General features: G+C 62.3%; 73 protein-coding genes and 1 tRNA gene (2 of these 74 only partly in view). 19 read left to right on the top strand and 55 right to left on the bottom strand.

What is annotated here, in order from left to right:
• The 31 genes from CQ13_RS26770 to CQ13_RS47255 form a co-directional block, all read right to left on the bottom strand.
• Window positions 1-449, bottom strand: partial view of a hypothetical protein gene (locus tag CQ13_RS26770; RefSeq protein WP_057845807.1) — the beginning only. The gene continues 2,923 nt to the left of window position 1, outside the view; 449 of the gene's 3,372 nt are visible here — the first part of the coding sequence; its start codon is at window positions 447-449; the stop codon falls past the left edge of the window.
• The gene (locus CQ13_RS26765) at window positions 450-1,910 is read right to left on the bottom strand and encodes a hypothetical protein (RefSeq protein ID WP_057845806.1); all 1,461 of its coding nucleotides are present in this window, start codon (window positions 1,908-1,910) and stop codon (window positions 450-452) included.
• A complete protein-coding gene (locus CQ13_RS26760) occupies window positions 1,911-2,780 on the bottom strand; it encodes a hypothetical protein (RefSeq protein ID WP_057845805.1) in 870 nt (289 codons plus the stop codon).
• Window positions 2,781-3,191, bottom strand: a complete 411-nt coding sequence (locus CQ13_RS26755; protein ID WP_063800147.1) for a hypothetical protein — start codon at window positions 3,189-3,191, stop codon at window positions 2,781-2,783.
• Window positions 3,175-3,489, bottom strand: a complete 315-nt coding sequence (locus tag CQ13_RS26750) for a hypothetical protein (protein ID WP_057845803.1) — start codon at window positions 3,487-3,489, stop codon at window positions 3,175-3,177. Before CQ13_RS26750 ends, CQ13_RS26755 begins: the two co-directional genes overlap by 17 nt.
• Window positions 3,486-4,466, bottom strand: a complete 981-nt coding sequence (locus tag CQ13_RS26745; protein WP_245309323.1) for a hypothetical protein — start codon at window positions 4,464-4,466, stop codon at window positions 3,486-3,488. Before CQ13_RS26745 ends, CQ13_RS26750 begins: the two co-directional genes overlap by 4 nt.
• 503 nt (window positions 4,467-4,969) lie before the next feature.
• Complete coding sequence (locus CQ13_RS26740; RefSeq protein WP_057845801.1) at window positions 4,970-5,602, bottom strand: phage adaptor protein; 633 nt, start codon at window positions 5,600-5,602, stop codon at window positions 4,970-4,972.
• 129 nt (window positions 5,603-5,731) lie between these two features.
• Entirely contained in the window at window positions 5,732-6,148 is a 417-nt protein-coding gene (locus CQ13_RS26735) for a hypothetical protein (RefSeq protein WP_057845800.1), read from the bottom strand.
• 88 nt (window positions 6,149-6,236) lie between these two features.
• Window positions 6,237-7,310, bottom strand: coding sequence for a N4-gp56 family major capsid protein (locus CQ13_RS26730; RefSeq protein WP_057845799.1), 1,074 nt, complete (start codon window positions 7,308-7,310; stop codon window positions 6,237-6,239).
• Between the two features lie 179 nt (window positions 7,311-7,489).
• Window positions 7,490-8,479 carry a hypothetical protein gene (locus CQ13_RS26725; protein WP_057845798.1) on the bottom strand — a complete coding sequence of 330 codons (990 nt, stop codon included), beginning with the start codon at window positions 8,477-8,479 and terminating at the stop codon, window positions 7,490-7,492.
• Between the two features lie 104 nt (window positions 8,480-8,583).
• Window positions 8,584-9,171: a hypothetical protein gene (locus CQ13_RS26720; protein WP_156433925.1), complete on the bottom strand. Its 588-nt coding sequence runs from the start codon at window positions 9,169-9,171 to the stop codon at window positions 8,584-8,586.
• A 77-nt stretch (window positions 9,172-9,248) separates the two neighbouring features.
• A complete protein-coding gene (locus CQ13_RS44610; protein ID WP_057845796.1) occupies window positions 9,249-10,343 on the bottom strand; it encodes a hypothetical protein in 1,095 nt (364 codons plus the stop codon).
• On the bottom strand, window positions 10,343-10,762 hold the full coding sequence (locus tag CQ13_RS26710) for a hypothetical protein (protein ID WP_057845795.1): 420 nt from the start codon (window positions 10,760-10,762) through the stop codon (window positions 10,343-10,345). Before CQ13_RS26710 ends, CQ13_RS44610 begins: the two co-directional genes overlap by 1 nt.
• Window positions 10,763-12,961, bottom strand: a complete 2,199-nt coding sequence (locus tag CQ13_RS26705) for a portal protein (protein WP_057845794.1) — start codon at window positions 12,959-12,961, stop codon at window positions 10,763-10,765.
• Between the two features lie 71 nt (window positions 12,962-13,032).
• A complete protein-coding gene (locus CQ13_RS26700; RefSeq protein WP_057845793.1) occupies window positions 13,033-14,355 on the bottom strand; it encodes a PBSX family phage terminase large subunit in 1,323 nt (440 codons plus the stop codon).
• Window positions 14,352-14,615 (bottom strand): hypothetical protein, encoded by a 264-nt coding sequence (locus CQ13_RS26695; protein ID WP_057845792.1) that lies wholly within the window; start codon window positions 14,613-14,615, stop codon window positions 14,352-14,354. Before CQ13_RS26695 ends, CQ13_RS26700 begins: the two co-directional genes overlap by 4 nt.
• Window positions 14,612-14,740, bottom strand: coding sequence for a hypothetical protein (locus CQ13_RS46510; RefSeq protein ID WP_283807525.1), 129 nt, complete (start codon window positions 14,738-14,740; stop codon window positions 14,612-14,614). The genes CQ13_RS26695 and CQ13_RS46510 overlap by 4 nt, the downstream gene beginning before the upstream one ends.
• Window positions 14,740-14,877 carry a hypothetical protein gene (locus tag CQ13_RS43470; protein WP_156433924.1) on the bottom strand — a complete coding sequence of 46 codons (138 nt, stop codon included), beginning with the start codon at window positions 14,875-14,877 and terminating at the stop codon, window positions 14,740-14,742. The genes CQ13_RS46510 and CQ13_RS43470 overlap by 1 nt, the downstream gene beginning before the upstream one ends.
• 143 nt (window positions 14,878-15,020) lie before the next feature.
• A complete protein-coding gene (locus CQ13_RS26690; protein ID WP_057845791.1) occupies window positions 15,021-15,452 on the bottom strand; it encodes a hypothetical protein in 432 nt (143 codons plus the stop codon).
• A gap of 40 nt (window positions 15,453-15,492) precedes the next feature.
• The gene (locus CQ13_RS26685) at window positions 15,493-15,864 is read right to left on the bottom strand and encodes a hypothetical protein (RefSeq protein WP_057845790.1); all 372 of its coding nucleotides are present in this window, start codon (window positions 15,862-15,864) and stop codon (window positions 15,493-15,495) included.
• Window positions 15,865-15,927: 63 nt separating this feature from the next.
• A complete protein-coding gene (locus tag CQ13_RS26680; protein ID WP_057845789.1) occupies window positions 15,928-16,128 on the bottom strand; it encodes a hypothetical protein in 201 nt (66 codons plus the stop codon).
• Window positions 16,128-16,592: a terminase small subunit-like protein gene (locus CQ13_RS26675; RefSeq protein WP_057845788.1), complete on the bottom strand. Its 465-nt coding sequence runs from the start codon at window positions 16,590-16,592 to the stop codon at window positions 16,128-16,130. The genes CQ13_RS26680 and CQ13_RS26675 overlap by 1 nt, the downstream gene beginning before the upstream one ends.
• A gap of 11 nt (window positions 16,593-16,603) precedes the next feature.
• Window positions 16,604-17,077, bottom strand: a complete 474-nt coding sequence (locus CQ13_RS26670) for a hypothetical protein (protein ID WP_057845787.1) — start codon at window positions 17,075-17,077, stop codon at window positions 16,604-16,606.
• Between the two features lie 162 nt (window positions 17,078-17,239).
• Window positions 17,240-17,470 carry a hypothetical protein gene (locus tag CQ13_RS26665; protein ID WP_057845786.1) on the bottom strand — a complete coding sequence of 77 codons (231 nt, stop codon included), beginning with the start codon at window positions 17,468-17,470 and terminating at the stop codon, window positions 17,240-17,242.
• A 6-nt stretch (window positions 17,471-17,476) separates the two neighbouring features.
• A complete protein-coding gene (locus tag CQ13_RS26660; RefSeq protein WP_156433923.1) occupies window positions 17,477-18,316 on the bottom strand; it encodes a hypothetical protein in 840 nt (279 codons plus the stop codon).
• Window positions 18,313-18,507 carry a hypothetical protein gene (locus CQ13_RS26655; RefSeq protein ID WP_057845784.1) on the bottom strand — a complete coding sequence of 65 codons (195 nt, stop codon included), beginning with the start codon at window positions 18,505-18,507 and terminating at the stop codon, window positions 18,313-18,315. Before CQ13_RS26655 ends, CQ13_RS26660 begins: the two co-directional genes overlap by 4 nt.
• Complete coding sequence (locus CQ13_RS44605; protein WP_197427439.1) at window positions 18,500-18,697, bottom strand: hypothetical protein; 198 nt, start codon at window positions 18,695-18,697, stop codon at window positions 18,500-18,502. The genes CQ13_RS26655 and CQ13_RS44605 overlap by 8 nt, the downstream gene beginning before the upstream one ends.
• Window positions 18,694-18,963, bottom strand: coding sequence for a hypothetical protein (locus tag CQ13_RS26650; protein ID WP_156433922.1), 270 nt, complete (start codon window positions 18,961-18,963; stop codon window positions 18,694-18,696). Before CQ13_RS26650 ends, CQ13_RS44605 begins: the two co-directional genes overlap by 4 nt.
• Before the next feature lie 23 nt (window positions 18,964-18,986).
• A complete protein-coding gene (locus CQ13_RS26645) occupies window positions 18,987-19,214 on the bottom strand; it encodes a hypothetical protein (protein WP_057845782.1) in 228 nt (75 codons plus the stop codon).
• Window positions 19,211-19,648: a hypothetical protein gene (locus CQ13_RS26640; RefSeq protein WP_057845781.1), complete on the bottom strand. Its 438-nt coding sequence runs from the start codon at window positions 19,646-19,648 to the stop codon at window positions 19,211-19,213. The genes CQ13_RS26645 and CQ13_RS26640 overlap by 4 nt, the downstream gene beginning before the upstream one ends.
• Window positions 19,641-20,195, bottom strand: coding sequence for a helix-turn-helix domain-containing protein (locus CQ13_RS47255; RefSeq protein ID WP_057845780.1), 555 nt, complete (start codon window positions 20,193-20,195; stop codon window positions 19,641-19,643). Before CQ13_RS47255 ends, CQ13_RS26640 begins: the two co-directional genes overlap by 8 nt.
• A gap of 15 nt (window positions 20,196-20,210) precedes the next feature.
• Between CQ13_RS47255 and CQ13_RS43465 the strand changes: the two genes are divergently transcribed.
• Together CQ13_RS43465 and CQ13_RS43460 are read left to right on the top strand one after the other, a co-directional pair.
• Entirely contained in the window at window positions 20,211-20,456 is a 246-nt protein-coding gene (locus CQ13_RS43465; RefSeq protein WP_156433921.1) for a hypothetical protein, read from the top strand.
• A gap of 180 nt (window positions 20,457-20,636) precedes the next feature.
• Window positions 20,637-20,867 (top strand): hypothetical protein, encoded by a 231-nt coding sequence (locus tag CQ13_RS43460; protein ID WP_156433920.1) that lies wholly within the window; start codon window positions 20,637-20,639, stop codon window positions 20,865-20,867.
• 38 nt (window positions 20,868-20,905) lie between these two features.
• Here the strand turns inward: CQ13_RS43460 and CQ13_RS41525 are convergent, their stop codons facing one another.
• Window positions 20,906-21,151 carry a hypothetical protein gene (locus tag CQ13_RS41525; protein WP_082637649.1) on the bottom strand — a complete coding sequence of 82 codons (246 nt, stop codon included), beginning with the start codon at window positions 21,149-21,151 and terminating at the stop codon, window positions 20,906-20,908.
• A 93-nt stretch (window positions 21,152-21,244) separates the two neighbouring features.
• Here CQ13_RS41525 and CQ13_RS26620 point away from each other — a divergent pair, with 93 nt between their 5' ends.
• The gene (locus tag CQ13_RS26620; protein WP_156433919.1) at window positions 21,245-21,901 is read left to right on the top strand and encodes a LexA family transcriptional regulator; all 657 of its coding nucleotides are present in this window, start codon (window positions 21,245-21,247) and stop codon (window positions 21,899-21,901) included.
• Entirely contained in the window at window positions 21,898-22,803 is a 906-nt protein-coding gene (gene tcmP / locus CQ13_RS26615) for a three-Cys-motif partner protein TcmP (protein WP_057845776.1), read from the top strand. The genes CQ13_RS26620 and tcmP overlap by 4 nt, the downstream gene beginning before the upstream one ends.
• Here the strand turns inward: tcmP and CQ13_RS26610 are convergent.
• Window positions 22,761-23,513: a DUF5131 family protein gene (locus CQ13_RS26610; RefSeq protein ID WP_057845775.1), complete on the bottom strand. Its 753-nt coding sequence runs from the start codon at window positions 23,511-23,513 to the stop codon at window positions 22,761-22,763. The genes tcmP and CQ13_RS26610 overlap by 43 nt on opposite strands.
• 203 nt (window positions 23,514-23,716) lie before the next feature.
• Between CQ13_RS26610 and CQ13_RS26605 the strand changes: the two genes are divergently transcribed.
• The 12 genes from CQ13_RS26605 to CQ13_RS26550 all read left to right on the top strand — a co-directional run bounded on the left by CQ13_RS26605 (window position 23,717) and on the right by CQ13_RS26550 (window position 30,781).
• On the top strand, window positions 23,717-24,070 hold the full coding sequence (locus CQ13_RS26605) for a hypothetical protein (protein ID WP_057845774.1): 354 nt from the start codon (window positions 23,717-23,719) through the stop codon (window positions 24,068-24,070).
• Between the two features lie 5 nt (window positions 24,071-24,075).
• Window positions 24,076-24,417 (top strand): hypothetical protein, encoded by a 342-nt coding sequence (locus CQ13_RS26600; RefSeq protein ID WP_057845773.1) that lies wholly within the window; start codon window positions 24,076-24,078, stop codon window positions 24,415-24,417.
• A complete protein-coding gene (locus CQ13_RS26595; protein WP_057845772.1) occupies window positions 24,414-24,719 on the top strand; it encodes a hypothetical protein in 306 nt (101 codons plus the stop codon). The genes CQ13_RS26600 and CQ13_RS26595 overlap by 4 nt, the downstream gene beginning before the upstream one ends.
• The gene (locus tag CQ13_RS26590; protein ID WP_057845771.1) at window positions 24,716-24,979 is read left to right on the top strand and encodes a hypothetical protein; all 264 of its coding nucleotides are present in this window, start codon (window positions 24,716-24,718) and stop codon (window positions 24,977-24,979) included. The genes CQ13_RS26595 and CQ13_RS26590 overlap by 4 nt, the downstream gene beginning before the upstream one ends.
• On the top strand, window positions 24,979-25,749 hold the full coding sequence (locus CQ13_RS26585; RefSeq protein WP_057845770.1) for an ERF family protein: 771 nt from the start codon (window positions 24,979-24,981) through the stop codon (window positions 25,747-25,749). The genes CQ13_RS26590 and CQ13_RS26585 overlap by 1 nt, the downstream gene beginning before the upstream one ends.
• A 3-nt stretch (window positions 25,750-25,752) precedes the next feature.
• Window positions 25,753-26,790: a hypothetical protein gene (locus CQ13_RS26580; protein ID WP_057845769.1), complete on the top strand. Its 1,038-nt coding sequence runs from the start codon at window positions 25,753-25,755 to the stop codon at window positions 26,788-26,790.
• A gap of 12 nt (window positions 26,791-26,802) precedes the next feature.
• Window positions 26,803-27,411, top strand: a complete 609-nt coding sequence (locus CQ13_RS26575) for a lambda exonuclease family protein (RefSeq protein ID WP_347337059.1) — start codon at window positions 26,803-26,805, stop codon at window positions 27,409-27,411.
• Window positions 27,408-28,289 carry a hypothetical protein gene (locus CQ13_RS26570; RefSeq protein WP_057845768.1) on the top strand — a complete coding sequence of 294 codons (882 nt, stop codon included), beginning with the start codon at window positions 27,408-27,410 and terminating at the stop codon, window positions 28,287-28,289. Before CQ13_RS26575 ends, CQ13_RS26570 begins: the two co-directional genes overlap by 4 nt.
• The gene (locus CQ13_RS26565) at window positions 28,286-28,711 is read left to right on the top strand and encodes a recombination protein NinB (RefSeq protein ID WP_057845767.1); all 426 of its coding nucleotides are present in this window, start codon (window positions 28,286-28,288) and stop codon (window positions 28,709-28,711) included. Before CQ13_RS26570 ends, CQ13_RS26565 begins: the two co-directional genes overlap by 4 nt.
• A 203-nt stretch (window positions 28,712-28,914) precedes the next feature.
• Window positions 28,915-29,124: a hypothetical protein gene (locus tag CQ13_RS43455; protein ID WP_156433918.1), complete on the top strand. Its 210-nt coding sequence runs from the start codon at window positions 28,915-28,917 to the stop codon at window positions 29,122-29,124.
• Window positions 29,125-29,481: 357 nt separating this feature from the next.
• Complete coding sequence (locus tag CQ13_RS26555; protein ID WP_057845765.1) at window positions 29,482-29,736, top strand: hypothetical protein; 255 nt, start codon at window positions 29,482-29,484, stop codon at window positions 29,734-29,736.
• The gene (locus tag CQ13_RS26550) at window positions 29,711-30,781 is read left to right on the top strand and encodes a tyrosine-type recombinase/integrase (protein ID WP_057845764.1); all 1,071 of its coding nucleotides are present in this window, start codon (window positions 29,711-29,713) and stop codon (window positions 30,779-30,781) included. The genes CQ13_RS26555 and CQ13_RS26550 overlap by 26 nt, the downstream gene beginning before the upstream one ends.
• A gap of 105 nt (window positions 30,782-30,886) precedes the next feature.
• Here the strand turns inward: CQ13_RS26550 and CQ13_RS26545 are convergent.
• From CQ13_RS26545 to CQ13_RS26515, 7 genes are all read right to left on the bottom strand, one after another.
• Window positions 30,887-30,964 (bottom strand) — tRNA-Pro (locus CQ13_RS26545).
• Window positions 30,965-31,052: 88 nt separating this feature from the next.
• Complete coding sequence (locus CQ13_RS26540) at window positions 31,053-31,607, bottom strand: MerR family transcriptional regulator (RefSeq protein WP_057845763.1); 555 nt, start codon at window positions 31,605-31,607, stop codon at window positions 31,053-31,055.
• 104 nt (window positions 31,608-31,711) lie between these two features.
• Complete coding sequence (locus tag CQ13_RS26535; protein WP_057845762.1) at window positions 31,712-32,041, bottom strand: integration host factor subunit alpha; 330 nt, start codon at window positions 32,039-32,041, stop codon at window positions 31,712-31,714.
• A 131-nt stretch (window positions 32,042-32,172) separates the two neighbouring features.
• A complete protein-coding gene (locus CQ13_RS26530; protein ID WP_057845761.1) occupies window positions 32,173-33,150 on the bottom strand; it encodes a beta-ketoacyl-ACP synthase III in 978 nt (325 codons plus the stop codon).
• The gene (gene plsX / locus CQ13_RS26525) at window positions 33,147-34,193 is read right to left on the bottom strand and encodes a phosphate acyltransferase PlsX (protein ID WP_057845760.1); all 1,047 of its coding nucleotides are present in this window, start codon (window positions 34,191-34,193) and stop codon (window positions 33,147-33,149) included. Before plsX ends, CQ13_RS26530 begins: the two co-directional genes overlap by 4 nt.
• A 302-nt stretch (window positions 34,194-34,495) precedes the next feature.
• Complete coding sequence (locus tag CQ13_RS26520; protein WP_057845759.1) at window positions 34,496-35,080, bottom strand: YceD family protein; 585 nt, start codon at window positions 35,078-35,080, stop codon at window positions 34,496-34,498.
• Window positions 35,077-35,628: a ubiquinol-cytochrome C chaperone family protein gene (locus CQ13_RS26515; RefSeq protein WP_057845758.1), complete on the bottom strand. Its 552-nt coding sequence runs from the start codon at window positions 35,626-35,628 to the stop codon at window positions 35,077-35,079. Before CQ13_RS26515 ends, CQ13_RS26520 begins: the two co-directional genes overlap by 4 nt.
• 116 nt (window positions 35,629-35,744) lie before the next feature.
• Between CQ13_RS26515 and CQ13_RS26510 the strand changes: the two genes are divergently transcribed.
• Both CQ13_RS26510 and CQ13_RS26505 read left to right on the top strand, forming a co-directional pair.
• Entirely contained in the window at window positions 35,745-36,221 is a 477-nt protein-coding gene (locus tag CQ13_RS26510) for an outer membrane protein assembly factor BamE (RefSeq protein ID WP_430649715.1), read from the top strand.
• A gap of 213 nt (window positions 36,222-36,434) precedes the next feature.
• Window positions 36,435-37,439: a Bug family tripartite tricarboxylate transporter substrate binding protein gene (locus CQ13_RS26505; protein WP_057845757.1), complete on the top strand. Its 1,005-nt coding sequence runs from the start codon at window positions 36,435-36,437 to the stop codon at window positions 37,437-37,439.
• Between the two features lie 103 nt (window positions 37,440-37,542).
• Here CQ13_RS26505 and CQ13_RS26500 read toward each other — a convergent pair whose 3' ends face one another.
• Window positions 37,543-37,980 carry a cupin domain-containing protein gene (locus CQ13_RS26500; protein ID WP_156433931.1) on the bottom strand — a complete coding sequence of 146 codons (438 nt, stop codon included), beginning with the start codon at window positions 37,978-37,980 and terminating at the stop codon, window positions 37,543-37,545.
• A 130-nt stretch (window positions 37,981-38,110) separates the two neighbouring features.
• On the opposite strand from CQ13_RS26500, the gene CQ13_RS26495 reads away from it, so the two are divergent.
• Window positions 38,111-39,646: a winged helix-turn-helix domain-containing tetratricopeptide repeat protein gene (locus CQ13_RS26495; protein WP_057845755.1), complete on the top strand. Its 1,536-nt coding sequence runs from the start codon at window positions 38,111-38,113 to the stop codon at window positions 39,644-39,646.
• Between the two features lie 54 nt (window positions 39,647-39,700).
• On the opposite strand, the gene CQ13_RS26490 is transcribed toward CQ13_RS26495, so the two are convergent.
• The 14 genes from CQ13_RS26490 to CQ13_RS26425 all read right to left on the bottom strand — a co-directional run.
• Window positions 39,701-41,821: a sodium-translocating pyrophosphatase gene (locus CQ13_RS26490; RefSeq protein ID WP_057845754.1), complete on the bottom strand. Its 2,121-nt coding sequence runs from the start codon at window positions 41,819-41,821 to the stop codon at window positions 39,701-39,703.
• A 327-nt stretch (window positions 41,822-42,148) separates the two neighbouring features.
• Window positions 42,149-42,358, bottom strand: coding sequence for a cold-shock protein (locus CQ13_RS26485; protein WP_028345703.1), 210 nt, complete (start codon window positions 42,356-42,358; stop codon window positions 42,149-42,151).
• 205 nt (window positions 42,359-42,563) lie between these two features.
• Window positions 42,564-43,556, bottom strand: a complete 993-nt coding sequence (thiL, locus tag CQ13_RS26480) for a thiamine-phosphate kinase (protein WP_057845753.1) — start codon at window positions 43,554-43,556, stop codon at window positions 42,564-42,566.
• The gene (gene nusB, locus CQ13_RS26475; RefSeq protein WP_057845752.1) at window positions 43,549-44,040 is read right to left on the bottom strand and encodes a transcription antitermination factor NusB; all 492 of its coding nucleotides are present in this window, start codon (window positions 44,038-44,040) and stop codon (window positions 43,549-43,551) included. The genes thiL and nusB overlap by 8 nt, the downstream gene beginning before the upstream one ends.
• Before the next feature lie 2 nt (window positions 44,041-44,042).
• Window positions 44,043-44,534, bottom strand: a complete 492-nt coding sequence (gene ribH, locus CQ13_RS26470) for a 6,7-dimethyl-8-ribityllumazine synthase (protein WP_057845751.1) — start codon at window positions 44,532-44,534, stop codon at window positions 44,043-44,045.
• An 86-nt stretch (window positions 44,535-44,620) separates the two neighbouring features.
• On the bottom strand, window positions 44,621-45,229 hold the full coding sequence (locus tag CQ13_RS26465) for a riboflavin synthase (protein ID WP_057845750.1): 609 nt from the start codon (window positions 45,227-45,229) through the stop codon (window positions 44,621-44,623).
• Window positions 45,229-46,380: a bifunctional diaminohydroxyphosphoribosylaminopyrimidine deaminase/5-amino-6-(5-phosphoribosylamino)uracil reductase RibD gene (gene ribD / locus CQ13_RS26460; protein ID WP_057845749.1), complete on the bottom strand. Its 1,152-nt coding sequence runs from the start codon at window positions 46,378-46,380 to the stop codon at window positions 45,229-45,231. Before ribD ends, CQ13_RS26465 begins: the two co-directional genes overlap by 1 nt.
• A complete protein-coding gene (nrdR, locus tag CQ13_RS26455) occupies window positions 46,377-46,859 on the bottom strand; it encodes a transcriptional regulator NrdR (RefSeq protein WP_028345697.1) in 483 nt (160 codons plus the stop codon). Before nrdR ends, ribD begins: the two co-directional genes overlap by 4 nt.
• A 27-nt stretch (window positions 46,860-46,886) precedes the next feature.
• Window positions 46,887-48,197: a serine hydroxymethyltransferase gene (gene glyA, locus CQ13_RS26450; protein WP_057845748.1), complete on the bottom strand. Its 1,311-nt coding sequence runs from the start codon at window positions 48,195-48,197 to the stop codon at window positions 46,887-46,889.
• A 319-nt stretch (window positions 48,198-48,516) separates the two neighbouring features.
• Window positions 48,517-49,152 (bottom strand): glutathione S-transferase family protein, encoded by a 636-nt coding sequence (locus CQ13_RS26445; RefSeq protein WP_057845747.1) that lies wholly within the window; start codon window positions 49,150-49,152, stop codon window positions 48,517-48,519.
• 400 nt (window positions 49,153-49,552) lie between these two features.
• Window positions 49,553-50,128 carry a histidine phosphatase family protein gene (locus tag CQ13_RS26440; RefSeq protein ID WP_057845746.1) on the bottom strand — a complete coding sequence of 192 codons (576 nt, stop codon included), beginning with the start codon at window positions 50,126-50,128 and terminating at the stop codon, window positions 49,553-49,555.
• A 15-nt stretch (window positions 50,129-50,143) separates the two neighbouring features.
• Window positions 50,144-50,632, bottom strand: coding sequence for a hypothetical protein (locus CQ13_RS26435; protein WP_156433916.1), 489 nt, complete (start codon window positions 50,630-50,632; stop codon window positions 50,144-50,146).
• A gap of 4 nt (window positions 50,633-50,636) precedes the next feature.
• Window positions 50,637-50,993, bottom strand: coding sequence for a DUF6152 family protein (locus tag CQ13_RS26430; protein WP_057845744.1), 357 nt, complete (start codon window positions 50,991-50,993; stop codon window positions 50,637-50,639).
• Window positions 50,994-51,048: 55 nt separating this feature from the next.
• Window positions 51,049-52,031, bottom strand: the 3' portion of a protein-coding gene (locus tag CQ13_RS26425) for an adenylate/guanylate cyclase domain-containing protein (protein WP_057845743.1). The gene runs 268 nt beyond the window's last position; 983 of the gene's 1,251 nt are visible here — the last part of the coding sequence; its start codon lies off the right edge, out of view — the gene reads right to left on this strand; it ends in the stop codon at window positions 51,049-51,051.

The following is a 52,031-nucleotide window of genomic DNA, read 5'->3' as shown; positions in this document are numbered from 1 at the left end:
GGTGCCGCTGCCATAACCGGCGCCATCGACGCGACGCCGCCGGCGAGCTGCGCCGCCGTGTCGACAATCGGATGTTCGGCCGAAAATTTCTTGTCCGCGCCTTCCTGGTCGCGCAGCGATTGCGTGTAACGTTCCGAGAACGTTTCGCCGGAAAGTTGATCGTCCGGCGCAAAGAAGCGGTTGAGCGCCGGCGCGAGCGCCGCGTTCGTTGCCGCGTCCAGCTTGTTCAGCAGCCCGCCAACGATCGGAATGCCGGTTGCCGTCGACCGCACAACGCTATTGACCGTCACCGGCGCGGCGGCCGGAGCTGGCGCCGCGGGAGCCGCGGCCGGCTTGGCGCCGATCGAAGCCGCGATTTCGTCAACGGTCGCGTTTTGCTGGTCCGGCGAGAGCTTCAAGAACTCATCGCCCACCGTCACCTGTTTGTCGCCGATCGTGAGAACGGGCATTTAGTTCACGCTCCAAGTGATGCCGCTGGACGTCTTGCCGCTCGGCGAGCTCGAGCCCGGCGCCTTGAAGCCGGGACCGGCAGAACGCCGCATCTGTTCGGTTGCAGCCGCTCGCATTTGGGCCTTTTGCGCCACCACGGACGGATCATCGCCGGGTTGCGGGAACAGCTCTTTTTCGTACCGATCGAATTCAGCCGGATTGACTGCCGCGCCGCTCTCCTGACGCAGCATCGCCGTGATGAAGGCCGAGGCGGCTTGCTTGTACCGCTGATATTGAGGCGATTGCAGATAGTTGCCCGCCATCGGAATAGCGCCGGCCACGCGGTTCATGGCGCTCAGGCCCTCGCCCTGCACCGTCGACAGGATTTTTTCCGCCTGATCCATGCGAGTAGCGAACGACGAGGCTTTCGCCTGCGCTTCCGTCAGCTTGCCGGTTGCCGCGTCCGCCGCCGCGTGTGTCACCTGTTTGATGAATTCCTTTCGGTTGGCACCCGGCGGGATCGGGATCCGCTTGCCATCCGGTCCGGTCACAAAATCCTCAGCGCCAGAAGGCGCGCCCCCGGCGGGCACGCCTTGGACTTCCCGCAACGTGCCGTCGACCTGGTTCTGTTGCATGAACTTCTTGCGGCCGTCCGCATCCTCGCCGACCTGGACGACGTTCCAGCGATCCTTGCCATAGTAGTTTTCAACCAACGCCTTCATCAGCGCCGGATTGTAGCGAGCCGCCTGCACTTCCGCCGGCGAAGCACCCTTTGCCAGCAGCGCGCGCGCCGTCATGCTGCCATGTTCCGCAGCGATCGAGCTTGGATCCGTGTTTTGCCCGGTGACGAGCGCGCCGAGGCCGCCGGCAATCGCGCCGATCGGACCATTGCCGAGGTTGCCCAGAAACCCGCGCGTCCCCTTCATCAGCCGATCGCCGAAGCCATCGCCGGCGCCGGCAAGAGAGAACGGCGCGGCCGCGGGAGGCGCACCACGAGCCACGGCAGGAGCGGCAGAAGGCGCCGCGACCGGAGCCGCCGGAGCCTCGCCGCGAAATGCCGGCATCTGATAGTCGCCGACCGAAATAAAATCGTCCGGCGCGCGGTTGCGATTGACCGACGAAAGATCCGACGCAGGCGCGACCGCCGGCGGTTGCGACGTCACCGGGCCGGCAGTGAACGGCACCGGCTTTGCGCCAGGCGCAAACGGCGCCGGCGCCGCGGCCGGGCCGGCGATATCCGCCGCGGTAACGTTCATCGAGCCGGGACCGGCGAAGCCGAACGGCACGGCACCGGCGCCGAACGTATCAGCCTCAGGCGCGGGGGCGTGCGACGCGCCGCGGAAACGGCGAGCCAGCACCGCCGCGGCCGCCTCGCGGGCCTGTTGTGCCTGGTCCGCCTCCGCGTTGAGCGGCGAAGGATAAAGCGCGTTCCAAGGAGACGCGCCCGTTTGACCCGTCAGGAGATCCAGCAAACCCGCCATTTAAGACGCTCCAAAGCTGATATTGCCCTTGGGCCATAGCGAGCCGAGCCCTTGCGCGATCATCGCGAATTGTTGCGCGCCGCTCATTGTCTGCTCGCCTTCCGAGTGGCCGGTGTTCTGGCCGAACTGCGCCGCGACCGGCGCCAGGGAGCCGAGCAGCGTTGCATATTGCGACGCCGGGATACCGAACCGCTGCGCTTCCGCCTGTAGCGCGGCGTTCGCACCATAATTGCTGGCGTCGATCGCCTTGCCGGCCGTGCCCACGCCGTTCGTAAAATTCTCATTCGCGGCCGCGTTCGTGCCGTTCAGGAGGCCGTAAGTCGTATTTCCGGCACCATAGATCGCGCTCGCCGCGCCCAAAGCGCGATCCGCGTCCGCGTTGTATTGTGCGGCGATAACCGGCGCCTGCCCCGCGGCAACGCCTCGAGCGAGCGCCTGAAAATTGCCCGGCGAGAAGTCTCGGCCGGCGGCCGCCCACATGCCGTTCGTTTGGTCCGTCACGTCGGTTCGGATTTGATCGAGCTGCGCTTTCAGCGCCTCGTTGTTGCCGACATTCGCACCGCTCGCCGTGGAGGAAAGCAGCCCCTTATAATCGGCGAAGTTTTGCTTGATCGCGCTATCGTTCGCCGTCGCGCCGCCGCCATTGAGCAGGCCGAGCGTTCCGGACGTGATCGCCGGCGAAAACGTCGAGCTCGCATTGGCCGCGTTGCTTTCGATCGTATCCAGCGCGCCAGACGCCTTGCCGCTAAGGCCGGCTTGCGGAACCATGCTCGTGATACCGCTCAGAATGCCCTGCAAACCCTCTTTCGCCGGATCGTACGGCGCGAGTTGTTGCGTTTGGGTTTGCGAGCTTTTGGACGTGCCACCCATTTACAGGGCCCTTTCGAGAACGACGTTCGAGACGTGATAGTTTTTCAGGACGCGAACCCAACCAGGCCGCCCCATGACGCGAACCAGCGCGGCGCCTTCCGAGCGCGCCCAATCCTCGACTTCGGAGAGCAGCGGCAACCAACTTTCCATGTTCGAACCGCCCAGCGCGGTAATCAGGCAGACCAAATGCCGATCCGTGCGGGTTAGCAGCGTTACCGCCGCGGCCTCGATCTCCTGCCCGTCGCAGGCCAACCACAAAACGCCGTCGCCGTGCAGAACGTCGCGCGCAATGTCGACCGTGTGGCTAAGATCCGTTCGCCGAACGGCCGCATAGAGTTTTTCCCTGACCTGCGGCCAGATTTCGCGCGCGAGCTGCGGCGGGATGCAATGCAAGCTAGCCGAGGCAGACATAGAAAAAGGACCGATCGGTTTGAGCGTTGTTCGCGTGCGATATCGTGAACGACTGTTTCCCAACCGAGTTAATGAACGTTGTGCCGGCCGCGAGCGCCGCGGCGCCATTAGCCGTTTTCGGGAACAGGAAAACCGCGCTCTGCGGCGCGCAATTTTCGGCCGAAACCGTGGTTGACGTCGCGCCGGCGGCGAGCGTCACCGAACCAGTCGCGCTCGAGCGCCCGGCCGCGAGCTGTTGCAGCCCGAGCGCATATTTGGAGAGGTCTTTTTCGGTCGTTGCGGGAAGAAAAACCGTCATCGTTTCCCCGTCGCTTTGAGGTCCGCCGGCGCCACACCGTTGATGAAGGTCCACACTGCGCCGGCCGGAATGCGGCACTTGAACCGGGAATAACGGGTATCTACCCGCATGTTGCAGATGCCGGTTTTCGCGTTCACCAGGCTTTCAGTGCCGGCCGTCGCCGACTGTTGCAGGTTTTCGCGGCGCGAGGCCGAGCCGTAGACCGCCGTCGCGTCCGACACCGGCCGGAAGCCGACTTTCATCTTGACGCGGCGGCCGTCCGTCCCCTGCTCTGCCGTCTCAAGCGTCGCTTCCAGGTTCGACCCGCGGAAGAAGTTCAGCACATGCGAGCCATCGAACGCGGCGAGCTCGGGCAGGATCGCCGATTGAAAATCGTCCAGCGATTGCGTCATGGCGTCGAGGCTTCCGCCCGGCGCCAGGGCGTCCAAGGCTTCAAGCGTGACGCCCGGTTGCGCCATGTGAAACACGAATTCGCCGGAGAACCTTAGCGGCGTGAAGCGGTCTAGCACCGGATCATAACAAAGCGCCCTATCGAATTGGTTGGTTGCCCCGTTCACCGACTTGTAAACCCACATCACGCGTGAGGACCGCGGATCAGCAACCCCCATGAACAGTTGCAAATTCGCGGCGTCCAGATCCTTGAAAAAGGTCCGGTCAACGCGCTCGCGGCCGATCTGCACCGGCACGCCGCCCGGGTCGATCCGGTGGAAGCCTTTCAGTGAATAGAAGAACACCGTGGAGCCCGACCGGATCAGGCTATAGGGCCCGTACACGCCGAGCCCTTCGGCGATTTTCTCAATCTGGAAAACGCGAGGATCGCCCGGCAAATAGATCATCCGGCGAATGATGTTGTCTTGCAACACCACGCCGCTTTCGCCGCCGGCGATGCCGCGGCAAAAGCCGCCGTCAGCCAAATCCTGTTCGTCGCTGGAATTGATGCCGGCCGTCCATGAATTCGCCCCGTTGACGTCGTTCAACCCGGACCACTTCAAACGGTTCGGGTTTCCGAGAATGCCCGTCAGAACGACGAATTTCCCGACGATCGCGATATATCGCGCCTGTGGCGGATTGCCGGCCAGGTTCACGAACTCGCTTGACGTTGCAATGTTGAACACCTGCGGCGCGACGTTGGCTTGAACCGCGATCACCAAGTTATTGAATTGGACGAATTGCCATTGATCCTCTGCGGAGATCGCCGCATAGGGACCGCCACCAAGCGAAACCTTGGACCATGCGAACGTCGTGTTGTTGAGCAAATAAAGGTCCGTCACCGTGGCCGCAAAAACCACCACAGAGCCGTCGACCTTGTAGGCGGCGAACGCGCCTCGGCATTGCAGCCCGAGCGATTGCGAGATTGCGGCCAAGCTTGCAAAGGGCCCGTAACCGTCGCCGCGCGGCACCACGTTCAGCACGTTTTGCGCCGTCGTCGCCTGATAGTCGGATAGATCGGGCTTGTACTCGGCGAAAGGAACGATCGGCATTACCAGCACGTCCCGCGAATTTGGCCCGTCGCCTGCCGTGCCGACGTTTTATACGCGAGGCGATCGGCTAGCGGCTGGATTTGGAGCTGCATCCGCTGCATGCCCTCCGTGTCCTCGATCACGTTGGTGTAGAGCAGCAATTTCGCATGGCAGCGGATGAGCTGTTCCGCATCGTTGCACCAAGCGTTCGTGTCGGTATCCTCGACCAGCGGCGCAAGCTTGTAATGCATGTGCGGCCGGATGGTGTAGACTGCGACCGGGACCGGCCAGAGCAAAATTTGGCTATCGATGTAGGTATAAGCGCACGGGCGGCCGCTGCCGGTCATCGAGCTTTGCAACCACTCGAATTCGTCCGCCTCGTACTTATCCAGCTCGAGCGAGCGCGAGCCGTCGTACAGAAACAGCGTATCGAGCCCGATAATGTCCGGTATTTGCGCCAGAGCCGCCGCGCCATAGGCCATTTGCCCTACAACGGTTGGGAAGGTCAGCGACCGCGTGAAGTTGAAATAGAACCGCGACGTCTCGTAATGGTCAATTGCGTCGCTTACCGCGCTTTTGATTTCGTCCGCCAGATCGTCGCGCGTCAGGTCCGTTGCGATCCGGTTTCGGAGGTCGAGGAACGTCTTTGCCATCTGCCACCGTCACAGCCGGAGTAGCGAGCGCCAGCGCGGCTTCCGTCGCCAGCATATGGACGGAAGGCGGCGCCGGCTCATCGAGAACCAGCACCGCCCCCGCGTAGTGCAGCCAGATATCCACCGGGCTTACAGGTCGTTGTCCGGGACGTACTTGATGATGATGATCGCCTTGCCCGTGGTCGGCGCGGTGCCGGTGTGCGTATAGTGCACAGAAACTCGATGGTCCGCAGACAGCGGGCCGAGCGCCGTTCCCGTGGGCTTGACGTTCTGAGTAAGCGCAACCGCGGCTTCGTCGGCATCGCCTGCCGCGACCAGGTTGTTTGCGACGCCAGCCAGGCCCACCGTCAGAACGTTGGTGGTGCCTGCGTTGAACGCCTCCACAATTTGCACGTCGGTTCCGATGACGACGGCGCCTTTCGGGAGCCACTGTTTCAGAACGCCGGCGGCAATGCCCTTGTCGCCATGGTTCACAGCAATTCGCGCATAGTGGACGAGCTGCGCGGCATACTGACGGGCGGTGCTGCCCGGGGTGTTGGTGGTCATGTAGTGGAGCCCTTTCCGAGCTTGATGGAGGGAGAAGCCCGGAAGGCGGTTGCTGCCTTCCGGAGTGTTTCAATCAACCGCGGCCAGCTTACGAGTGCTTGACAGCGTAGGTGGTTGCGACGATCGCCCCGAAGTCCAAGGAGTTGAAAACCGACTTCTTGATACCCCAGACAGTCTGCCCGGAAACGCCAAGCTCGCGTTCGTAGTCGAACAGCTCTTCAATCCATTTGAAGTGAGAGCCCTTCGCGAACTCCTTGCCGAAGCCAACGACGCCCGCCTGCGCGCCGCAAAACACCGCGCGCCGCGTGCTGGTCTGCGCCGCGCCGGCATTGGAAATGCCATTCGGCAGACGGTTCCACTTGTGCAAGATCGTGTTGTTGTACTCGCCGAGCGCGCCGGTATAGATCGGCGACTTGGAGGCCGCGCCGCCAGCCAGAGCGGCCTTCTGGATATCGAGCCACTGACCGGCGTTGGTGTTGGTCCGCATGTCCGTCACCTGGTAGTCGTGAAGGAACATGACGAATTTCTTTTCGCCGTTGACCATGACGGGGCGGATCAGCGGCGAGGCGGTGCCGGCCATTTCAACGCAAGCGTCGATAACGCCAAGGTTGAACGTCTTGGTGTTGTCGGCGTTGATCGTGGCATCGTCCGTCGCGCCGAAGCGATAATGACGATCGGCGGACGGTGCCGTAACGGCGTTGTTGCCGGTATAGCGCGGGTCGGTCACCAGCGTATTGCCGGCCAGATGGTTCGCCATGCAGAAGTCGAACCGGTTCGAAAACCAATCTTTCAGACCGTCCTTGCCCTCGCTGCGGAGGTTGAACGGCACGCGCTGCGCGTCAATCGTGTTCTTGTTGCGAACCCGGACGGCATGGGCAAGCTCGTTGATCTTGAACTTGTCCGAATAGGTCGAAAGCGCCTCTTCGTTGCCCTGCAACGTCTGGCCTTCGGTGGTGCCGTCGCCTTCGAGCTGGACGCGCAGCCCAACCGTCAGTTCGTCGCCGGCGCTTTTTTCGAAGTCGGTCTTGACTTGGATAATGTTTGAGGACCCCTCGCCCATGAACCGGCCGAAATAGGTCTCTTTGAGAGCTTCGACGTTGAGCTTTTTCGCCCAAAGCTTGTTGGAGAGAGCGTCATTGACGCCGTAGGAAGTCACAGACATCTCTTGATGCCTCCAAAGGTGAAAATCGGGTGCTGTGGGTTGACCGCGAAACGCTGCGATCGAGCGCAACACCGAGATTTCCCGCCTTCGGTGGAGGCGTAGCGCTGTGACGGGCGCCAAACGAAAACGGGATTGGTTAAGGCTCCCGCGGGCCCTTACTCACTTCAACAGAAGCGGCCTTAGCCGCCGAATAGTTTCCGAGCCCTCGCCGGGTTCTTTTCACACCAGGTTTCGAACTCAGCCGCCGGCATGGCAATCAGCGCTTCCGCCGTCATGTCTTGGTCGCCCGAGCTTCCGCCCGTATTGGACAGGCTCTTGTGAGCTGCCTGCCCGCGTTCGATCGTTTCCAGCTTGTCGGCCGCCGCCTTCGCGGCATCCCCCTTAGGATCAGCGGCCGGTGCTGATGCTTTCTTGTACCCCCGCTGATTTGCCAGACTGTAAATCAGCTCTGCCGGGCTCTTGCCGCGCTCGAAGGCCATTTGGGCAATGGCGAATTCATCGGCGATCAGCGCTTGATGCAGCGCTTCCGGCGTATCGTAGCCGATCGCGCGCAATTCGCCGGCCCGCGAGTTCAAGAGGAAGTCATAGGCCGGCTTGAAATCCGGCGTGGTTTTCTCGAATTCGTTGCAAGCTTTTGTGTAGTTATCCACAAAAGTCTTTTGTTCGGTCGCGGCCTTTTCGTCGGCTTCCTTTGCCGCCGCCGCGTCCGCCTCGCGCTTCTGGATTTGCGCCAGTGTTTCGGTGACGTGCTTTACCGCGCCGAAAATGTCCTCTTCGACCGCAGGAGGCCCGGCCGGCTGTTGCGTCGCCGCGGGATCCTCGCCGCCGAGCTTGAGCCGGTCGATGATGGCGAACTTGCCGCGCAGCTCCGCAAGCGCCTTTTCCGTTTCCTGGTATTTGGTCGCCAGCTCTTTGCGGGCCTTCTTCTCTTCCAGGAACGTTGCGAGCGGGACGTGATCGTTTTTCGGCGTGCCAGCATCAGGCTTTTCGCCACCGGCCGGCTTTTCCGCGCTGCCTTCGCCGCCGCCAGTTCCACCGCCGGCATCCGCGCCAGCGTCGCCACCGGCCGGAATTTCGCTTTCGCCGCCACTCGTAAAAAAAGCTTCTTCCTCCGCCGAGAGAGACGGACCGCCATTGTCGACGGGGGTTGATCCTTCGTTGAGGGACATTCGTGCTTGCCTTCTGCCGGACCTGCCGGCTCAGAGAACGCGGAAACCGCCGCGCGCGAAAATCCGGCTTGGCCGGAATTGGTCCGCGTCCGGATTAACCGGCCTCAGCAAGCAAGAAGTAACAACGCCTCTTCATCACGCCGGCGGCGCATCTTTGCCGCCTCAGCCGCGGCCGCAGCCGCCGCCATGCGCTCGTTGTGGATCGCCTGTAGATCGACCGCCGGCGCGGCCGGAGCGATCGGCGAGGCCCGTAGAGGCTCGAAGCGCGGCACGGACCGCCGGTCGATCGGCACGCCCGGCACCTTGCGCGTGATCGCCGCGAGTTGGCGCGCGCGCTCGAGCTCTAACCGATAGTGCCCGATGCCGCCCTGTTGAAACTCGTAATCAAACCCGGTGCGGATCAGCGGCGCGTCGACGCCGGTAAAGACGAAATGCCCCGGGTCCGCGTCCTCGCTTAGCGCTTCGTCGGGGTCAATGCCGGTGAATGTGTAGGAGCCGGCCGAGGCGATAAAGGTCCGGCTGAATGTCGCGGTTTGAAGCGACACCGTGAACGAGCCAGGCGCCGCAGCTTCGCCGATCGTGAAGGTTGCCGGCTTGCCGGCGAACGTGAAGGCGCCGGCGCTCGCCGCTTCCGTGATCTTGAACGTTGCCGCAACGCCGGCAAACGTGAACGCGCCAGCGTCCGCCGGCATCACAATATTCGTTACGCCGCCTTGCTGGATTTGCCCGAGGGCGAGCCGGCCTAATGCGTCAAAGCCGAGCATCTAAATTACTTGCCCCTTGTATCGAGCCAGCCCGCCGTTCGGATGTCCACGAAAAGAGCGGTGCTGTTGAGCGCGACCCTGTAACGCACTTGAGCACTCGTATTTGTCATCACGAACGCTTGGCCAGCGTTCACGAAGGCGGACCCGGTGGCGACGGCCGCCACTTGGGCGTTATTGTACGCTGCTGCTTCGTCTGTAAGGCTAAGATCAGAAACGAGCAAACCGTTGGCCGATGATGCGTGGGTCCAGTTTATAGCTACTCGCAATTGCGCCTGCACGCGAATGCCGGTTGGAAGCTTTAGGGTAGCCGTCTGAGCCGTGGTTCCGAAGTTCGAAGCGCTAACGACGTCAGCGCTAGACGTCTTGCGCATGAACAAATCGCCGTCCTGAACAAACGGAACAATCACGCCACCTTCGCGCATGATTGAGCCGATGCGGCGCGCGTAAATATAGCCGCTACCGCCGCTTTCCGCCTGCAAGGCGGTTATGACGGTCGCGACCGCGGTACTCGTATGGGCGTAGATATCAGCCCCCACCCCTTCCGCCTTGCTGACGAGATAGATGTGATAGGTGGTGTCTGCGATGGCAACGCCGGAGTTGCGCATGCCGTTACCGGTTCCGGCGGCCCATCCTGCGTCAAGGCGCTTGGTGAGCGCCGAGGCCAGACGCAGCATCACCGCATTCGTGCTGTCTGCCGCGAGACCCGCCGCAATGTCGATATCGTTGGTCGCGTCGGTGACGTTGTTCGCAAGGCCAAGGCCAGAAATGTAATTCGGGATGACCGAAAGCAAATCTTCCTTGAGCGCCACAATCGCGACCTGCGGCGGGGCGGTGAAGTTGATTTTTGCCGTCGTCCCGGCCGAGTTGAACAGCACCGCAGTTCGAGCAAAGACGCCAGTTCCGGAGTTATAGGCGCCAGTACCGATTTCCCATTGCGACAGGTCCGCACTTTCGGCGCGATAGCTGTATTGCGCGCCGTTGACCGCGCCAGCGGCCGAGGGCGATTGATAGCCCGTTACCGCGCTCGAATAGGTCCAATCCGTAGTTCCGCCGGCGGTCGGATTGAAGCGGCAAACGTTGATGAGGGATGAAGCAGCCATTAGCCGATCGTGAACACGCCATTGGTGGTGTCGAGATTGACGGTAAAGCTATTGCCGTTCGTCAGATTGACTTCCGCGGCATAGTCCCACCATCCCATTAGCGGGCCCGCCGCCGGCGTGGAGTTGTAGAGGACAGCGTAGCGGAATTGCGCGAAGCTGCCGCCCGCGGCCGTGAATACGACGGGGACCAGGACAAGCTTCCACACGCCGCCGGTTTGCGTCCAGGACGTGAACGCGGCCGCACCACCGCCCACCGCATAGCCGTTGCCGGCCGCAATTTCGGTGATGTTCGCCTTGATGGTGTTGGTTGCGACCGGCGCGACGTCGGTCAGCATGACCTTTAGCGCGTCGGACGTCAGATTGTGGACCTTGCTGCCAAGGTCCCCCATGAAGACGTTGAACTTGTTGAAAGCGGCCATTTAGCCCATCCCCACAGGAGCAATCCCGACGATTTCGCCGGTTTGCGGATCACGGATCAGTTTTTTCGGAGTGTTGAGCGCGCTTGCGAGCGCCGTCATGTCGCGCCGCATTTCCTGCATCATGCCCATGATGAGCGCGGCGACGTCGCCGCCGCCCCCGCCCTGCACCGGCTGACCATTCGGCCCGACCGCCGGCGGCGCCGTCAGCGCCTTCAAGAGCGCATCCTGTTGCGCAGCGTCGCGCGCGATCTGCGCCCTTGTTTCGGCCTCAGCCTGCATTGCCTTGATTTTCGCGTCAGACTGCGCCTTGTCGTTGGCGATCTTGGCTTGCGCCTTATCGTTTTCCAGCTTCAATTCCGCGTCGCGCGCGGCCTGTTCCGGGTCCGGCTGTTCCTGCGATTTCGCAATGCTGTCCGAAATGTCCTTTTGCGCGGACGTCGGGAGCGGCGAATACTTGAGCAGCGCGAGCCAGGTTGCCGGCGGGAGCATCTTGCCGATAACCGGCAGGATCTGTTGCAGCATCGCCCAGGTGAGCTCTTTTTGGTTCGCCGAGGTCGCGCTTTGGTCGACGATGACGTCATATTGCGTCTTGCCGTCGAAGGCGTCCTTTTTGATCAGCGGCACAAATTGCGCATCCTCCGGGCCCTCGATTTTCACGAGCGTTCCGTCAGGAATGTAGAATTCGATGATGTGCAGCATCAACCGGCCCTGTTCCTTCCGGTAGCGCCGGAGGCTATCGAACAGCGGTTGCAGGATGGTCAGCGCGGACTGCTTGCGTTGGAGATCGAGGCTTGCGGCTTGGCTGCCCGACTGCTGCATGCCCAAAATCTCGACGTTCACGCCGGAGACGTCGCGAAGCGACTGGTTCGCGTACTGCATCAGCTCGTAAGAGCCCTGCGGGAACTGCGAAACCGGCTTGGCGATGAATTTCGGGTTGGCGCCAGAGAGCGCGCCCGGCTTGAGCATCGTTACTTGGTCCTGATGTGCCCAAGATTTTTCGCCGTCCGCGTCATTGTCGAAGAACTGACCGCGTTCGGTGGCAATTCCACCCTTCGCCGTCGTGTTCATGATGTGCATTGTCTGCGACATCCACTTGTTCGACCAGCGAGCCGGGTCTTTCATGGCGCGGACGATGCCGAAGAACGTATTTTTGTTGCGGTCCCGCTTGCCGGTCATGCACTTGAACGAGAAGTGCCCCTTGCAAGGCGCGTCGCCGACTTCGAGCAGCACGTTCCCAAGGTAGGCTTGGCGGTAAATCTTGCGCGTCGTTTTGGTGAAGCGCAGCTTGCCGCCGGCGAGCTTCGCCTTTTCGCTCAAATCCTGGAATTCGTCTTGGCCGAGGTTCAGAATGTTTTCCGGATTGGTCGGATCGAGGACCAGATAGGCCGCAACGCGTTCCCACCACTGGACACGAACCAGCGTGACGCACTTGTCGTCGCCGTCGTCATCCTCGCCGCGGTTTTCCTTGTTGTAGCTCTCGCCGTCGTTGTGGTGCGGGTTTTCGCCCTCGCCAGCGTCGCCGATCCAGGAAGCGTTATAGTCGGCATCTTCAAAGGGCCGGTCCGGATCGCCCGGGCACAGCGCTTTCGCCTCGTCTAGCGGGACATCGCGCCGGATATGCGCGACGCGCCGCGCGTCGACCAGGTTTCGCTTCTTCGCGTTCCGATCCCACGTCATTTCGAGCGGGTCGGTTCGATCAATCTTCGGATCGCCTTCCGGGTTGTCCTCGTAATCCAGCCGGGTTTCCGTCCAGCCCATGCCGCACACGACCAGATCGCGAAAGGCGTCGCTTTCTTCGTCCTCCGCGTCACATTGCTGGCGAAACCACTTCGCGGCGGACGTCAGCAGTTCGCTTTTCTTCACGACGCCTAGCCGGCGCGGCAAGAACTGCACTTCCTGCCGGTTGCCAACTTCCTGACCAGCCACGCTGTCGACCGTCGTTCCTACGCGGTTGAAGATGACGATCGGACGCTTTGCGTCCATCAAGATCGACTTGTCAGTCTCATTGAGCTGTTCGCCGGCCTCAAAGTCGAAATCTTCGCGGGCCTCGCGGCGCCAATTGACTTGGCCCTTGCTGTTGTAATCGGCCTTTACCTGCGATTTGAGCCTGGTAAAGAGCGCTTCCGCGTCGTTCAGCTTCTCGCGCGCGTCGTCGCCGGCCTCGCCGCCGCCCTGATAGCTGTCCGCGTCTTTGAGCATCAGAATATCCCATGCCCGCGGCACGGTGCCACCGGGTCAAAAACCCGTAGCACCGGCCCGGAAATGATTTGTCAGGCGCTTTGCCAGGATCCGCCGCCGCTCGAGCTGCGCCGATCGCGGTATCGGTCCCGCGGAGGCGGAGCGCCGTCCGGTTGATCGTAATGGATGCACATCAGCCCGAAGGCGTCCGCGCAATGCGAGCTCCAATCGTGGTTAGGCCCTAGCCCGATATCCCGCTCCGGATCCGTCGACTTCTTTTCGTGATACCAGCCGAGCGCTTCGCGGCCCTCTTCCGTCGTGTCTTTGTTGAAGAACACGCGAGGGAATAGGCGCCGAGCCGTCTCAATGCGGGCCGAGGCCGCGCCCTGCCCCTGGTTGGGGATAACGAACACGTCAAAGCCGGCTTCGCGGATCGCGCTTTCGTATGACGTGGCAAACACCTTGTCGCCGTGCGCGCCGTCATGCGGGAGCACACACCAGGCTTTGCCCCAGCCACGCGAGCGCAGCCAGGCCAGATGCACCGAAAGTTCCTGCCCTTGCGCCTCGTAGTAATCCAGGACGTTGATTTTCTGCCCGACGAACTGGCAAACCCAGATCGCCACGGCATCCGCGCGCGCGCCCGTTCCGCCAATGTCGAAATAGGCCCGGACCTGCATCAGCGGATCCAGCGGGACAAAATCAATCCGCTTCTTGGCCTCGATTAGCGCCTTGGAGTAATAGGCGCCCTTGACGAACGTTCGGAAGGCGCCGCCCCATACCCATTCGTATTCATCGGGCCGGTTTTTCAGATCATCCAGCCGCGTTGTGTTGAGGATCTTGGGAAAGAACGGGTTATCCGTCCAATTCAGTTGGATGATTTTCGAGCCTTCCGGCGGGGTTTCGCGGAAACGCTTATGCGTCGCGCTCTTTTTGCGCATCGGGTTCCACGTCACCCAGATTTCGGCGCCCTCTTCGCGCACGGTCGGAATTGTGACCGTCCAGGCGAGATCCGACACCGGTTCGGCCTCATCGACCCACAGCAGCAGGATTTTCGCCTTGGACTTGATGCTGTCCAGGTTATGCCGGAGGCCGGCGAACACGTAGGAGATCCGCCGGCATTTGGTCCGGATGTAGGTTTCGCCGACGTCGAAGAAATCCGCCAGCCACTTTTCCGAGGCAATGGCCGCCTTCACTTCCGCAAACGAGCTATCGGCCAGCGAATTCATGAACTCGCGAGCGCAGAGAACAATCCCCTCGCGGCCTTCCAGCGCCCACATCATCGCGCGCACCGCCGTCATTTTGGCGAACGAGCGCGTTTTGGCCGAGCCGCGGCCGCCATAGGCGCCGCGATACATGGCCTCACCGGTAAAGACCGGGACGAGCTTAGGAGGAAGCAGGAGTTGAGGGACGGTCATTCGCTCAATTCTGGCGCCTCGCCCACGTCAAGCATGACCGGCGGATGGTCGGTGCCGAGCCCGCACAGATAGACCGGCGCGCCGGCGGCGATCTTCGCCACCTCGTCGGGCGTCGGCTCCCACGACGTCACCATTGCGCGGCATCGAACAACGTCCTCGCCAATCTTCACTTCGCGGATTTCGTCGCGCAGCGGCAGGCCGAGAAAGCCTTGCGATTTGCCGAGAACGCGCGTCGCGCCCGCTATGCGAGAGATAATCATTCCATTGCCTCGATATCGTCGCCGATCCGCTCGAGCTGGCGCGCGCAGGCTTCCAGCTCGTTGCCGATCCGGTTAAGAGCCGCGCACGCGAACAGCAGGCACAGCCCCAGGAAGATTTCCCACATCAGCGGCGAAGGACCGCTAGCGCCTCGATCGCCGCACCGGCGACGACGTAGACCGCCGCCCAGGCCGGTTTATCGGCGAGCAACGCCAGGACAGAGCCGGCCACGCACGCCGCGGCAACAGTGTGAATATTCAGCATCGTTACACCCCCCGTTTCGGAAACGTTTCAGCACTCAATGAGAAAGATCAAGAAGAGGCACCAACCCCAGCCATCATGGCCGCTCGCGCCGATCGCGCCCGCTGCAACAGCCAGGCAGATCGAAACCCAATGTGAATTCACCTTCATGCCCCCTCCAAGAAGCTCATGCGGCGTTCGCGCAGCGTGACGCGCTCGACCTCCGGCGCCTCGCGCTCGCCGTCCATCAGCCGGCGCAGCCTCGCCTTGTCCGCGGCCGGGATCGCCCAGCCGCCCGAGCCCCATTCGGTCCGGACCTGGACGCCGACCTTTTCGAGCGCCTTCCGAACCTTGACCATCTGGACGTCAATCAGCTTGATTTCCGGTTGATCGCAGTCCGGCCGAGCTCCGAAAAGCACCGTATGCAGCGCCGTCCTGGTCGCGACCGAGCGGCGGAGCATGAACCCGACCATTTCGCACTGTTGCGGCGTGGCATCGAGAACCGTCAGCAGCCGCGAAACGTCGTCGTTGCCGACGCCAAGGAGCGCTTGCAACTCTTCCACTCTGTTACGCAACGCCTCGGCTTCGATTTCAGTCATGTTTGCCCGCCCGGTTGAAATTCAGTGAAGCGCCTTCCGCCTAGCCGATCGGCCGATGACTTGGCGGCGAGGATGGCCGCGGAGGGCCCGACGAGGGCGACGCCACCGGAACAGTCATTGGCCCCGAAGGGGTCGCGAACGTCATATGGCCGGGCGGAGCCTTGACCACCGTGGCGACACAAGCCCCAACGCCGCCGGCGAAATTGCCGCCGATCGCCGCGCCCCTTGCCTGGTTGAGCCCGGACCCGGCCAGCAGCTTCTCACGGATGAAATTCAGCGCCTCGCCGATATCGGTTGCGGCGAACAGCGGCCCGCAAAAGCGGTTCGGATCGCTTGCGCTTCGCCCCTCGAACACGAGGAACCCGCCTTCCGGCATCTTCTCGATTGTCAAACAGGCGATTTCACTTCGCATCGTCGTTTCCCTTCGTTGAGCCGCCCAACACGGCATTCCAGAACAGCCACGGCCAAAGCAGCATCACGCACCCCTCAATGAGACGGCAGGAACGGCCGCCTCCAAGACCTCGTAGAACCGGAAGCGGCGATAGGCATTCCGCCAGGCTGTGAATTGCTCCGGCAGCATCCGACCGCGGACAAAGACCGCGTAAAACTCACCGTCGACCGCCGCCGGCGACGTCGAAATGCGAACCAGGGCAACGCCATGAAGCGGATCCGGCATCACTCTTCCCCCATGCCGGCCGGGAACGGCGCCGCGACGAGCTCAATCTTGGAAATGGTTTTGATCGCCCCACCGTCCGGCCCTTGCAGCTCTTGCGTTACCTTGTCGCCGTAGACCTTGGGCGCCATGCGAGCCATCAGCCATTTCCGAGTGTCGACCTTGAGCCGAGAGCGCGCGACGAATTCGGCGTTGATCCGCGTCGCGCCGGTTTCAGGATCGGTAATCGCGTCGTCGCTATCATCGTCTGAAATCTCAAGGATTTCTTCCGCCATAGCGTCCGCCCGAGCTTCCCTCGCGCGCGCGTACTGGTCGCGGAACTCTTTGTGGGCCGCCAGCCATCGGAAAACCGTCGCCTTGTCCGGCATATCGTCAGCCAGGCAGATCGAACGCAGGCTGACGCCTTCCGCCATTCGAGCGCAGATCACGGCAACGAGTTCCGGGGAATAGTCAGACGGCCGACCCATAGGTTTGCGCCTTACCCCAGATCGTTCGAGAACTGCCCGAGGGCCGAAAGGAATTCATCGGTCTGCCCCTCGATCTGTTGAGCGATCTTGCCAACGGCGCCGGCGACCGTCTCCCGTTGACGGGCAAGCGTCCCTTCCAGGATCCGGAGTTGGGCTTGCTGGATTTCGCCCATCATGCGGGTATGCTCTTCCATCATCTGCTTGACGGACGCGCCGGCACTAGCGGGATTGGTGGACATGGTGGCAGCTCCATTGGCTTTGGCCGCCACAGGGATTGCAGCCGGCTTCTCAGGGATCAGGGACACGGGCGGCAGCTTGATCGCGTTCCGAACAGCGACCTCGCATTCAGCATCAGAGGCCGAGGCGTCGACCGCGGCCGAGTAGCCATCCCAGCGAAGGACAATCCGGCCCGCTTCTAGGCCCATCGTCAGTGTTTCAATCCCTGCGACGTCAGCCATTCGAGTTTTCAAGTCGTGAATGCTCATCGAACCCCGCCTTAAAAAATGACCCGACGCCGTTTGCATTTGGCGCCGGGTCTAGTCTCACCGAGCGTGGCGCCCGCTGATTAAATGCCCTGATTTGCGCGATCTATCCAACGTCGAAGACGACGCGTCTTACTGCTTTACGTTGATAACAGTGGGGACAACTTAGCGAGCAACCCTCAGACTGACGCGCCGGACCGACCAGCCGCGCCGCCGCTTGAGCTTTCGCCAGAATTGCGCATCCGTCAGGCCGGACCAAACCGGCGTTTCGCGCAAGCGAACATGATCCGACAGAACCTTTTCGATCACATGCCCGCGCGTAAAGGCCATATAGCCGTGGTTGATGTAGCCGCGATAACCCACGACAGCCCACCGGATTTGCGATTTGTGTTTCATTGCCCCTCACCCCGCCTTGCGGATCTTGTTGCCGGTGGCGCCGTCGATCCCATGCTTTGCCAACAGCTCGAGCGGCGCCCGGCAACCGAGCATTCCAGGCTCAGGCCCGGCGTAGCGGGACCAAACGCCGGTTCGGACAAACATCGAAATCACCTTGTCGAAATCCGTCACCGCGGCGTACCCGGCGCGCTCCGAGGGGGTTTCGGCCCGCTTTGCATGGCGTTCGGCAAGCGCGGCCTCGAAATAGGCGAGCGACGCAACGTCTGGCTTGCGGCGCCGCAGATCGCGGACCACTTCGCGGATCATGCCAGGGTCATAGCCCTTGCCGAGCCATTCGGCGGCGAGCGTCAGGTTTACGTGAGAACCGAGGATTTCCCGCAGATCAGCGCGAAGCGCCTCTTCCACCAAATCAATCTGACCAGCGCGCGGCGCGTCTGCTCTGCTCTGCTCTGTTTCTGTTCTGCTCTGCTCTGGGGGCGTTACGGTAACGTCGGGTGAAACGTTTCCGGTAACGCCGGCTTCTCGTTTCTTTCGCTCGCGGAAATCGCGAACGCGCTTAGTCGAGCTATCCGACTGGTATTGCCGGCCGCTCCAATTGTGAGGGGCAAAGCCGCCGTCGACCTTATCGAGCAAGCCGGCGCGGTACAGTTCAGTCACCAGGACCGCCGCGCGTTGCTCCGACATGCGGAGCGCAAACGCCAGATCCGGCGCCGGCGGAAGCTTCCCGCCGTGGTCCGATGCCACGCAAAGGCACGCCACCCAATGCCAGCGCGTTGCTTCCGGCAGCTTCATCACCTTCGGATCGTTGATGACGCCCGCATACATGCGGAACCACGGATTGTTCATTCCCCTGCCGCCCTTGTCATGTTGAACAGCGTCGCACCCAGGCCGACGCCTACCTTGACCTCTACGCACGCCAGCCGATCGCGCCCGGCCATTTGGTCAGCAAGTTCGCGCGACGAGTACACAGAGCCGCAAGCGCCCATCAGCGGCCGGTAGAGGTTCACCCAATAGGATGCCGGTTCAGCCTCACCCATTGCGACGGTCCCGCAACCAGGCCAGGCGGTTCGCCACGTCGCATTCGCGCATGTTCAGCGCGGAGGCTATGTCGCGCGTGTCCTTCTTTTCCTTCCACAAGGCGAGGATCACGCCATCGCGCGCCAAGTCGGAATGATCCTGTTTCATTTGCCCGGGCGCATAGATCCCAGGAAGGTGCAGTGTTGTCATGCGTCCAACCTTTCGCGCAGTTCAAAGAAGCCAGCGACTTCTGGGTGAAGTTTTAGAAACCAGCGCGCTAGCGGCGCCGTCCAATTGTTGTTTGCCTTGAAGGCGCGGTTTCCGCGCTCAACGTGCATATGCCAGCGCACGCGGTGCAGAATCGCGTCCGCAGAGTAGCGCGCGAAGCCGTTGGCGCGGACCTCGAGCGCTAGCTTTTCGAAGCTGTGACAGACTTCGACCGGCACGCCTTCCGGGTAAGACGGCGGCGCCGTCATCAGCTCGAGCGAAGGCGCCGCGCTCATGGCTCGGGCCCTTGGGTAAGCCGCAAGCGGCCGCGGCCCTTGCCCGCCGGATTGTAGAATTGTACCAGGCCGAGCGCGGCGAGTGCGTTCCAAGTCGACCGCACGAACGGGGCGAGTTCGCCGGCGGCGAGTAAGACGCCGTTGCGATCAAACACGCCATCGCCGTTATGCTCCGACAGCCATTTCAGCGCGTCGCGCTGCGATTGGGTTAGCCGCGGCCTCATCGCTTGCGGTTCCTGCGGTTCATGGAGCGCGTGGCCCATTCCAGGTTTCCGCGTTGATCGTTGAGGCTTTCGCCGTCCTGGTGATCGCCGATCGTGTGAAGTTCGGACGGCTGCACCTTGCCCGAGCGCTTCAAGACTTCCTTGTGGAGCCAGATCGTCCGCGGCGCGCCGCCGGCGCCGCGGGGCGTCCGCCGCGCGTATCGCTTGGTTTTGGTGCGGTCCCAGACCCAGCCCCAGCGCCATTGCGACGCCCAGGCGTAATCCTCCGGCGACACCAGCGCGAAGATCTCGCAAGCGGCGTCGAGATAGATCCGGCGCGGCGTGTTCGGGTCGATCGCCGACAGCTCTTCCGGGATCGCTTCCGCGGTCGCGTGCAGCCAGGCGTCAGACAGGTTGAGCCGTTCACCTTCCGGGATTGCGAGACGATTACTCACCGCGGCGAGCCTCGATATCCGCTCGCAAAGCGTTGAGGAGCTCGCACAGCTCCGGGTCCGCGTTGAAGTCTACTATCGCCTCAATCTTGCGGACCGCATGCAGCACCGTGGTGTGATCGCGGCCACCGAAGCGCCGGCCGATTTCCGGCAGACTGCGGCCTGTCATCACCTTGGCGAGATACATGGCCACTTGTCGCGGTAGGACCAGCTTTGCCGTCCGGCGCGCGGACGTCATGTCGTTCATGTTGACGCCGTAGGCCGCGCAAACAACTTCCTGAATTTGGGACACGCGCAGCGGCGCCGGCGCCGTAACGCCCTCGATCTTGAACCAGGGCTTTTTCATCGGCGAGAGCTGTAGCGGCGGGAAATCCGGCGACAACACTTCCGCCACCGGTGGGTCGACTTGCGCGGCAACGGCCTTCGGCGCCGCTTCCATTTTCTCGTTGAGAGCTGCGGCCTTTTCGGCGATCGACTGCCGGAAGGCCGCGCGGCGCCGATGCGCCTTCAATTCTGTTTCGGTTGGCTGTCTTGCGGCGGCTGCGTTCATGGTGCCTCCGCCGCAATGAATTCAGGCTCTATCGCCACCGCCCAGGAGGCGAGCAACGCGCTCAAGCCGAGCAATATCCGAGCTAAAGTCCGTGTGATGCGCCGCACGCATTTTCTCCGCTACAGTTTGAAAAGTTGTCGCCAGCTTCGCGGCCTCTTTCCGGGCCTTGATGATTTCCGCCGCCCTCCGGACATCGCGCGCAGCGTGATGATCCAGATCAGTTATTTCGCCGTACCAGAGGCCACGCACCGCGCGGTGTGAGACCGTTTCCCTCTTCGTGCCGAGCGCACGCCGGACCGCACCCGGCACACGCGCCAACCAACTCCCTCTTGTGTCGCCCCACTCTTTCGGGCCGGCCACAACTGCAATTTCGTTACGCATGACGGTTACTCCGGAAAACTTTTTCCAATTCTTGGAAACCTCACGCGCTCAACTGAGCGCATGAAGGACGCAGAAAACGAGAACGAACCCTTTCCTTTTCAGTCACTCGCGCAGATCACCGCGCGCCTATTGCAAGGCGAGAAAACCAAGAATGAAGAACGACCAGCCGACAGAGCCAGCGAGCGCAACGACGAGCAGCGCGAGGAACAGCAGCGTCACTATGTCGAGCAGCGTTTGCGCGACCTTGCCGCGTTCGAAGCGCGAGCGCGCGGCGCATGGAAACGGCAATGAAACGTTTCCGAACGTCGGCGAAAAATCAGACATACGGATCATGCTGCCCGCTCGGCTTGCCGCGCCGGCAAGAAATCTTCCGCCGAAAGTTCAATGGAATTTTGGGCGGCATGATCCAACAGGCGACGATGGTACTGTTGCGGTATCAACCCACCTGTGCCGCCCTTTTGCTTCGGTCTTTTCCAATTCGAAACGCGCGTGCGATGCACAGCTACGAGGCTGGCGACGACTGCAGGTCCACCAAGTCTTGAGATAATTGTTTCAGCAGGCTCTAATTTGCTCATGCTTGCTATTGTAGCGTTAATCGCTACGCAATGCAAGAGCATGTAGCGATTATCGTCACAGACGCGACGTAGCGGGTTCCGCTACAATGAGATATGGCTGTAGCGAAACTGAAAAAGCCCGCGATTGCTCAATGGGTTGAGGAAGCGATGTCGCACGCCGGCATGTCGCAATCCGACCTAGCGCGGAGGCTGTCGGATCGGCTCAGGGTCGACTTCGATAGGTCGAAGGTGAACAAGATCGTTCTTGGCAAACGCAAAGTGTCAGCCGACGAGCTTTTTGCCATCGAAGAGATCACGAGCTTTCCAGCTCCGGCCGCGTTGAGGAATACTCCCCAGGCAGAGCGAATGCCAAAGGTGCTTCAAATTCCGCTTTTGGATACGGTGACGGCCGGCAAGCTCAAAGCGCCCTCCTCCCAAATCCCCATGGAGGATGTACCGCTACTGGCCTTCGCCGACCTCGGCCGGGGCGACTGGTTCGCGCTAAAGGTCGAGCAGGACGCCGATTCGATGGACCGGGTGTCGCCGCCAGGCTCTACGCTTCTGATCAACAAAGCTGATCGAGAGCTTCGCAGCGGCCGCTGTTACATTTTCTCGGTCGACGGCGAAACGACTTACAAGATGTGGCAGGACGGCGATCCGGCTTATCTGGCGCCTTTTTCCACGAACCCCAGCCACAAGCCGATTTTTATCCGCCGAAAGCGGGCCTTCGACGTGATCGGCCGGGTCAAGAGAACGGTATTGGATCTGTGACAGCCGCTTCCGACCATGAGTTCGGAGGCGTCTCAACCGATCTCAAACTTTCGGTCGTTGGTAACTATCTCCGACAGTTCACAATTGCTCTGCGCCCCCAATTCGAGCATCTTTGGTACGTCGATGCTTTTGCTGGTACGGGCGAACGCACCGTTATAATCCCAAGCCAGGCCGCCGACATGTTCGGGCCCGGCGCCGATGCGAGAATTGAACGGCAGCGCGGCTCGGCAAGAATCGCGATAGAGGTGGAGCCAAAATTTGACCGGCTTGTATTTATGGAGAAGCGACCTAAGCACGTCGCTGCGCTGAACAGTCTGAAATCGAGCCATCCCAATCGAAATATTGAGGTCATACCTGGCGATGCCAACACAGCGATTCTGTCGATGCTGCGAAATCAGAACACATGGGCACGAATCAGGGCAGTGATGTTTCTCGATCCCTACGGCATGACCGTGGAGTGGCAAACGCTAGAAGCTATCCGAGAAACACAGGCGATCGACGTTTGGTATTTAGTTTCTTTGTCCGGCCTCTTTCGACAAGCCACTCGCGACGCTGAGGATCTGGACTTCTCAAAGAGAGCGGCTCTGACGAGGATGATCGGTACTCCAGATTGGGAGAAAGACTGGTATCAGATGAGCCGCCGAACGGATATGTTTGGAGACGTAGATGAGCGCTTAGCCCGCACCGCAGAGGTAGATGATATGGAGCGCTATTTTGCGGATCGACTGGCCGACCTCTTCCCAGCGGTGCTTCCGCCGCTTCGGCTAAATGATGATCGTGGGATTCCGCAGTTCGCGCTTTTTTTCGCCATCTCAAATCCGAAGCCCGCAGCAATCGGCCTGGCAAAACGAATCGCTGGTCATATTCTGAAAGCGGGCATCTCGTCAAAAGTGCGCCCGTGAAGTAAGCGGCCAGTTGCTTTCTTGTTCTTTCCACCCCACTGCTTGAAGAAGAACGCAGTACCGTAGCGGCGGCACATCGCTTCAATCTCGTCCACCCACAGTGGATTCATCTCTCGAGCTCGAGGTCCGCTTTCACCTCCGACAATCGCCCAGTGGATGCCGTTGAGATCTCCAGCAGCAACCGATCCAATCAGAGGTTCGAGTGAAACAAACCTGATTGCAGCTGGCACGTGGCGAAGTGCATCGATCCGATCCAAAACGCGGCCGTCCTCCACACTGGTCCCGAGCCAGACATTCGGCAAGATATCGAAGGGCGATGCTGATAAGACATCGGCCATCCGCTCCGGCCGCTTCGTGAGAATCTGATAGGTATGGCGCGGCGTATTCTTCATCACCTCCCAAACCTTCGCGATAAACTCGACCGGAACGCCCTCATGAAACAGATCAGACATCGAGTTCACAAAGACCTTGCGTGGTTTTGACCACGACTTCGGTACCTCGAGCGATTTTTCATCGAGACGGATTTTGCCTGTCCAAACAGCGCGCTTTCCGCTCTTTCGAGTGAGGCCCCGATATTTTGCCGCACCCATAGATTCAAGCCTGGCCGCCATTCTCATCGCGTAGCAGTTGGTGCAACCCGCAGTCAGCACCGTGCATCCGGCCACAGGGTTCCAGGTCGCGTCGGTCCACTCAATCGATGTTTCGGCCATGCCAACCTCTTAAGTAGCCATAGAATCTCAAGAAAGTGGTTAGATTTGGTTACCGCCGCCACCTTCTAAAGCCCTCCCCGGCACCATGCCGACAGGAGGGTTTAGCACGGCCGCAAAATACTCGTAGCTTTTTTCGCTACGATCTCTTTACAACGTAGCGATTATCGCTACACTCTTCGTATCGCAAGACGGAGAGCCCGCTAATGTCCTACTACGCCGCAAACCCGTACTACGCTCCCGACGATTTCAGCGAGCAACGCGCCAAGCAGGCTTGCGCTGACCACGAAGCCGGGACCTGGTTCGCCTACGCCACCAAGCCACAGACCGCCCGCTATAACGCCCGCATGGAGGTTGCCGCTGCTTACCGCGGCGTCCCCCGTTGGGCGCGCGAGCGCGAAGCCGCGTTGAAGGAATTCGCCGAAACCACCGTCGCAGCTTCTGAGCTTTGCGCGGAGACAGTTCGCGAACTGATGAAAGCCGGCGAAGTCTCCGAGGCCCTGCAATATCGCTGGGAAGAACTCGCCGTGGCCGGCGCGATGGCACAGGCCGCGGAGTAAAGGCGATGAAGCATTTTCGTTTCAACGTCCGGTGTATCGACGGCCGGCTTTTCCGTCACGTCCCGCAACATGACGATCCCGATTTTGAGATTGACGCCGGCCGCTGCGAGGACTGCGACGGCGCCGGCTGCGATCGGCTGCACCACGCCAAGGCCGAGAAGATCGCCGGCGACAAGATCGTGACGAGCTATTTCCGCGTGCCGGGCCCCGCCCCGGAATTCGATTGGAGCGCGCACCGCGACAGCGACGAGCCCAGCGACAATGGGCACATGCTGCAAGGCTTCGGCCGCACCGAGCAGGAAGCAATTGACGACCTGGTGGCGGTTATCGAGGACGCGCGCGCATGAACGCGAATTCCGTCACCGGCGGCGCCGTCGAAAGGCGGACGATGGACTATTTCGACCGCTTGCCGCCATCCGCGCGCGCCGCCGTCGCAAATGCCCGGTTCGATTGGGTGCTGATGCCGTGGCTTCGACCGTGGGAAGCCGGGGAGATTGGCCCGATCGGCCTCACCGCGCAAATCGAACACGTCGACCGCGAGCGCGCCGCCAAGGAGCGACTTCGCATTTGGGGGCCGGATTACCCGGTGTTGTGCGGCGAACTGCAGACGATCCAGCCCCGCACCAAGAAGAGGAAGAACCGCCGATGAACGCCGTAGATCAGCAATTGCGCGAAGCCGCGAGTCAGGAAGCCCGCGCGCGCCGCGTCGAAATGTACGCCGATTGGCTGGCGCACGACGCGGACGGATTAGCGTTCGCCCTCGCCTACCCGAAGGAGCGGCCTTTCCCGCATTCAACCGCGATCCTCGCGGAAGCGCGCGGCCTGGTCGTGCTCACCCTCTCCCGGATCGACCTCGCCATTGAGGCCGACCGCGCCGCCCACGCCAGCCAGGAACAGGAGCCCGCCTAATGTCTGCCGTCGTTGAAATGACACCCGAGCCGCGCCGCAACCGACCCGTTGCCGCCGCCTCGCCCATCGACATCGTTCAAAACGCGCTGAAAAGCGGCAACGTCGAAATGTACCGCGAGGCCGTCGCGCTCTTCAAAGAGCTGGAAGGCATGGCCGCGCGCAAGGCGTTTGACAACGCTATGGCCGATGCAAAGGCCAGGATCCCGGTTATCCGGAAAAACCGCCGCGTCGGCTTCGATCACAAGAGCGGCGGCGACCGGACCGAGTACAGCCATGAGGACATGGCGGAAATCGCGCGCACCGTCGACCCGATCTTGTCGGACGTCGGACTGTCCTACCGCTTCCGCGTTGCCTCGCCGCTCAATGCCCCGGTTTCGGTGACGTGCGTCCTTTCGCACCGCGACGGGCATTTTGAGGAAACCACCTTGACCGCCGGCCGCGACGACAGCGGCAAGAAAAACGCAATTCAACAGGTGGGATCCACCATCACCTATTTGCAGCGCTACACCTTGAAGGCTGCGCTTGGCCTCGCCGCCGCGCAAGACGACGACGGACGGGGCAGCGAGCAGGAAGCCGAGCCCGAGACTTACACGCCGCCGCCCGGTTCGATCACTCAGAAACAGGTCGACTTCATCCGCGAGGCGCTCGAGGAAAAAGGCGCCTCCGTTACCGCCTTCCTGCAATGGGCGAAGGTGCCGCGCATCGAGAGCATTCCCGCCGGCCGCTATGCCGCCTGCGTCAATGCAATTGCAAACTTCAAAAAGGCTTGAGCAATGAACGCACTTGTTTCAATCGACGTCGCCACCCTGACGCCCGCCACCGTTTTCGCGCCCGGCGGGATGGAAGGCATCATTTCCAAGCTTGAGGCCGAGGTTCGAGCGATCGACCGGGATATTTCGACCCCGGAAGGCCGCGACGCAGTGAAGTCACTCGCCTACAAGGTCGCGCGCTCGAAAACCGCCCTTGACGATATGGGCAAAGAGCTGGTCGCCGACATCAAGAAGAAGGCCGGAGCCGTCGACGCCGACCGCAAGCTTGCCCGCGACCGCCTGGACGCCCTCAAGGAAGAGGTTCGCGGCCCGCTTACCGCATGGGAGGACGCCGAGGCCGCGCGCGTCGAAGGTGCTGAAAGGGCGCTTGTGTTTATCGTGACGGCCGCGCGCTGCGAGGCAACGCCGACCGCCGAGCAAATCGGGAACAGAATTCAATCCGTTCGCGACGTTCTGGCGGATCACGACTGGCAGGAATTCCGCGAGCGCGCCGACGCGGCCGCCGCCGACGTCGTTCCGGTGCTTGAAAGAATGCTTGCCGAGACGATCCAGCGCGACGCAGACGCCGCCGAGCTCGCCGAGCTGCGCCGGTTGAAGGCGGAGCGCGAAGAAGCCGACCGCCTCGCCGCGGCCGCAGAGCAGGCCCGCCAAGAGGCCGAGCAGCGCGCCGCCCGAGAGGCCGAGCAAGCCGCACAGGCCGCCGAGCGCGAGCGCCAGCGCCAGGAACAGGCCGCCCGCGACCAAGAAGCGGCCGTTGCCCGCGCGATCGAGCAGGAACGCCAGAAGGCCGAGCGGGAGAAGGCCGCGGCGATCGAGGCCGAGCGCCGCCGGCAGGAAGAGGAAGCCGCCCGCGTCGCCGCCATTCTCGCCGCCGAGAAGGCCGCGGCCGAGAAGCGCGCGGCGAGCGTCCGGCGCCGCGCGAAGGTTCACACCGAAATTCGCGCCGCGCTCACCTGCGAAATGATCGCTCCGCACATCGTCGACCGCATCATTGACGCCATTGCGTCCGGCGACGTCCCGCACGTTTCAATCACCTACTAAGGAAAAATCTCTGTGGAAATCATCAACTGCGACCAAAATTCCCCCGAATGGTTCGCCGCCCGCATGGGTATCCCGACCGCCTCTCAATTCGCAACCGTAATGGCGAAGGGCGAAGGCAAGACCCGCCGAACCTACATGATGAAGCTTGCCGGCGAGATCATCACCGGCGAGCCGATGGAGAGCTTTTCCAACGAGCACACCGAGCGCGGCCACAAGATGGAGGGCGAGGCCCGCGACCTCTACGCCTTCCAGACCGGCGCGCAGCTCGAGCGCGTGGGTTTCATCAAGAGCGGCCGCGCCGGCGCGAGCCCCGATAGCCTCATCGGCCAGGACGGCGGCGCCGAAATCAAAACCAAGCTTCCGCACTTGCTGGCGGAGCTCATCCTAAAGGACGAATTCCCGCCTGAGCATAAGGCCCAGGTCCAGGGAACGCTTTGGATCAGCAAACGGCAATGGTGGGATATCGCGGTTTACTACCCGGGCATGCCGCTTTTCGTGAAGCGGACCTTCCGTGACGAGCCTTACATTCAGAAAATCGCTACCGAAGTCGACAAGTTCAACGCCGAGCTCGTCGACGTTGTGACGCAGATCCGGCGCCGCGGCGAGGCGGTGGCGGCATGAACAGCATCAGTGAACGGCACCGCGCCGCCTGGGCCAAATGGGTCGGCAAGCCGCCGGGCCTCCCGCCGGATATGGCCGCCGAGTTCATTAAGCAGATGGAGGCCGGAAAGTCGCACGCGCAACTGACGAACGCTCGCGGTCCGCATTACATCGCCGCCCGCGAGCGCGTCAAAAAGCACGGTGAACTAAATCCGGAGTTTGCAAAGCGCGTCGCGGAACTCGCCCCCATCAACGCGCAAGCTCGTCTTGCCGCGGGCCGGGGTGCGCACAACCGCCAAAAGACCCACTGCAAGCACGGTCATGATTTGGCGGTTCACGGCCATATCCAAATCCAGAAAAATGGCTGGAAGTGGCGGCGCTGCCGACTTTGCACCGAAATGCACTCGCGCGCTGGCGGAGTGATCCGCCCGGAGGCGTTTGCCAACGCCGAAACACTACTTCGCAAGGGGCTGCCACTCTCCAAGGTGGTTAAGCACACGGTGCGTCGCTGGCCTGTATTTCAGAAGTATCGCGCCCTGAACCCGGAATTCGAGCGGATCATCGAGCAAACTAGGATAGTGCGCGTCGCCCAAACACGCATCATCCGAGCGCCGAACCTGACCGGGATCCTCGCGGGCACTCCTGACGCGACACTCGCCGCAGCCCAAGCCGCGGTAAGCGAGCGCGTACCCTACGACATCCGGCAGGAAGCAATCAGCCTGACGGTGATGGATGTTCTAGAGCGCCGTATCACGTTCAACGAGATCGCCGCCACTGCCCGACGGCACGTCAGCCGCCTCTACAGCCAGGATCGTTACCGGCAATCGCTCGATGCGCCCATTTGGAACGACAGCGCCACAACGCGGCTGGACATGCTGACAGAAGGCATATGGCAATGACCGGCCGCGCCGTCATCACCCTTAACAACAACGAAGAAAAGACCCGCGCCCGCTTCTGGATCGAGAAAGCGCCGCGCGGAACGCGCGTCGAGTTCAAGGGCCCGCAGCGAACCATTGAACAGAATTCGCGCATGTGGGCGATGCTGACGGACATCGCGACCCAGAAGAAGCACGCCGGCCGCAAATACACGACCGACCAATGGAAAGTGCTGTTCATGCACGCCTGCGGCCGAGAAGTGGCGTTCCTGCCCTCGCTGGACGGCTCGACGTTCATCCCATGGGGACAATCCAGCAGCGACCTCTCAACCGAGGAAATGAACGATCTGATCGAATTCATGTTCGCGTGGGGCTGCGAAAACAACGTGGTTTGGAGCGACCCGAAGGAAGTTGCCCTACGAGAGCTTGAGAGGCGCGCGGGATGAGCCTTCGCGGAGAGAAGCGAACCGAGTTTCCGCAGAGCGTCCGAAAGAAGGCTTTCGCGCGGTGCTGCCAGGAATGCAACGTTGAAGGCGTCGAGAACGTCCCTGGCGTTCCACAGTGCGAAGGGTGCGGCGTTCAACTCAGCCCGCGGACCGGCATCATATACGAACACGACCAGGCGGACGGCTTAGGTGGAGAGCCGACCTTGGGGAATTGCAAGGTCCATTGCCAGAACTGCGCCGACGTCAAGACGCACACCGAGGACAATCCGCGCATGCGAAAGGCCGATCGCGTGATGAAAAAAACCTACGGCCTGCAACCGACCAGGCGCGCGAAGATCGCGAGCCGCGGCTTTGCGAAGGCGCCCGAGCAGCGGAAGGCGTCCGCACCGGTCAACAAATGGAGGGGATTTTGACGCCTCCCGTTTGCAACGACTGCGCCCGGAAAGGCGATCGACCGACCACCGGACCGCAATGTTACGCGGCTTGCTCAATCTGCAACATCAAGCGCGCGTGTTTTGGAGACGATCCCGAGCCGCCGCGGCCGAGACTTAGGAGAATTCCGGAATGGCCGGACAGCTACCCGCTACGGTGACATTCACCGCCGAGCAAAAACGGAAGGCCGTCGACCGCGAGCTTTCCTACCGCCGCCGCGTCTATCCGCGCTGGATCGAGTAAGGCCGCATGACGAAGCGCCAGGCCGACGAACAGATTGCAATTTTCGAGGCGATCCGCGCCGACTACGAAACTGCCGAGCAGAAGGAGCGATTGATTTGACGAAGCGCGGCCTATCAAAGCAGGAAGCCGCCGACTATTGCGGCTGCGCCACGCTCGCGGCGTTCGACCGGTGGCGCCGACAGGGGATTGTCGACGTCAATCCGATCCCCGGGACCAACATTTACGACCGCAAGGCGCTGGACCTTGCCCTAGACGCCGCGTCGGGCATTGTGACACGATCGCCGGCCGAGGAACTGAGCCCGTACCAGCGTTGGAAAGCTGACAATGCGTCTAAGACGGAAGCCGCTTAAACTCCGCGGCATCAAGCGCACCGCGAAGAAGATGGCGGACGGGTCAGTCCGCATCTACCTGTATCACCGCGCCACCGGCCTGCCGCTGGATCCGGACCGGCTCGCCGAGAGCTACGCCGACGCCGAGAAGAAGAAGCGGCGAGCCGGCAAAAAGACGCTAACGGACCTGATCCGGTTTTTCGACACGTCGGAAACGTTCAACTCACTGAGCGAGGAAAGCCGCCTGCAATATCCGTGGAAGTTGAAGCGGATAGAAACCAAATGGGGGACCGTCCCCGAGGACACCTTTAACAACCAGGATGACGCCGACGCCTTCGCCGCCGACGCGCTGGCGTGGCATCAGGAGCTTGGCAAGACCTCGCACCGCTCCGCCGACAATCTCATGTCGGCGCTATGTCGCGTCCTCAGCTTCGCGAAAGAAAAACGGCGGATCAAATATCACCCGATCCCGTCGTTTGAGCGGCTGTACAAGAGCGACCGCGCGGACAAGGTTTGGCCGGAAGAGCTGCAACAGCAATTCATCAGGACCGCGCGCGCTGCGATGGCGACGGCAATGATCCTTGTGCGAAACACCGCCATGCGCGCCGCCGACGTCCGCAAATTCCCTTGGACGCGCTACGATGGCGAGAGGGTCCAAATTCGATCGAGCAAGACGAAAAAACTTCTGTGGATACCGGCCACGCGCGAACTAAAAGCGCACCTGGACGGGCTTACCCGGACCGGCGCTCTCGTCGTGCTGACGCCCACCGGCAAGGCATACACTCGGCGCTATTTCAACGAGCATTGGCGCGAGGACGCCGACAGGGTGAACGCCGGCGAACTGAATTTCCACGACAACCGCGGCACCGCCGCGACGCTGCTAGCCGAGGCTGGCGCGACTGCGCCAGAGATAGCCGAGGCGCTTACTTGGAGCGTGGACAAGGCACAGCGCGTGATTGATGCTTATCTTGCCCGCCGCGGCGTGCTGGCGGCGAACGCAATCCAGAAGCTCGAGGACTACCGAGACAAGCGGGCCGGCGTTGGGATGCCAGGGGGCGGAAATTGAGCGCGATCGGCGAACGTCCGGCGAACAGTTTTGGCAACCGAATGGCAACGGGCGGTTGGGTGGCAACTGCCCGTTCAGAAACGACCTTGAATTTGTTGAGTAAATTGGTCGGAGCGAGAGGATTTGAACCTCCGACCCCTAGTCTCCCAGACTAGTGCGCTAACCGGGCTGCGCCACGCTCCGATGCCGTTCCATTAGCTTTGATCAGGGCCCGGCGCAAGGCAAGAGAGCGGTCTCATTGAGGCCAATGGACCGGCCGGTTCCGCAGCCCTCAACCGTCCTTCAGCGCGTTATCCAGCAATTGCTTGCAGGCGATCAGGTCCTGCAGCACCCGCTCCAGGCGCTCGCGGTCGGCGTCCGACGGGCCCGGCTTGGCCCTCGCAAACGGCAGCAAAATGCCGTCGTCGTCGGTGTCGGCAAATCGGTAGTCGATTTCCTTCTCTTCTGTCTCGAAGTCCTCGTCGTCGGCTGCGACAGTCGGAATCTCGCCCTCATCGGGCTCCTGCAGGCTGAGGCCGATCGCTTCCTCGACAGCGCCGAAGGTGACCGCCGAGGTCTGGTCGGCAAGGCCCTGCACCGATTTGATACCGTGCTCTTTGAGGATCCGCTGCACGCCGCGGATCGTATAGCCCTCGCCGTACAGCAGACGGCGGATGCCCTTCAGCAGATCAACATCGTCCGGGCGGTAGTAACGCCGCCCGCCGCTTCGCTTCATCGGCTTGATCTGGGCGAACCGCGTCTCCCAGAACCGCAGCACGTGCTGGGGAATGTCGAGTTCTTCAGCGACTTCGCTGATGGTGCGAAACGCATCCGGGGCCTTGTCCAAGTGCCAGCTCCTCTCAACTTATTTCGTTGGTGAAGACGCGGTACTCGCCTTGCTACGCAGCCGTGCTATTCGATCTCGCTAGTCGGTTTTGTTAATCGGTCTTGTTAGTCGGTCTTGCTTTCGCCGTTGCCGGGCGCGTGGCCGTTGATCCGCTGCTTCAGGATCGCCGATGGCTTGAACACCATCACGCGACGCGGCGAGATCGGCACTTCAGTACCGGTCTTCGGGTTACGTCCGATACGCTGACCCTTCTTGCGCACCATGAAGGAGCCGAACGACGACAGCTTCACCGTCTCGCCCTTCTCCAGGCAATCAGTGATCTCTTTCAGAACGAGCTCGACAAATGCCGAGGATTCCGTTCGCGACAGGCCCACCTTCTGGTAGACCGCCTCGCACAAATCGACACGTGTGACTGTTTTTCCGGTCCCGGTCATCGCCTGCCCCGCACTCTCGGCGAACAATTTATTCCCTGAAATTATGAGGTTAGCACGCAATGGTCAACAGCGACCATCATGCAGAAGCATGGAACCGCACTACAATTTTAGACAGTATTTTTGCGCCGCGTCTACCAGCGCACCAGCGCGGAACCCCAGGTGAAGCCGCCGCCCATGGCTTCGAACAGCACGAGATCGCCTTTCTTCACCCGCCCGTCCTTGACGGCGACGCCGAGCGCCAGCGGGATCGACGCAGCCGACGTGTTGCCGTGCAAATCGACGGTCAGCACCACCTTCTGCGGCGCAATATGAAGCTTATGCGCCGAAGCATCGATGATTCGCTTGTTGGCCTGATGCGGGATGAACCAGTCGATGTCCTCGGCCGTCGTCCCGGTCGCATCGAAGGCGTCCACGATGACGTCCGTGATCATGCCGACCGCGTGCTTGAACACTTCGCGGCCCTCCATCCGGAGATGGCCGACGGTCTGCGTCGTGGACGGGCCGCCGTCCACGAACAGCTTCGACTGGTGCCGACCGTCCGAGCGCAGATGGGTCGTGAGCACGCCGCGATCGGACGGCAAACCCGGCTGGTCCTGCGCCTCCAGCACGACCGCTCCGGCGCCGTCGCCGAACAGCACGCAGGTGCCACGGTCGTTCCAATCGAGAATGCGCGAAAACGTCTCCGCACCGATCACCAGCGCGCGCTTGTAGGCGCCGGAGCGCAGGAAATTGTCGGCGGTGGCGAGCGCGAAGACGAAGCCGGAACACACCGCCTGCAGATCGAAGGCGGCGCCATGATGGATACCGAGCCCGTTCTGGACTGCAACCGCGGTGGCCGGAAAGGTGTTGTCCGGCGTCGAGGTCGCGAGCACGATCAGGTCGATCGCCTGGGCGTCGAGCCCGGCATGTTCCAGCGCCGCGCGCGCGGCGTTGATCGCCAGGTGCGAGGTGAACTCGCCTTCGGCCGCAATGTGGCGTTCCCGAATGCCGGTACGCTGCACGATCCACTCGTCCGAAGTATCGATTCGGGCCGCCAGTTCGGCATTGGTCAGCACCTTCTGCGGCAGGTAAGAGCCGCAGCCCAGCACCACCGAACGTTTCGCAGTCACGAGACAGCCTCCTGCGCGGTCGGTGCCATGGCACTGCCGTCGCTATTTATCATCTGATTGATCTTGGTGAGGAGATCGCAGCGGACCATCTCATAGCCAACATCGACTGCGTAGGCAAAGCCTTCGGCGCTGATTCCGCCGTGGCTTTTGACGACCACGCCTTTCAAGCCGAGCAAAACACCGCCGTTGGATTTATTCGGGTCGAGCTTGTCCCGCAGCGCCTTGAACGCGCTGCGGGCGAACAGATAACCGATCCGGGACAGCCAACTGCTCGTCATGGCCTGACGCAGGAAGTCCGCCATCTGGCGCGCGGTTCCCTCCGCAGCCTTCAGCGCGATGTTGCCGCTAAAGCCTTCCGACACGATCACGTCGGCCGCGCCCTTGCCGATCCCGTCGCCCTCGACAAAGCCGATATAGTTGAGCTGCGACGCGCGCAGCAGCTCGGCCGCCTCGCGGATCTCCTCGTGGCCCTTGATCTCCTCGACCCCGATGTTGAGGAGGCCGACAGTCGGCCGTTCCCGGTTCAGCAGCACACTTGCCATTGCGCTGCCCATCACCGCCAGCGCCACGAGATGGTGCGCATCGCCGCCGATCGTGGCGCCGAGATCGAGCACGACGGAATCGCCACGCGCCGTCGGCCACACGCCGGCAATGGCCGGACGATCGATCCCTTGCATGGTGTGCAGATGGAAACGCGCCATCGCCATCAGCGCGCCGGTATTGCCCGCGGAGACCGCGACGTCGGCCTCCTTTCTCTTCACCGCATCAATCGCAAGCCACATCGACGACGTCTTGCGGCCGCGACGCAGCGCCTGGCTCGGCTTGTCGTGCATGCTCACAGTGACGTCGGTATGGATCACGCGCGACGCCTTTTGCAGCGCCGGGTACTTGGCGAGTTGTTCGTCGATCTGCTTGCTGTCGCCGTAGAGTAGGAATTCGCTGTCGGGATGCCGCTTCAAAGAAATTGCAGCGCCGGGAATGACGACCGATGGCCCGACATCGCCACCCATGGCGTCAAGCGCGATGCGAACCTTTTGCGGCATGAACGTCCCGGAAACCTGATCTCTTGGCGGCCCTCGTAGAGGCCGGCGGCGCACTGGAATGGCACCGTTAGGCGGTGCTCGGCGAAACGCGATACCGCACCTCCGCCGGGCGGCGACAATAGCGTGTCCCCGGCCCGACACAACCTCTTGACCGGCGTCTTTTGGCAAAAGCGAAGCGGTGTGGCCCGAACCCGAGAATAAGAAATATATTCAGATAATTCAATATCTTATTGAGGATTCCTGGCGAGATAGTGCAGCTACGTCAAACCGAATGCGGCCCCATAGACTACTTTAGCCACCAGCTACTTGCCTTTGGGCTTCCTAGTGCCGGATTTCTTCGGCGCCGCCTTGAGCGCCTTGAGCGCCGCGAACGGATGATCCCCCGGCTTGGCGGCTTCCACCACCGGCTCAAATACGGCGCCAGGTTTGCGCGGATATGGATCGACCGCGAGATACAATGCATCGGTGGCAACCCTGCCGAGATCGATCATGCCGTTCTCGATCGGCTCGGGCGGATCGGGCGTTTCCTCGTCGCTCACCTCGGCATCATCGACCAGCGCGGCCATCTGCGGAATCTGCTCGGGCGGAGCGAATATCAGGTCGATCGGCTCGTCGATCTCGTTTTCGATCTCTTCCAGCGTCACCACGCAGGTCTGCCCGATCCGCGCCCGCACATGGCCGGCCACATGGAAGCGGCCGCCGCTCTTCGGCGTCACGTCGAAGGAAGCCTGCACCGATAGCACCTCGCGCAAGCCGCCCGTGTCGGCCACGGCTTTGCGGATGGCCTGGTCGGCCTTGATATCGCGATGGAGGCCCGTCTCGGGGATCTGCGCGACCACAACGGGAACACGCCACGGGTCGGGCTTCTCTGTGCCAGTCTTGCTCATTGCTGCCCGCCTGTTTTCTCCGGCGAGGGAAACTTGCCCCGGCCGCTGACCAGCGTCGCCTCGTCGAGGCTGTCGAGGCCCGCCATTGCCGCCTCGGCGTAGGCGGCCAGCAGTCGGGCCTTTTCGATGTTCTCGCCATTCAGGATATTCTTGCACATCGCCTGCGCCAGTGCCTCGCGGCCCTCGGTCAGCGCCAGGTCATAGGCCGCGGTCCGGCCATAGAAGGCTTCGCCGAAGGCCTGCATGCGCTTGGGCACCGTGAGGTCTCCGACCCCCATCTCGCGCAGATTATCGTCCATATCGTTGCAAAAATGGTCGAATAGCCCCTGCGATAGGATCGTGCCGCCCTCCACCGACTTCAGCCGTCGCAGGACCAGCCACAAGTGCAGGAGAAGCAGGTCAAAACGGCCGTTAACCGTGTCCGGAACAGCAAAGTCCCGATAAAACAACGGTTCTCGCGCCTGCGTCACGATCATGCCATAGATGGCCTCGATGGTGCCGCGCAGCGGCGTCCGGGGTTTCCTGAAGTGATTGAACGGCCAAAGCATTGTGGGTTCCGCAAGCGAACCCTCCCGGGCCGCGCATGTTGCAATCCAGCGTGCTGCCCGGTACGTCAACGCACCGCGCGATGCAAGAGGACGGGCGAATTCCTGAGATGACCGAAATGAGCCACCTGAGCGCCCGCGTGTCCTCGCCGCGCCGCCTGACCGCGCGCCGGCGCGGTTTTCGCGCCGCCGCAGCTGTTGCACTGGTCTGTGCCGTGCTCGCCGGATGCACCGGCGAGCAGTTCCAGAAGGGCTACATCCTGCCGCCCAACGCGCTGGAGCAGATTCCGATTGGCGCCAGCCAGGACCAAGTGCTGATCGTGATGGGAACGCCATCGACGGTCGCGACCTTGAACGGCGAGGTATTTTACTACATCTCGCAGCGCTCCGAGCGCAAAGTCGCTTTCATGAACCAGCAGGTCGTCGACCAGCGCGTGATCGCGATCTATTTCGACAAGAACCGCCAGGTGACGCGGCTCGCCAATTACGGATTACAGGACGGCAAGATCTTCGACTTCATCAGCCGCACCACTCCGACGTCCGGCCAGGAACTCAGCTATCTGACGCCGCTGTTCAAGCTACTCAGCTTTAACTAGCGCCCAATCTGTTCCGCTTGAATCAGAACCAAGCTCCCACTTTTGTCTTTGCGTTGTCGTTAGGCGAACCGCACCCACTTCACTCCAAAACGTCATGGCGACTTCGCCTGTTCCGCGAGGCGGAAAACCTGTGCCAAGTCGCCCGCTTGCCCTGCGTGCGCGCGTTGCCTAGGCTCGCTGCCAATCAATAATGATTCAGCAGGGAGTTAACTTGTGACGATTAGAACTTTTTCTCGCCGCCGTGTGTTGACCGGAGCCGCGGGTATTTCCGCTGCGGCGATCTTGCCGCGCGCGAGTTACGGCTCCGACTGGCGCCCGACCGAGACCGTGCGTCTCATCGTGCCAGCAGCGGCCGGCGGCAGTACCGACGTGATGGGGCGGCTGCTGGCCGCACATCTGCAGACCGCCTGGGGCCAGTCCGCGGTCGTGGAAAACCGCTCAGGCGGCGGCGGCACCATCGGCACCGCCGAAGTCGTGCGAGGCAAGGCGGACGGCCATGTGATCCTGGTCGGTAATCCCGGTCCGAATGCGATTGCCTACAGCATCTTCCGCAACATGAACTACAAGGCCGACCAGTTGCAGCCGGTCAGCAACATGATCCGGATTCCGAACATCGTGTCAGCGCATCCGTCGACCGGCATCAAGTCGATCGGAGAATTGATCGCCTACATCAAGGCCAACCCGGACAAGCTCACCTATGCCTCCTCAGGCGTAGGACAGAGCCCTCACCTCACCGGCGCCTGGTTCCTGCAGCTCACCGGATTGAAGATGGTGCACGTGCCATTCCGCGGCGCAGGCCCCGCGCTGCAGGCGGCGCTGGCCGGCGATATCCAGATCCTGTTCGACAATCTTTACCCGACGCTGCCGCAGACCCAGGAAGGCAAACTCACCGCGCTCGCTGTCACCACACCCGAGCGCAGCGCACTCGCCCCGAACGTTCCGACCATGCGCGAAAGCGCGCCGGAGCTTTCGAAGTTCGACGTCTCCTCCTGGTTCGGCATCTTCCTGCCGAAGGCCACGCCCGCTCCCGCCGTTGAAGCGCTCAACAAGGAGATCAAGGCGATGCTGGCGCGGGATGACGTCAAGAACACAATCGGCAAGATGGGCGCGACCGCCGACTGGGGAACGCCACAACAGTTTTCCGATTTCGTGCAGGCCGAGACGGCAAAATTCGCCGAGATCATCAAGCGCGAAGGCCTGCAGATGGACGCGGGCTGAGCGCCAGACGTCTCATCCAAATCAAAGCCCCGCGGCTTTCACCGCGGGGTTCTTTTTCGATCAGCTTGTCGCCGCTCAGTGCGTCAGGATCGCCAGCGGCCACTCACGGGACCCGCTCGTCCATCTCCGGCCGCATCACCACGCTCTCCTGCGCAGTCGCCTCACTACGCGATCCGACGAAGACCGACGGCGTGGCGGCGCGATTAACTGCAACGTGCAGGACGCCCGCCGGAATATAGATGTAGTCACCGGGGTGCACCCTTTCACAGTGCTGTAGCTGGTCGCCGGTCCAGATCTCCAGTTCTTCTCCGCTCATCATGTAAAGCGCCGTCTCGTGATGCTCATGCACATGGGCCTTGGTGCGCCGGCCGGCCGGCAGGGTGATAATACCGAGCCAGATCATTTTCGAGCCGACAGTCTCCGCGCTGATCCCTGGCTGATAGTCAGAACCCTGCTCGGCGCGGTAGCCGGCACTTCCCTTCACGACGAACCCCTTCCCGCCATCTCCCGAGTCCACGCCGTGCCGTTCCCGTACGATCATGTTGCTCATTTCATCTCTCCGGTTCGGGTTGCTTTGGCAACATGCGCAGGATCACTTGTCTGGAGGGCCGGAGTCTCAAAGATTGGTCCGAAAAATTCCAAATTCTTCCAAAGCTCGGTAAGCTCGCCGCATGTCCAGCGAGCCCTTCACCTTTGGCCCGTTCATGCTTGATATGGATCGCGGAATGCTGTCGCGGGACGGCCGACCGGTCGCGGTCGGCCAAAAGGGCCTCCTCCTGCTGCAGGCTTTCCTGCAATCGCCCGGCAAAATCCTCGGCAAAGCGAGCCTGATGGACGTTGCCTGGCCTGGCGTCGCCGTGGAGGAAAGCAACCTGTCAGTCCAGATCGCGGCGCTGCGCAAGCTTCTCGGCACCGCGAAGGACGGCTCCGAATGGATCGCGACGATCCCGCGTGTCGGCTACCGGTTTGCTGGGCCGGTCGCTTCTCGGGCGCAGAGCACCACGCCGCAGCGCGCTGAGAGCAATGCCCAGTCGCGCCCGATTATCGCGGTTCTACCTTTCGGCATCATTGGCGAGGTCGGCAAGGAATATCTCGCCGATGGGCTGACCGAAGATATCATCACGGCGCTATCCCGGTTTCGCTGGTTCCGGGTCATCGGGCGCGGTTCTGCCTTTATTTTCAAGGGCAAGCAGATCGATGTGCTGCAAGCCGCTCGTGAGCTTGGCGCGCGTTACGTGTTGCAGGGAAGCGTTCGCCAATCCGCTCTTCGACTGCGCATTACGGCTCAGTTCATCGACGCGAGCGACGGCAGCAATGTATGGGCGGAGCGCTACGATCTGGAGATGGCGGACGTCTTTGCGATCCAGGACGAGATCGCTGAGCGGGTAGCGGGTGCGATCGAGCCCGAGCTTCTCAAAAGCGAATCCTACGTTGCGGCCATGCGGCATACCGGCAACATGACTGCGTGGGACCTGGTGCGTCGGGGAATGTGGCATTTCCACAAGGTTACCCGCGACGGCCACCTGGCGGCGCGGGCGCTCTTTCGCCACGCTTGTACAATCGACCCGGACTTGCCGGAATCACACATCTGGCTCGGGCGCGTCAGCGCCGGGATAATCGCGTACGGCTGGAGCGACGCGCCCGGCGCGGACAGCAAGGAAGGCGTGGATGCCGCGGCCCACGCGATAGCACTCGATCCGAGAGATCCGTATGCGCACTACGCCTTCGCCATTGCCAACGCATACAGCAACGCGCCGCTGGTGGCTGTATCGGCAGCCGAGAAAGCGATCGCATTGAGCTCAAGCTTCGCATTGGGGCATCTGGTTCTCGGCCTGGCCCGTCTGTTCGCGGGCCTGGCCCGAGAGGCAATCGAACCGCTTGACCATGGTCTGGCGTTAAATCCGAACGATCCTCAAAATCTCACTTGGTACAATCTGCTCGCCTATGCACAGCTTCTCGCTGGAGAAGCCGAGCGCGCCCTTGCGACCGCCAACACGGTGCTCGCCATTCGCCCGACCTTTCGTCCGACACTGGAAACTCTCACGTGCTGCCATGTCGCGCTCGGCAAAGTGGACGATGCACGCCGCTGGGCAAGCCGCATGAACGAGTTGACAGGGCCCGAGAGTCATTTCCTCGCGCCACTAAAGCAACTGCATCCAGAATGGGACGGGCAGATATCGCAGATGCTCGACCGGGCTCGCGCATGAAAAACCCCGCGGCTCGCACCGCGGGGTTTTCGTTTTGATCAGCCTCGCCCCGGCTCAGTGCGCCAGGATCGCCAGCAGCAATAGCGCCACGATGTTGGTGATCTTGATCATCGGGTTGACCGCGGGACCGGCAGTATCCTTGTAGGGATCGCCGACGGTGTCACCGGTCACGGCGGCCTTGTGGGCGTCCGAGCCCTTGCCGCCGAAATGGCCATCCTCGATGTACTTCTTGGCGTTGTCCCAGGCGCCGCCGCCCGAGGTCATCGAGATCGCCACGAACAGGCCGGTCACGATCACGCCGAGCAGCATGGCGCCGACCGCGGAGAACGCCGCCGACTTGCCGGCCGCGCCGCCGCCCGCGATCGCGTAGATCACGAAGTAGACGAAGATCGGCGACAGCACCGGCAGCAGCGACGGAATGATCATTTCCTTGATCGCAGCCTTGGTCAGCAGGTCGACTGCCTTGCCGTAGTCCGGCTTGTCGGTGCCCTGCATGATGCCGGGCTTTTCGCGGAACTGGCGCCGCACTTCCTCGACGATCGCGCCGGCCGCCCGGCCGACTGCAGTCATGCCCATTGCGCCGAACAGATACGGCAGCAGGCCACCGAACAGCAAACCGACCACCACGTAGGGATTGTTGAGCGAGAAGTCGGGCAGCACACCCTGGAAGTACGGATGCTTCGCAGAATTGGCGATGAAGAACTTGAGGTCTTCATTGTAGGCCGCGAACAGCACCAGCGCGCCGAGACCGGCCGAGCCGATCGCGTAGCCCTTGGTGACCGCCTTGGTGGTGTTGCCGACCGCATCCAGCGCGTCGGTCGACTTGCGGACCTCCTTCGGAAGGCCCGCCATTTCGGCTATGCCGCCGGCGTTGTCGGTGACCGGACCGAAAGCATCGAGCGCCACGATCATGCCGGCCAGCGCCAGCATCGTCGTGGTCGCAATCGCGATACCGAACAGGCCGGCAAGGCTGTAGGTGATGAGAATGCCGGCGATGATGACGATGGCGGGCATCGCAGTCGATTCCATCGAGATCGCCAGACCCTGGATCACGTTGGTGCCGTGGCCCGTGACCGAGGACGAGGCGATCGACTTCACCGGGCGATAATCGGTACCGGTGTAGTATTCGGTGATCCAGATGATCAGGCCGGTGACGGCGAGACCGACGACGCCGCATTGGAACAGCGCCATGCCCGTGTACTTCACGCCCGCCAGCTCGCCGAAACCGATCAGCCAGTGGATGACGGCTGCGACGCCGAGCAGCGACAGCACGCCGGTCGCGATCAGGCCCTTGTACAAGGCGCCCATGATCGACTGGCTGGCGCCGAGCTTGACGAAGAAGGTGCCGATAATCGAGGTGATGATGCAGACGCCGCCGATCGCGAGCGGCAGGGTCATCATCGGCACCAGCAGCGGCGAGGTCGCGAAGAAGATCGCGGCGAGCACCATGGTGGCGACCGCGGTCACCGCATAGGTCTCGAACAGGTCGGCCGCCATGCCGGCGCAGTCGCCGACGTTGTCGCCGACGTTGTCCGCGATGGTCGCCGGGTTGCGCGGATCGTCTTCGGGAATACCGGCTTCGACCTTGCCGACGAGGTCGCCGCCGACGTCCGCGCCCTTGGTGAAGATGCCGCCGCCGAGACGGGCGAAGATCGAGATCAGCGAGGCGCCGAAGCCGAGCGCTACCAGCGCGTCGACGACGACGCGATCGTTGGCCTTCAACCCCATGAACTGGGTGAGATAGGCGAAGTAGATGGTGACGCCGAGCAACGCGAGACCGGCCACCAGAAGGCCGGTGATCGCACCCGCCTTGAAGGCCAGTTCGAGCCCGCCGGCCAGCGAAGTGGTTGCCGCCTGCGCGGTGCGCACGTTGGCGCGAACCGAGACGTTCATGCCGATGAAGCCGGCAGCGCCCGACAGCACCGCGCCGATCAGGAAGCCGATCGCAACCAGCATGCCGAGGAAGTAGGCCAGCAGCGCGAAGATCACGACACCGACCATGGCAATCGTCATGTATTGGCGGCGCAGATAGGCCTGCGCGCCTTCGGCGACAGCCGCCGCGATTTCCTGCATGCGCGGATTGCCGGCGTCCGATTTCAGAACGGAAGACGTGGCCCAGATGGCGTAGACAATCGAAAGCGCTCCGCAGAGCACAATCACCCACAATGCTGTCATTGAATTTGCCTCAGTTTTTTGTTCGTTCCACCCCCGCGCCGTCACCGCGGGTAGCGGCGGACGCATAAAAAGCAGGCCTTCCCTGCCCAGAAGGGCGGCCTCAAATCGGGCGGGACCATGCCAAAATCGTCCCTCCGGCGCAATGTCACGGAGGGCGAAAACCGTCGATTTTTGAAAGGAGTCACCCGGAATCCGTCCAGCCAACTGGAGCCCGCGGGCATCGGGTATTCGGCCCGGCCAAAATACAAGAGCCCGCTCAACCCCGGGCGGGATCGAGCGGGCTCACAAGCCATTCCAGTACATCCGTGAAACGACCGTTTCGAGGCCTTAGACCAGCGACAGGTTTTCCGCGCTTACCTTGCCCCGCATCTTGTCGGTCTTGAGTTCGAACTGAACCTTCTGACCTTCGGCCAGCCCGCCAAGGCCGGCGCGCTCGACGGCGGAGATGTGCACGAACACATCCTTGCTGCCATCGCTCGGCTCAATGAAACCGAAACCCTTTTGACCGTTGAACCACTTCACTGTTCCTGTAGCCATCTTCTCTTCTCCAAAGCACATAGGCTTTCATTCCGCGCGGCGATCGCACGGATTCAAATCCAATCTCGACGATGTCTCTGGAAGGAAGCCCCATAGGGCGCGTTCAAAAAGGCTCGGCGGTAATCGAATGCGCTACAACCTATAGGTTTTCAGCGAAATTGCAATGGCCGGCAGGAAATAAAGCCGACGGCATGATGCGACGCCTTCAAAAATGGCTGTAAGACAGCCGTTCCAGCGCGATTTCCTTGCCGTCTTTGTCGACGAACTTCGGAACTGAACTCCCCACGACGATCGTTCCGATGGAACTAAGCGCAACCCCTGCGCGCTGCGCAGCGGCTTCGAAGGCTCCAACACGCTCTTCCGGAATCGTGCAGAGGATTTCGTAATCGTCGCCACCGGCGATCAATGTCTCCAGTCCGACAATGCCGCGCGACACCAAACCCCGCGCCGCGTCGGACAGCGGCACCTGCTCCAGATCGACCACGGCGGACACGCCCGACACGCCGCAGAGCTTTGTCAGGTCGCCGGCCAAGCCATCCGATATGTCCATCGAAGCACTGGCGTATTCGCGAACGATCTCGGCCATCGCCACGCGCGGCTGCGGGATGCGATAGCGCCCGACCAACATCGCCCGTGCGGCTGTATCGGCGGCGGCATGCACCTTCCCCCCGCGGAGGATAGCCAGCCCCAGCCCGGCGTCTCCGATCGTGCCCGTGACCATCACGCGCTCGCCGGGTTTGGCGCCGCTGCGATGGACCATTCTGCCCGGCGGCACGCGGCCGAATGCAGTCACCGAAACCGTCAACGGCCCCGGCGTCGACACCGTATCGCCGCCGAGCAGCGGACATGCGAACTGCCTGATGTCCTCGCCCAGGGCCGCCGCGAACGGTTTTAGCCAGGCCTCATCCGCGCTGCGGAGCGCTAGCGTCAGCACAAAACCGGCCGGCGTCGCGCCCTTCGCGGCGAGATCGCTGAGGTTCACTCGCAGCGCCTTGCGTGCAACCGCATCGGGCGGATCATCGGGCAGGAAATGCACGCCCTCGACGATCGCATCCGTCGTCACCACGAGGTCATCGCCGGACGGCTTCAGCGCCGCAGCGTCGTCGTCGAGACGGAAGGCACCGGGATCAGTCGCAAGCGGCCGGAAATAGCGCGCGATCAGCCAGTCCTCGCCGGACACTGGTTTGCCGCTAGCCACGCGTGAACTCGTCGGCGCGGAACTGGCGCGCGATCTGGTCGAGCACGGCGTTGACCATGCCGGTCTCGTCCTTTTCGACGAAGGCATGCGCGACGTCGACATATTCTGAGACGACCACGCGGCCCGGCACGTCCTTGCGATGCTCGAGCTCGTAGGAGCCGGCGCGCAGCACTGCGCGCAAGATCGCGTCGATCCGCTTCAAGGGCCAGCCCTTCTGCAGCGCGTCGTCGATCAGAGGATCGAGCCTCGCCTGGTCGCGGACCACGCCCGACACCACGTCGCGGAAGAACGCAGCCTCCGCCGGCAGGTATTTCTCGCCCTCGACCTCGTTGCCGAGCCAGTGGCTTTCAAACTCGGCGAAAATGTCGTTGATCCCGGCGCCTGCGATGTCCATCTGGTACAGTGCCTGCACGGCGGCGAGCCGCGCCGCGCCACGGCGGTTGGCTTTCTTGTCGGGAGTTTTGGCGGGCTTCTTCTCTGCCATCGTCAGGCCTTTGCCAGCCGGCGTTTGATCCGCAGCATCGCCAGCGCTGCGCGCGCGGCGTCGCCGCCCTTGTTCAACTCGCTGGCGCGCGCCCTCGCCCAGGCCTGCGCCTCGGTATTGACGGTAATGATGCCGTTGCCGAGCGGCACCTTTCGCGCGACCGCAAGGTCCATCAGCGCGCGGGAGGATTCGATCGAGACGATCTCGAAATGGATGGTGTCACCGCGCACCACACAGCCGAGCGCAATCGTTGCATCATACGGCTTGCCGTTCCTGTCGGCGGCATCGAGCGCGATCGCGATCGCGGCCGGAATTTCCAAGGCGCCTGGCACGGTGATGACGTCGTGCGTCACGCCGGCGGCCTTCAGCTCGGCGACGGCGCCTTCCAGCAGCGCGTCCTGGATGTCGTCATAGAACCGCGCCTCCACGATGAGCGCGCGCGCGCCTGTGATGTCGGTCTGGTCTTTCAGCGGTGCGCGCCGTGCGTCTGCCATTGTTCAATCCATCTCCACGTGTTGGCAATTTGCAGCGGTGAGAATTGTCAACATCCGCGCGGTTTTAGTCGCGCTCTGTTACCATGTCACTTCATTTCCGAGAGCCGCGCCGCGTAGCGGGCCATCAGGTCGACCTCGATATTGACCTCGCTGCCTGCTGCCCAGCCGCCAAGCGTGGTGACGCTGAGCGTGTGCGGGATAATCAGCACCGAAAATGTGACATCCTCGACCGTATTCACGGTCAGCGACACGCCATCCAGCGTCACCGAACCTTTGGCCGCGATGAAACGCGCGAGCTCTCGCGTGGTGCGCAGTTCGAACCGGGCCATATCGGGCAGATCGTCGCGCCTGGCGATGGTGGCCACGCCGTCGGCGTGGCCGGCGACGATATGACCGCCGAGTTCGTCGCCGATCTTCAGCGCGCGCTCGAGATTGAGCTTTGTTCCCTTGGCCCAATGCTTGGCCGTGGTCATGCCGAGCGTTTCCGCGGCGGCATCGACGTCGAACCAGGCCTTGCCGCCTTCGACGCCGGAAGCGACTACCGTCAGGCAGACGCCGTTGCAGGCAATCGAGGCCCCGTCGGCGATGGTCGTCTGGTCGTAGCGGCAGGCGATCCGCATGCGGTGCAACTGCCCCTGCGCCGTTGGCGTCAGGGCGACGATTTCGCCGATGCCGGTGACAATTCCGGTGAACATTAAGCGCGCTCGTAAATAGTCAGGGTGTCTTTGCCGAGCGCTTCGCTAGCACGTACCTTGAACGCGGGCGACCCGGTGATTGCCGACAGCGGCAATGCGTCCAGCGCGGGAATGCCGTCAGCGCCGACTTTATCAGGACCGCGCAACAGCCAGATTTCATCGACCAATCCGCTCGCGACGAAGGACGACGCCACCCGCGATCCGCCTTCGACCATCAGTCTTGTGATGCCCTTGTCGGACAGCGCGTGAAGCACCGCCGATAGATCCAGCCACGGCGGCTGCGCGGTGGCCGCAACGCGTATCACCTGCGCGCCTGCCGCACCGAGTTTCACGGCGGCCGGCGCCTCGGCAAAATCTGAGGTCATCACCCAGAGGGGCGTCTGCCGCGCGGACTGAACCGGCTTACTTGTGCCGGGAATGCGCAGCGCGCGATCCAGCACCACCCGCACGGGCGACCGTGCTTCCATGCCGGGCAGGCGGCAGGTCAGCAGCGGATCGTCCGCCAACACAGTGCCGATGCCAACCAGGATGGCGTCGCATTGCGCGCGCAACAGATGTACCCGCGTTCTCGCGGACTCGCCCGTAATCGCAACGGGTTTGTGGCCGGCGGCAGCGATCTTTTCGTCGGCGGAGACGGCGAGTTTCAGGATCACATGCGGGCGCTTGTCGCGGACGCGGCGGAAATGCCCGGCGTGATCGCGCGCGGCTTCCTGAGCACCGAGCCCGACATCGACTGATATCCCGGCCGCGCGGAGTTTTGCATGTCCCTGCCCGGCCACCTCCGGATTTGGATCCTCGATCGCCGACACCACGCGCGCAATGCCGGAGGCGATCACGGCGTCGACGCAAGGCGGCGACTTGCCGAAATGCGAACAGGGTTCCAGCGTCACATACAACGTCGCGCCCCGCGCCGCCTCGCCGGCACGCCTCAAGGCTTCCGGCTCGGCATGCGGTCGCCCGTCCGGTTGCGTCCAGCCGCGCCCGATGATGACGCCATCCTTCACGATGACTGCCCCGACGGCCGGGTTGGACCAAGTGCGCCCCAGCCCGCGCCGGCCGAGCGACAGCGCAAGCTGCATGAAGCGCTGGTCCGCCGCTTTGGACTCCCTGATCTTCTGCCCGTACTGGTCTTCCAGGATGCGGAAGATCATTTGCGCAACGTGGCGATCCGCGCTTCGTCCTCGCCTGAGAGCTCGCCGAGCACGGTCTCAAAATCCTTGGCCTCGCGGAAATTGCGATAGACGGAGGCGAAGCGCACATAGGCGACGTCGTCGAGCTGGCGCAGATGCTCCATCACGATCTCGCCGATCGCCTCCGAGGAAACTTCCGCCTCGCCGCCGCTCTCGAGTTCGCGCACGATCGCCGAAACCATCTTCTCGACCCGCTCAGGATCGACCGGCCGCTTGCGGAGACTGATCTGCAGCGAGCGGACCAGCTTGTCGCGGTCGAACGGCACCCGTCGCCCGTTGCGCTTGATGACCGTCAGTTCGCGCAACTGCACCCGCTCAAAGGTGGTGAAGCGAAAGTTGCAGGCAATGCATACCCGCCGCCGCCGGATCACGGCCGAGTCCTCGGTCGGACGCGAATCCTTCACCTGCGTATCGAGACTGTTGCAGCTAGGACAACGCATCCAACGGGACCTTCGACTTGCTAGACCTTACTGATAGATCGGGAAGCGGTCGGTGAGCGCCTTCACGCGTTCCTTGATCGCGGCTTCGACCAGCGGTGCCTTGCCGTCCTCCGACTGCGCCAGCGCGTTGAGCACCTCGGCGATCATGCCGCCGACCTGCTTGAACTCGGCGACGCCGAACCCGCGCGTGGTCGCCGCCGGCGTGCCGAGACGCAGGCCCGAGGTGACGAACGGCTTTTCGGGGTCGAACGGAATGCCGTTCTTGTTGCAGGTGATGGCGGCGCGCACCAGCGCCTTCTCGGACACGTTGCCCTTCAGCCCCTTCGGCCGAAGGTCGACCAGCATCAGATGGTTGTCGGTGCCGCCGGAGACGATGTCGAGGCCATGCCCACGCAGCGTTTCCGCCAGCGCCTTGGCATTCTCGACGACGTTCTTCGCATAGATCTTGAAGTCCGGACGCAGCGCCTCGGCGAACGCCACCGCCTTGGCGGCGATGACATGCATCAGCGGACCGCCCTGCAGGCCGGGGAAGATCGCCGAATTCAGCTTCTTGGCGAGCGCCTCGTCGTTGCAGAGAATCAGGCCGCCGCGCGGGCCGCGCAGCGACTTGTGCGTCGTCGTCGTGGTGACGTGGGCATGCGGCACTGGCGAAGCATGGACGCCACCGGCGACGAGGCCGGCGAAATGCGCCATGTCGACCAGCAGATAGGCGCCGACGCTATCGGCGATCTCGCGGAAGCGCTTGAAGTCCCAGGCGCGCGAATAGGCCGATCCGCCGGCGATGATCAGCTTCGGCTTCACCTGCTCGGCCTGCTTCGCCACCTCATCCATGTCAATGATCTGGTCCTCGCGCCGCACCGTATAGTGCGCGGCCTTGAACCACTTGCCGGACATGTTGACCGGCGAGCCGTGCGTGAGATGGCCACCGGCGGCGAGGTCGAGGCCCATGAAGGTGTCGCCGGGCTGCAGCAGCGCCAAGAACGCCGCCTGGTTCATCTGGCTGCCTGAATTGGGCTGGACGTTAGCAAAGCCAGCGCCGAACAGTTTTTTAGCGCGCTCGATCGCCAGCGTCTCGGCGACGTCGACCCATTCGCAGCCGCCATAGTAACGCGCGCCCGGATAACCTTCCGCGTACTTGTTGGTCATCACCGAACCCTGCGCTTCCAGCACGGCCCGGCTGACGATGTTTTCCGAGGCGATCAGCTCGATCTCATGCCGCTGGCGGCCGAGTTCGCCCTTGATCGCGGCAGCGATTTCCGGGTCGGCCTCGGCGAGCGTGGCCGTGAAGAACGAGTCGGGCGCGGAGGCGGTCTTGGCGCTGGTGGGCGAGGAGGTCATTGGGCGAAATATCTCCACCGCCGCAAACCCTTAGGGGCGAAGCGGGCGGGTCTGGTGTGGCGGTCGAAAGAAACGCCTGCGAGATACCACATCGGCCGGAATTGGCCAAGCACTTGCGGTACAGTGCTGGTATTTATGCAAGATATGGTGGGAATGAAGGGGGTCTTGCCCCGTGTCCCGGACGCGGTGCAGCGCCCCTTGGCGGTGCGCCGCAGAGCCGGGACTCAGGTTCCCCAGGACGTGCCAGCCAGCTGGGTCCCGGGTCTGCAGCGCACCATCCGATCCGCTCATGCTCCGCAGCGCCCGGGACACGAGCCCCTCACGCAAACCGGTATGGCCCGCCCTTGGCGACCGAGCGCTGGAACGCCGGACGGGCGTGCATGTGCTCCAGCCAGGCGGCCAGGTTCCGATAGGGCCCGAGCTTGTCGAACACTTTTGCCAGCTCGCCGACAAAGCTCATCTGGATGTCGGCGCCGCTTAGCGACGCCCCGACGAAAAACTCCCGCCCGTTCAGCGCGCGGTCGATATAGCCGAGGTGGTTCGCCAGTTCGTCGTCGATGCGCGGATGCAGCGGCGCACCCGCCTCCTTCAGCCGGCCGATATAGAGGTTCAGCATCAACGGCAACATCGCCGAGCCTTCGGAATAGTGCAGCCACTCGTTGTAGGCCTCATAGTCCGCGCTACCGGGCGCCGGCATCATCGCGGGCTTGTCCTTTCCCTGGCCGTAGCGGCGGATGATGTAATCGACGACGGCACCGGATTCGGCGATGGTCATGTCACCGTCAGTGATGACGGGCGATTTTCCAAGCGGATGAACCTCTTTCAATTCCGGCGGCGCCAGCCGCGTCTCGGCGTTGCGCTGATAACGCTTCAGCTCATAGGGCGTGCCGAGCTCCTCCAGCAGCCACAAAATTCGCTGCGAGCGGGAGTCGTTGAGATGATGAACCGTGAGCATGGGGCTTCCTCTGGTCTTGCTAGAGCGTGGCGGTTCGCTCGAAACTGTCATTTGGCGAGCGAAGCGAGTTGTCCGCAATCCATAGCGTCGCGTGGGATAGATGGATTGCTTCGTTGCGCTCGCAATGACGACGAGTGCCAAAGCACCACAATCTGTCATCCCCCGCGGGCGGGAACACGCACACGAGCATACAGGTACAGCGGGAGCATCCCGGCCTTCCCTGCGCAATGGCTTTACGGCTTACTTCGAGCTTTCCTCGGAGAACGGCTTTCTAGCCTCCGTCGTCCCCGAGAAGCTTCGCTTCTTAGGAACTTAACGCACCGCGGCGCCGCGTGATCGCCAACTGGAACCGCTACGGCACAAGTGAGGCGCGGGCGGGCGCACGGCAATTCGAATTGGCTCAATCGAGAACCAGGCGGCCGGCAGGCTCAGCGCGATCGCTTCCGCCTTTGACGACGACGATTTCGCCGCTGGCCGGCGAGACGCCGGTGAGCGCCGAAATATTCGCACCGTGCGTCACGATGAGGAGGTTTCCGCGCGAGGTCCATTTGGCGATGCGCGCGCGGGCGCCCGCCGTTAGCGTCTCTCGTTGATCGCGCAGCACCACGACATTACCGAATGTCGCAACGGTCTCGACCGGCCCCAAGTTCAGCAGTTTGGCGGTGTCGATGCATCGGCACCACGGCGAGCTCAGGATCGTTTCAAACGCAATCCCTTCCCGCTTGAGCCGCGCACCGATCTTCTCGGCGTCCGCCCGCCCCTTGGCGCTCAGGTTGCGCTGGGTGGCACAGTCTTCAACGCGAAAACCGGGCGGATCGCCGAAGCCTCCCGGCGCATCGGCATGCCGCATCAGCGCGACATGCCCCCCGCCGCGCAACGCCTTCCAGGCATTGGCGGCTTCGTCGGCAGTGGCGATCTCCGCCGAACCCAACAAACCGGCGAGGAACGCGAAGATGGCAAAGCGAATGCAGGACATGGCAAAGCGGCCTTGCTAAAAATACGCAATCAGGCGCCCCGCGCAGATGACGCCGAGCCACAGCAGGATCGATAGCAGGGCAGTCACCTTGGCTGCGCCGGACGCCTTGTCACCCCAGTGTTCAACATAACGCCATGGAACGGCATGCGCGATCACGATGTTGATCAGCGCCGCACCGATCAGAAGCAGCTTGATCTGGAACGCAGGATTTTTCACGACATGCGAAGCATCGGCGCTGAACAGCAAAAAGCCCATGCTGATCGCGAGCAGAAAGCCCGCACGCGACAAGGGCAGCAGCAATTGCGCCATCGGTTGAATGGCAAGCGTGCGCCCGAGTCCCAGCAGCCTCAAGTCGAGCGCCAGGATCGATCCGACCAGGATCACGAAACCGATAATGTGCAGAATCTCGACCGCAGGATAGAGCGCCGGCGAAGAGCGCATCACATGACCAAGCGCACTTTCCTGCAGGGCCAGGAATATTGATGCGGCCGGCTGGTGTTCCACTGCCCTACCGCAACTCGATACGCTTGCCGTCGAGCACGATATATTCGATCCGCGCCTCGTCCGGCTTGCTGGTGTGCGGATAGCCGAACACGGTGCAGGTCTTGCCGGGCGCGATCAGTTCGCGCGTTGCGCCACGCGCCTGCATGCGCAACGGCGGCGCCAGGACGAAGTGCCAGTGCTTGCTGTCGACCTCCATCTCGATCCCGCAATGCGGATTCTCGAAGGTCGATTTCAGGATCTTGCCGGTGACGGTGAACGATTTCGATGTATCGTAGCCGCCCCAGCCGTGATGTGCGATGGCGGAAGCCGGCACAAGGCCAGCCGCCAGCGACAGAAACAAACGACGCGAGATTGAGCTCATGGCGAGCCTCCATTGCATATGAGGAACAGTATCGATCTGCCCCTGGCGCTCATTCCTACTTCCAAAATCGCTCGTTGGGCGCCAACCCCGCCGGGTCGGAGGAATATTCGGGCTTGATGCGATCGAGGAAGTACATGTTCACGAGACCCTTATGCTTAACCTCGACGGCACCGCGGGCCTCTGTCTCGAAGCGTCCCTTGATGTGCTGCCAAGTGGTTTCCGAGATACTGATGCGACCAGGAACGCCGGCGGCTTCGACACGTTCCGCAACATTCACTGTGTTGCCCCAGATATCATAGGTGAATTTGTGCTTGCCGACGACGCCGGCGATAACCGGTCCGGTATTGATTCCGATCCGCGCCAGCCAAGGCGGCAGGCGCAGCTTCTCGCGTTGCCGGTTCAATTTGCTCAGGTGATCCAGTATCTGCAGCGCGCATAACGCGGCATCCATCGGGTGCGAGCGATTGGACTCCGGCACGCCGCCAACGGCGAGGTAAGCATCGCCGATGGTCTTGAGTTTTTCCAGGCGATGTTTCGCGATGATATCGTCGAACCTGGTAAAGTGCTGGTCGAGCTGATCGATGACGCTCGCCGGCTCCATCATTTCGACGATGCGGGTAAATCCGGTGAAATCGATGAAGATGACGGTCGCAGAATCGAAGAAGCGCGGCCTGACGCGCTCGCTGGCCTTGAGCTCGGCTGCGATGGAAGGCGGCAGGATGTTGAGGAGCAGCCGTTCCGATTCAGATTTCTCGGCAACCGCGCGGTCGCGGGCTTTCTCCAACTGGCGCAGCATCTCGTTGCGCTCAAGCAACTGGCGACGCAATTCCAGGTGCACCATGGTTTGCCGTGACAGCCGTCGCAGCGCTTCGCGCTGCTCGAAGCTGAGCTCGCGCGACTTGAAGTCGATGACGCACAGCGTACCCAGGGCATAGCCATCCTGCGTGATGAGCGGAACGCCGCAGTAGAAGCGGAGCTGCAGCCCGGTCGTCACGAGCGGGCTGGTGTTAAATCTTTGATCGCTGACGAGATCGGGAA

Origin of the sequence: Bradyrhizobium retamae (assembly GCF_001440415.1) — a bacterium.
In the GTDB taxonomy this organism is placed as follows: domain Bacteria; phylum Pseudomonadota; class Alphaproteobacteria; order Rhizobiales; family Xanthobacteraceae; genus Bradyrhizobium; species Bradyrhizobium retamae.
This window is presented reverse-complemented; position numbering and strand designations above follow the sequence as displayed.

Excerpts from the sequence above, each read along its gene's own strand:
- CQ13_RS44605 (WP_197427439.1), bottom strand. The coding sequence starts at position 18,697 with ATGACAACACTGCACCTTCCTGGGATCTATGCGCCCGGGCAAATGAAA.
- CQ13_RS26570 (WP_057845768.1), top strand. The coding sequence starts at position 27,408 with ATGAACAGCATCAGTGAACGGCACCGCGCCGCCTGGGCCAAATGGGTC.
- ribD (WP_057845749.1), bottom strand. The coding sequence starts at position 46,380 with ATGATCTTCCGCATCCTGGAAGACCAGTACGGGCAGAAGATCAGGGAG.
- CQ13_RS26700 (WP_057845793.1), bottom strand. The coding sequence starts at position 14,355 with ATGACCGTCCCTCAACTCCTGCTTCCTCCTAAGCTCGTCCCGGTCTTT.
- CQ13_RS43470 (WP_156433924.1), bottom strand. The coding sequence starts at position 14,877 with ATGCTGAATATTCACACTGTTGCCGCGGCGTGCGTGGCCGGCTCTGTC.
- CQ13_RS26645 (WP_057845782.1), bottom strand. The coding sequence starts at position 19,214 with ATGAGGCCGCGGCTAACCCAATCGCAGCGCGACGCGCTGAAATGGCTG.
- CQ13_RS26535 (WP_057845762.1), bottom strand. The coding sequence starts at position 32,041 with ATGACCGGGACCGGAAAAACAGTCACACGTGTCGATTTGTGCGAGGCG.
- CQ13_RS44610 (WP_057845796.1), bottom strand. The coding sequence starts at position 10,343 with ATGGCTGCTTCATCCCTCATCAACGTTTGCCGCTTCAATCCGACCGCC.
- CQ13_RS26590 (WP_057845771.1), top strand. The coding sequence starts at position 24,716 with ATGAACGCCGTAGATCAGCAATTGCGCGAAGCCGCGAGTCAGGAAGCC.
- CQ13_RS26710 (WP_057845795.1), bottom strand. The coding sequence starts at position 10,762 with ATGGCCGCTTTCAACAAGTTCAACGTCTTCATGGGGGACCTTGGCAGC.
- nrdR (WP_028345697.1), bottom strand. The coding sequence starts at position 46,859 with ATGCGTTGTCCTAGCTGCAACAGTCTCGATACGCAGGTGAAGGATTCG.
- CQ13_RS26725 (WP_057845798.1), bottom strand. The coding sequence starts at position 8,479 with ATGTCCCTCAACGAAGGATCAACCCCCGTCGACAATGGCGGTCCGTCT.
- CQ13_RS26565 (WP_057845767.1), top strand. The coding sequence starts at position 28,286 with ATGACCGGCCGCGCCGTCATCACCCTTAACAACAACGAAGAAAAGACC.
- CQ13_RS26720 (WP_156433925.1), bottom strand. The coding sequence starts at position 9,171 with ATGCCGGCGGACGCTGGCGCGTTCACGTTTGCCGGCGTTGCGGCAACG.
- CQ13_RS26485 (WP_028345703.1), bottom strand. The coding sequence starts at position 42,358 with ATGGCTACAGGAACAGTGAAGTGGTTCAACGGTCAAAAGGGTTTCGGT.
- CQ13_RS43465 (WP_156433921.1), top strand. The coding sequence starts at position 20,211 with ATGAATTCAGGCTCTATCGCCACCGCCCAGGAGGCGAGCAACGCGCTC.
- CQ13_RS41525 (WP_082637649.1), bottom strand. The coding sequence starts at position 21,151 with ATGAGCAAATTAGAGCCTGCTGAAACAATTATCTCAAGACTTGGTGGA.
- CQ13_RS26600 (WP_057845773.1), top strand. The coding sequence starts at position 24,076 with ATGAAGCATTTTCGTTTCAACGTCCGGTGTATCGACGGCCGGCTTTTC.
- CQ13_RS26515 (WP_057845758.1), bottom strand. The coding sequence starts at position 35,628 with ATGCTTTGGCCGTTCAATCACTTCAGGAAACCCCGGACGCCGCTGCGC.
- CQ13_RS26685 (WP_057845790.1), bottom strand. The coding sequence starts at position 15,864 with ATGCGAAGTGAAATCGCCTGTTTGACAATCGAGAAGATGCCGGAAGGC.
- CQ13_RS26550 (WP_057845764.1), top strand. The coding sequence starts at position 29,711 with ATGCGTCTAAGACGGAAGCCGCTTAAACTCCGCGGCATCAAGCGCACC.
- CQ13_RS26580 (WP_057845769.1), top strand. The coding sequence starts at position 25,753 with ATGAACGCACTTGTTTCAATCGACGTCGCCACCCTGACGCCCGCCACC.
- nusB (WP_057845752.1), bottom strand. The coding sequence starts at position 44,040 with ATGGCAGAGAAGAAGCCCGCCAAAACTCCCGACAAGAAAGCCAACCGC.
- CQ13_RS26445 (WP_057845747.1), bottom strand. The coding sequence starts at position 49,152 with ATGCTCACGGTTCATCATCTCAACGACTCCCGCTCGCAGCGAATTTTG.
- CQ13_RS47255 (WP_057845780.1), bottom strand. The coding sequence starts at position 20,195 with ATGAACGCAGCCGCCGCAAGACAGCCAACCGAAACAGAATTGAAGGCG.
- CQ13_RS26500 (WP_156433931.1), bottom strand. The coding sequence starts at position 37,980 with ATGATCGTACGGGAACGGCACGGCGTGGACTCGGGAGATGGCGGGAAG.
- CQ13_RS26765 (WP_057845806.1), bottom strand. The coding sequence starts at position 1,910 with ATGGCGGGTTTGCTGGATCTCCTGACGGGTCAAACGGGCGCGTCTCCT.
- CQ13_RS26680 (WP_057845789.1), bottom strand. The coding sequence starts at position 16,128 with ATGCCGGATCCGCTTCATGGCGTTGCCCTGGTTCGCATTTCGACGTCG.
- CQ13_RS26730 (WP_057845799.1), bottom strand. The coding sequence starts at position 7,310 with ATGTCTGTGACTTCCTACGGCGTCAATGACGCTCTCTCCAACAAGCTT.
- CQ13_RS26465 (WP_057845750.1), bottom strand. The coding sequence starts at position 45,229 with ATGTTCACCGGAATTGTCACCGGCATCGGCGAAATCGTCGCCCTGACG.
- CQ13_RS26620 (WP_156433919.1), top strand. The coding sequence starts at position 21,245 with ATGGCTGTAGCGAAACTGAAAAAGCCCGCGATTGCTCAATGGGTTGAG.
- CQ13_RS26670 (WP_057845787.1), bottom strand. The coding sequence starts at position 17,077 with ATGAGCATTCACGACTTGAAAACTCGAATGGCTGACGTCGCAGGGATT.
- CQ13_RS26495 (WP_057845755.1), top strand. The coding sequence starts at position 38,111 with ATGTCCAGCGAGCCCTTCACCTTTGGCCCGTTCATGCTTGATATGGAT.
- CQ13_RS26695 (WP_057845792.1), bottom strand. The coding sequence starts at position 14,615 with ATGATTATCTCTCGCATAGCGGGCGCGACGCGCGTTCTCGGCAAATCG.
- CQ13_RS26610 (WP_057845775.1), bottom strand. The coding sequence starts at position 23,513 with ATGGCCGAAACATCGATTGAGTGGACCGACGCGACCTGGAACCCTGTG.
- CQ13_RS26585 (WP_057845770.1), top strand. The coding sequence starts at position 24,979 with ATGTCTGCCGTCGTTGAAATGACACCCGAGCCGCGCCGCAACCGACCC.
- CQ13_RS26735 (WP_057845800.1), bottom strand. The coding sequence starts at position 6,148 with ATGACCACCAACACCCCGGGCAGCACCGCCCGTCAGTATGCCGCGCAG.
- CQ13_RS26690 (WP_057845791.1), bottom strand. The coding sequence starts at position 15,452 with ATGACTGAAATCGAAGCCGAGGCGTTGCGTAACAGAGTGGAAGAGTTG.
- CQ13_RS26430 (WP_057845744.1), bottom strand. The coding sequence starts at position 50,993 with ATGAGCTCAATCTCGCGTCGTTTGTTTCTGTCGCTGGCGGCTGGCCTT.
- CQ13_RS26750 (WP_057845803.1), bottom strand. The coding sequence starts at position 3,489 with ATGACGGTTTTTCTTCCCGCAACGACCGAAAAAGACCTCTCCAAATAT.
- CQ13_RS26760 (WP_057845805.1), bottom strand. The coding sequence starts at position 2,780 with ATGGGTGGCACGTCCAAAAGCTCGCAAACCCAAACGCAACAACTCGCG.
- CQ13_RS26510 (WP_430649715.1), top strand. The coding sequence starts at position 35,745 with ATGAGCCACCTGAGCGCCCGCGTGTCCTCGCCGCGCCGCCTGACCGCG.
- glyA (WP_057845748.1), bottom strand. The coding sequence starts at position 48,197 with ATGACCTCCTCGCCCACCAGCGCCAAGACCGCCTCCGCGCCCGACTCG.
- CQ13_RS26665 (WP_057845786.1), bottom strand. The coding sequence starts at position 17,470 with ATGAAACACAAATCGCAAATCCGGTGGGCTGTCGTGGGTTATCGCGGC.
- CQ13_RS26440 (WP_057845746.1), bottom strand. The coding sequence starts at position 50,128 with ATGTCCTGCATTCGCTTTGCCATCTTCGCGTTCCTCGCCGGTTTGTTG.
- CQ13_RS26655 (WP_057845784.1), bottom strand. The coding sequence starts at position 18,507 with ATGGGTGAGGCTGAACCGGCATCCTATTGGGTGAACCTCTACCGGCCG.
- CQ13_RS26660 (WP_156433923.1), bottom strand. The coding sequence starts at position 18,316 with ATGAACAATCCGTGGTTCCGCATGTATGCGGGCGTCATCAACGATCCG.
- CQ13_RS43460 (WP_156433920.1), top strand. The coding sequence starts at position 20,637 with ATGAAGGACGCAGAAAACGAGAACGAACCCTTTCCTTTTCAGTCACTC.
- CQ13_RS26605 (WP_057845774.1), top strand. The coding sequence starts at position 23,717 with ATGTCCTACTACGCCGCAAACCCGTACTACGCTCCCGACGATTTCAGC.
- CQ13_RS46510 (WP_283807525.1), bottom strand. The coding sequence starts at position 14,740 with ATGTGGGAAATCTTCCTGGGGCTGTGCCTGCTGTTCGCGTGCGCGGCT.
- CQ13_RS26740 (WP_057845801.1), bottom strand. The coding sequence starts at position 5,602 with ATGGCAAAGACGTTCCTCGACCTCCGAAACCGGATCGCAACGGACCTG.
- CQ13_RS26675 (WP_057845788.1), bottom strand. The coding sequence starts at position 16,592 with ATGGGTCGGCCGTCTGACTATTCCCCGGAACTCGTTGCCGTGATCTGC.
- CQ13_RS26650 (WP_156433922.1), bottom strand. The coding sequence starts at position 18,963 with ATGACGGCGCCGCCGTCTTACCCGGAAGGCGTGCCGGTCGAAGTCTGT.
- plsX (WP_057845760.1), bottom strand. The coding sequence starts at position 34,193 with ATGCCGCAAAAGGTTCGCATCGCGCTTGACGCCATGGGTGGCGATGTC.
- CQ13_RS26595 (WP_057845772.1), top strand. The coding sequence starts at position 24,414 with ATGAACGCGAATTCCGTCACCGGCGGCGCCGTCGAAAGGCGGACGATG.
- CQ13_RS26520 (WP_057845759.1), bottom strand. The coding sequence starts at position 35,080 with ATGAGCAAGACTGGCACAGAGAAGCCCGACCCGTGGCGTGTTCCCGTT.
- CQ13_RS26705 (WP_057845794.1), bottom strand. The coding sequence starts at position 12,961 with ATGCTCAAAGACGCGGACAGCTATCAGGGCGGCGGCGAGGCCGGCGAC.
- ribH (WP_057845751.1), bottom strand. The coding sequence starts at position 44,534 with ATGGCAGACGCACGGCGCGCACCGCTGAAAGACCAGACCGACATCACA.
- CQ13_RS26755 (WP_063800147.1), bottom strand. The coding sequence starts at position 3,191 with ATGTCTGCCTCGGCTAGCTTGCATTGCATCCCGCCGCAGCTCGCGCGC.
- CQ13_RS26490 (WP_057845754.1), bottom strand. The coding sequence starts at position 41,821 with ATGACAGCATTGTGGGTGATTGTGCTCTGCGGAGCGCTTTCGATTGTC.